Origin of the sequence: Pseudoalteromonas sp. SG41-2 (genome assembly GCF_014164535.1) — a bacterium.
Taxonomy (GTDB): domain Bacteria; phylum Pseudomonadota; class Gammaproteobacteria; order Enterobacterales; family Alteromonadaceae; genus Pseudoalteromonas; species Pseudoalteromonas rhizosphaerae.
On the sequence record NZ_JACJFK010000002.1, the window covers coordinates 97,569 to 155,239 of the forward strand.

Consider the following 57,671-nt stretch of genomic DNA (forward strand, 5'->3'; position numbering starts at 1 on the left):
CGTGCCTTAGCACACAGTTTAGTGTGCCGACTTAGCTCAGCTGGTAGAGCAACTGACTTGTAATCAGTAGGTCAACCGTTCGACTCGGTTAGTCGGCACCATTTATTTAAATTAAATGTTTTAAACATTTAATTAGCACTGTTTAAGTGCCTCGATAGCTCAGTCGGTAGAGCAGAGGATTGAAAATCCTCGTGTCCGTGGTTCGATTCCGCGTCGAGGCACCATTTATCCAAAGTTATCAATCTTTAAAATTGAAACGTGCCTTAGCACACAGTTTAGTGTGCCGACTTAGCTCAGCTGGTAGAGCAACTGACTTGTAATCAGTAGGTCAACCGTTCGACTCGGTTAGTCGGCACCATTTATTTAAATTAAATGTTTTAAACATTTAATTAGCACTGTTTAAGTGCCTCGATAGCTCAGTCGGTAGAGCAGAGGATTGAAAATCCTCGTGTCCGTGGTTCGATTCCGCGTCGAGGCACCATTTATCCAAAGTTATCAATCTTTAAAATTGAAACGTGCCTTAGCACACAGTTTAGTGTGCCGACTTAGCTCAGCTGGTAGAGCAACTGACTTGTAATCAGTAGGTCAACCGTTCGACTCGGTTAGTCGGCACCATTTATTTAAATTAAATGTTTTAAAACATTTAATTAGCACTGTTTAAGTGCCTCGATAGCTCAGTCGGTAGAGCAGAGGATTGAAAATCCTCGTGTCCGTGGTTCGATTCCGCGTCGAGGCACCATTTATACTAAAGCCCTGCATGAAAATGCGGGGCTTTTTTGTTTTTATTTAAGTTAAAACATAAGCGGCCTCGAACTACGTTCGATTACAAAATGCTTCCCTGTATTTTGCCCTACGGGCCATCCTTCGGACGTTAAAAATTGTTCCAGACAATTTTTTGCCGCCTCAGTGCACCATTTATATTAAAGCCCTGCATGAAAATGCGGGGCTTTTTTTTTAGAGAAAATTAGCACAAGTAAAGTTTGCCAAGTACTCGGTTGAGTTTTCTAATTCACCTTTCACCTTTCACCTTTCACCTTTCACCTTTCACCTTTAATCCCACAAAACCTGCGCTTCACCGCTGTTTCCTTTAAGCATGTGTAATGTTATGTAAAGTCAGTTGAGCTATTGCTGCACTGGTGCTTGAATTACACTCATAAATAGCAGTAATTCAGGTTTTTATATGATTTGGCAACTTAAGCCGAGTTTAGTGGCGGTGAGTGTGTTGCTGCTCAGTGCATGCAGCAATCAGCTCAATCCTACTGAACGTGCGCAAGATATCGCAAATACCCCAGAGCTTTGGCAACAAGCGACTACGTCTGCATTAAAGGTTGAAGATAATTGGCTGCAGCAGCTAGAAAACCCACAAGTTTTTTTTCTAGTTGAACAGGCATTAGCAAATAACCAGCAAATTTTGCAGTCCGGTTATGATGTTGCTATTAAACAGCAGCAGCTAATTGCCACAGGCGCCGCGTTGTGGCCGAGCTTGGATTTATCTTCGCGGACGAATCGCAGCAAAGATAATCGCCCTGTTAGCTACAATAATGCCAGTTCGGCAAATTTAACCCTCAGCTACGAAATTGATCTATGGGGCAAGCTATCTGATGCGCAGCGTCAAGCTAACCTTGAATTTTTAGCAGAGCAAGCCAATTTTGAGCAAAGTAAGCAGCGCTTAGTAGGCGATGTAGTCAGCGGCTGGTTTAATGTCATCAGTGCGCAAAAGCTATTGGCACTGTATCAACAGCGTGAAAAAAACGCTGAGCAAAATTTGGCAATTATTGAATCGGGTTATCGCCAAGGTTTAAATGATGCGTTAGATGTGTATTTAACGCGTAATGAACTAAATACTGAACGCTCGCGAATTGCCGGGCAAAAAGCGACATTAAATCAAGCTATTCGAACACTTGAACGGCTAACTGGAGATTATCCAAAAGGCGCCTTAACTGTCGAGGCCGAGCTACCATTATTAGATAAACCTATTCCATTAGGTTTACCGTCAGAATTGATCACCCGTAAACCAAGTTTAATGGCCAGTTGGTATCAACTGTTAAGTACCGATGCTAATTTGGCCTATGCCCATAAACAACGTTTTCCCAGCTTAGATTTATCAGCAACGTTAGGTGATAGCACAGACCGAGTAAGCGACTTGTTTTCTCCGTCGAGCCTGGCATGGTCGTTGGTTGGTAGCATTTCTATGCCGCTGTTTGATGCAGGTAGACTAAAAGCAAACGAGGAAGCTGCGCGGTTAGCAGTGCTAAGCCAAGAGCAAAATTATTTAGCGAGTTTGTATGATGCATTTAATGATGTTGAACAAGCTATTTCGCAAGAGCAGTCATTACAACAGCGCTACCAGGCTACGCTTAAAGCGCAAGAAAATGCTATTGCAGCAGAGCAATTATCATTTGAGCAATATCAAAGTGGTTTAGTCACTTACACCACCGTATTAGATGCACAAGACCGCTCTTTTGATGCACAAAGCTCAGTCATCGAAATTAAAAACCAACTTATTATTAACCGTATAAATCTTCATATTGCCCTTGGTGGCGATTTTTCACAGCCAACCAACGCATCAACAGAGCAATAACTATGAACTTAAAAACCAGAAAAATATTGATCCCAGCCGTAGTGATTGCAGCAACCGCAGCAATCGTTATGTTCATTCAAGGTAACCCGCCGCAAGCTAATCGTTTTGCAGCGCCACCTAAAGCACAAATTAGTGTGGCAGTGCAGTTACTAACACCGCAATCATACCAAGTGATGATTGATAGTTTTGGCACCGTAAAACCACGTACGCAAAGTGGCTTAGTTGCTCAAGCATCGGGGCAAATCATTGCGGTTAGTGAGCAGTTTCGCGAAGGGGGCTTTTTTGAAAAAGGGGATGTGTTACTGCAACTTGATGATAGGGATCACCGCGCTGAAGTAAAAGCCGCACAAGCAAACTTATTAACTGCGCAACAGGGCTTACAAGAAGAGCAAGCGCGTGGACGTCAAGCTTTGGTTGACTGGCAGCGTTTAGGTAATGGTGCACAAGCGAGTAACTTAGTGTTGCGCGAACCACAATTAGCCGCAGCGCAAGCACAAGTGTTGTCAGCTCAAGCGCAACTTGAAAAAGCTGAACTTGATTTAGAGCGTACTAAAATTACAGCTCCTTATGCCGGTCGTGTACTCAGTCGCAGTGTTGATCTAGGCCAAGTGGTGTCTAATAATACTCAGCTTGCAACGATTTATGCCATTGATAGTGTGGAAATTCGTCTGCCAATCAAAAATAAAGATTTGCCATTTATAAACTTACCAGAGCAATATCGTGATGGGCAAAAAAATGCACTTGGATCAGCGGTGCATTTCACTTCAGACTTAGTCGGCAAGCAAAGTTGGCTTGGGCAAATTTCGCGTACCGAAGGAGCTATTGATGAAAGCGCCCAACAACTGTACGTGGTGGCACAAATTAATGATCCATACAAAGCAACAGCGCAAAACCAATACCCAATTAAGATAGGGCAATATATTAAAGCGCAGATCAGCGGTAAACAGGTAAACGATGTATTGGTTATTCCTAACAGCACCATTTATCAAGGCAGCTATGTGTATGTTGTTGAGCAAGGCGTACTTAAGCGTAAAGAGATTAGCTTAGCATGGCAAAACGCCACGCAAGGAATTATTGCCAGTGGTTTAACGGCTGGTGAACAGTTGGTACTCACACCGCTTGGTCAGGTGAGCTCGGGTACGCGAGTTAAAGTAATGGGTGAACCCGCAACCTCGACAGAACCTGTGAAAAAACAGCGCCCAAGTCGTGAGCAGCTAGAAGAGATGGCTAAGAAACAGGGTATTACTGTTGAGCAGTTAGTTGAAAAACGCCGCGCAGCAAGATCGCAAGGAGATAAACCATGATAGCTTGGTTTACCAAAAATCATGTTGCAGCTAATTTATTGCTGATCAGCATTGTATTTGCGGGTCTATTTAGTTTAACTACGCAAATACCGCTTGAAGTATTTCCTTCATTTGAAACCGATCGCATTAGCGTTAGCGTATCATTACGTGGCTCAACGCCAGAAGATGTAGAGCAAGGGGTGACGATTCGAATTGAAGAGTCAGTGCAAGATTTAGAAGGGATCAAGCAGATCTCAAGTCGCTCCTCAGAAGGCTCTGCCTCGGTTAGCATCGAAGTTGAAAGCGGTTATGATCCGCGGGAGTTATTAGCCGATATAAAAAGCCGGGTTGATGCGATCAATACCTTTCCTGTTGATGCCGAAAAGCCCGTTGTAGCTCTTGCAGAGCGCAAGCGCGAAGTCATTGCAGTCACCGTTGCCAGCGATTACGGCGAAAAAGAAACCCGCGAATACGCCGAGCAAGTACGAGATCAATTACTACGTTTACCGAGCGTGACGCAGGTTGAACTAAGTGGCGTGCGCGATTACGAGTTAGCCATTGAAGTCAGTCAAGATACATTACGCCAATATAGTTTAAGTTTAAGTGATATTTCACGGGCCATTAGCAATTCGAGCTCAGACATTTCTGCGGGGAATTTAAAAACCGAAGGCGGCGACGTACTCATTCGCTCTAAAGGCCAAGCTTACCGTAAAGACGAATTTGCCCAAGTTGTAGTAAAACACCAAAGCGATGGCACCATAATTCGCCTTGGAGATATTGCTAAAATTAGCGATGACTTTGAAGAAACCCCAGTGCGCACCCGCTTTAATGGTAAACAAGCCGCGTTTATTGATGTGTACCGAATCGGCCCGCAAAGTGCTATTACCGTGGCGGATGAGGTTAAAGAATTCATTGAAAACCAGCAAACAAATCTGCCGATGGGGTTTGAGCTGAGTTACTGGGATGATGATTCAGAACTGGTTAAAAGTCGTATTGCCACGCTTACCACTAATGCCTTACAAGGCGGCATTTTAGTGTTGGCTTTACTGACGTTATTTTTACGACCGGCCATCGCATTCTGGGTGTTCATTGGTATTCCAGTATCGTTTATGGGGGCTTTTTTAGCGATGCCATTGTTTGGTGTAACACTGAACATTATGAGCTTATTTGGTTTTATTTTAGTACTGGGAATTGTTGTTGATGATGCCATTGTTACTGGTGAAAATGTTTATACTCATTTAAAAACGGCTGAATCAGGTGAACAAGCGGCTATTCGTGGTACCCAAGAAGTGGCAACGCCGGTAACGTTTGGGGTTTTAACCACAGTCGCGGCCTTTTTACCTTTGGCGTTTATTGAAGGTGGGCGTGGCGCGTTATTTGCGCAAATTCCAGTGGTGGTGATCCCCGTGCTATTATTCTCGTTAATTGAGTCTAAGTTCGTGTTACCAGCGCATTTAAAGTACATCAAATTACGTCATCAAAAAGGCGAGCCCTCAAAATTTGATAAGTTCCAACAACGTTTTGCTGATGGTTTTGAGCATGCAATCTTAAAATACTATCAGCCCATTTTAAACCTCGCTTTACGGCATAAACTAGCAACGGTGGGCTTGTTTGTTGGTATTTTCTTGATCATTTTAACCATGATCACCAGTGGTTGGACTAAGTTTATTTTCTTCCCACGTATTCCAAGTGAAACGGTTCGAGTTAACTTAACCTTGCCAACGGGCACACCGTTTGAAGTGACTAATAAATATGTCATTGATATGTCGGATAAAGCACGCCAATTACAAGATAAGTACCGCGATGAAGATACAGGTGAAAGTGTTATTTTAAATATACTCGCCACCACAGGCGGGCGCGGTGGTGCGTCTAATTCCGGCAGTGTTCGTTTTGAAATAACACCCGCTGAAAGCCGCGACTCTGATATTGGCTCGCGCGAGCTTGCCAGTGAATGGCGCGATTTAATTGGTATTATACCTGGCGCTGAAAGCTTAACTTTTAGAGCCGAAATTGGCCGTAGTTCCGATCCGATTGACGTACAGTTAACGGCAACCTCACTGACAACATTGCAAGAAGTGGCTGATCATGTCAAAGCGCGGTTAGCGACATACCCAACGGTATTTGATATTGCTGATAGTATGTCTGATGGCAAAGAAGAGCTACAAATAGAGCTAACAGAGCAAGGCCTAGCACTGGGGTTGAATCGTGTTGATGTATCGCAACAAGTGCGTAATTCATTTTTTGGAGCGCAAGCTCAGCGTATTCAACGTGGCCGCGATGATGTGCGAGTAATGGTGCGTTTACCAATCGAAGAGCGCCGCTCAGTGGCGGATCTAAAAGATATTTTAATCAATCTACCCGATGGCGGCACTGTGCCTTTATCGCATGTAGCTAAGCTGGTGCCAGGGCAAAGTCCTTCGTCGATAAATCGCATTGATCGCTACCGTACTTTGAATGTTACCGCTGATATTGAAAAAGAAAACACCAATATGACGGTGCTCCAAGCTGACTTAAAAATTTACCTAGATGAGCTTGTACAGCAATACCCTGGTGTAAGTCACTCACTCGAAGGCGAAGCCAAAGAGCAGCGAGAGTCATTTGGTTCACTTGCATGGGCATTGGTTTTTGTGTTTTTTATTATCTACGGCTTATTAGCAATCCCATTTAAATCCTACTTGCAGCCATTGATCGTTATGAGTGTGATCCCATTTGGCATGATAGGCGCGGTAATAGGGCATTGGATCATGGGCATGGAACTGACCATTATGAGCTTACTCGGCATGCTAGCCTTAATTGGTGTAGTGGTGAACGATTCACTCGTTTTGGTTGATTTTATTAATAAAAAACGCAGTGAAGGGGGGGATTTACTGGAGGCGGTAAAAATGGCGGGCGCATCACGTTTTCGTCCTGTGATGTTAACCAGCTTAACGACCTTTATAGGCTTAATGCCGCTACTGTTTGAGAAGGCAACACAAGCGCAATTTTTGATCCCGATGGCGGTGAGTCTTGGTTTTGGAATTATTTTTGCGACCTTTATTACCTTGTTGCTAGTGCCAGTTAACTACTTGTTGATGGAGCGCCTGCAAGGCTGGTTTAAATAAAAAGTTATTCCCCACAATCTATTAGGTTGTGGGGAATACACGCAAAATTTCTCAAACTATTTTTTCAAGCTGAGGTAAACTAATCACAAAGTAGTTAAATTCAAAGGCTTCAACATGATTGAATACCCGATTGATCAACTCCCACAGCTTATCGATGAGCTTCTGCAATGCGATACCACAGAACGTAAAAACAAGCTGTTAGCCGACGCTAAAGAAATTCTCTCAACTGAGCATTTGTCGTTATTGTTTGAAGCATTGCCAAAAGAGCAACGTTTAGATATTTGGCAGTTGTTAGATGAAGACACCCAGCACGAAATATTTATTAATTTAGGCGCGGATAGCTGTCGTTGGTTATTACAATCACTAGATGAAGATGACGGTTTTAAATTACTTGATGAAGTGAGTGTTGAAGAGTTACTAGAACTCGAAGAGATAATTCCGGAGCGCTTTGTTGAATACGCGCGCCATCAATTGGATGAAGTACAAACTAAGCAGTACGAGCTTGCACAGCAATACAACCCAGAGCAATTAGGTCACTGGTTGGATTTTGACGCTATTAAAGTATCTGAAAAGCTAACCGTTGCAGGTGCTCGCAAAATCTTGCAAAAAGGTTTACCTCAGTACAGTGAAGTGATTTATTTAGTTAGCCGTAAAGGCACTTTAATTGGTGAAGTGCCAGTTAATGCATTATTTAAAGCTAACGACTCTGATACTTTGCTGAGTTTTGCAGTGCATGATGTTGCCTCTTTACATGCCGATGATGACTTATACGAAGCGGCTGAAGTGGTGATCCATAGCGAAAGAATGGCTATGTCAGTGGTCAATGCAGATAACAAGCTGTTAGGGCGTTTAAAAGTCACTTCAGCCTACGAGTTGCGCCAAGAGGTAACCGATGAAGCCGCAGCTAAAGCGGGTGGTTTACGAGAAGACGAAGACCTATTTGCCAGCGTACGAAAAAGTGCGAAAAACCGTGGTATTTGGTTAGGCATTAATTTAGCAACCGCATTTTTAGCATCCTGGTTTATTGGCTTATTTGGCGCAACCATTGAGCAAGTAGTTGCATTGGCAGTATTAATGCCGGTAGTTGCATCAATGGGCGGTATTGCCGGTAGTCAAACACTTACCGTAATCGTCCGCGGTTTAGCGCTTGGTCAGGTAACCGACTCAAACCGTAAGGCGTTACTTAAAAAAGAGCTTAGGGTAGGGGCTGTAAATGGCTGTGTGTGGGCTATGGTAATTGGTGTGCTTACCTATTTCTGGTTTAGTGATGTGATGCTCAGTATCACTATTACAGTGGCTATTTTGCTTAATTTAATTGCAGCCTCTTTGTCTGGCGTGGTGATCCCTTCGATTTTAGATAAAATGAAAATCGACCCGGCACTGTCAGGTTCAGTAATCTTGACAACAGTGACCGATATCGTTGGCTTTGTCACTTTCTTAGGGTTAGGTAGTTTATTACTACTTTAGTATTTTAGTGTACGCAGTATGATAACTTTTACAGGTATTTGATTAATTTCAGTTTTATTTCTGTTGTGTGAACCTTTAGTGAAGAACTGGTTGGCGCGTATCATCTGGTTCTTTTTTATCATAAAGTACAACTCTCGCAGTTGCGAGCTACATAATTAAAAAGGAAATACTCAATGTCAAAGAAACCAGCTAAAGCAATCAGTAAAGAAGTAAAATCGATTAAAAAAGAAATCAGCGCTCGTAAAGATAAAGTCGCAAAACAAAAAGCCAAAATAGGTAAGCTTAAAAAAGCGCTGAAAAAAGCAGCTTAATTTAGCATACAAAAATACTGCTGTGCGACCAGTTATTCAGCGCCATCAGTAAAGGTATATATACCTTTCAAATGCTTAGGCAATTATAAAATATTTTTGTAATTGCCTAAGCCAGTTTATTATCCCCACTCTTAGTACGTAACGATCTGTTTTTGTATAATATTTGTTAATAATTTTATGCAAATATGTTTTAATCTATGTATATCCTTTACAGCATTAAGCGTTTACTTAAACTTTATGATAAAAAATCACTTCATAGTCGCTATTTTTATCTTTATTTTCTCTACGCTAGCTAATGCGTCTGAACACTTTAGTGATCACGAACAATTCTGCTTACAGCAGCCAGAGAAAGACTGCTTAGTTTATATTAATGAACGTATAGAGAAATCAGAGCTAGATTCTTCTCGGTGGTACAAAGCCAAGTCTTACTTATTTGATTATTATTACGATAAAAGTGATTATGAAACCTTAAAAATCATTGTTGAGCCATTCGCAGAACGAGATGATCTACCTGAAGTATTTAAAGTCCAAGTTTACTTTTATTATGCCAAAGCCTTACGTTACTCTGAGGATGATGAGCTTGCAGAAATCTATGCTAATAAGGCTCTTACAGATATACAGTTGATGTACGACGCGTTTGCAGATCCAATGCGAATGCTTGAGTTAGCCAATTTGCAGTATGTTTTTGGTAATAAAGAATCCGCTTTTCAAATGCTACTCAAAACCGAACGAAAGTTTGGCAAGAGTAAAGACCCAATTTTTAATTTTGAATTACATTCCAATAAAGCAAATATTTATCATGCTTTTGGCGATTTAGAAAATGCCAGAGATAGTAGAAAAAAAGCACTCGATTGGATACTTCCAACTCAGCATCAAGGCAAAATTATTGTTGCACAAGGGAATTTAGCGCGTACATATCAATTGCTCGGACAGTATGACCTTGCCATTAAGTATTATGTTGACTCGTTAAGTTATATGGTCGATGGCAGCGATGATATTACCAAAGCTTCGCATACATTAAGGCTGGCAGAAATATGCTGGCAAGCAAAAGATAATCAGCAGGCCATTAAGTGGTTTAAAGCGGTTAAAGTGAGTGACTTAAATCGTAACCATAAAATAGTCTATGAACAATTAGCTAAAGCCTTAACTTTGTAGCGATTGTAACTATGCACCCTCGATAAGACGGCCCATATTTATATGGGCCGTAGTTATTTGTTTAATTAAAAGCTAAACGCTACATTCGCATAAACAAAGCGGCCATCTAAACTATATGGCGTGAACCCGCTGTAAGTGAAAATTTGGTTAAAATCACTATAACCAATATTACTTACCGTATCTTGCGGGTACTGATCAAATAGATTATTAGCACCTAAAGCAAGTTTCCATTGCTCAGTTGGACGATATGCCACTTCAATATCGGTGAGCCACTTTGCTTTTAGAAGCTCATCACCCTCAGCACTACTTGAGGTATCAACTACTTCACCATAGCGTGTTGCACGAAGCGTGGTTTGAATATTTTCATAATCCCATGTTGCAGACAGGTTCCATTTATCTGCTGGTGTGCCTTTTTCGAATCGAGAAATTTCACGTCGTGCAAAGTATTGATATTCATCACCTAACGCTTCCAGTTCCGGTGGATTGTCTTTCACATGAGTAACTTCTGTATCGTTAAAGTTTACAGCGGCACTTAAGCGTAAGTCACCATAGTCAGCTAAACCAAGTAAATAGGTGGCAACAATATCTACCCCTTGAGTACGCGAATCGATAGCATTGGTAAAGTAGCGCACACTTTGGGTATTAAGCTCAGCGGCTTGTTGTAAAATAGCTTCAACAGCAGGGCCTTCTAAGTTTTCAGAAAGCACAATGCGATCATCAATATCGATACGATAAGCATCAAGCGTGAAGCTAAAATTACCTTCTGTGAAGATAAAACCAGCGGTCATATTGACAGACTCTTCAGCGTCTAAATCTTTTGCGCCAAGCGCTTTGGCAGCAGGCTCACTACTTGGAAATAATCCGACTTCTCTAGGTACGCCATTTTCAAATACAGTGCTGACTGATTTATAAGACGTTTGTGCAAGAGACGGTGCTCTAAAACCACTACTGATAGCACCACGTAACGATAATGAAGGAGTAATGCTATAGCGGCTGGCAAGTTTCGCTGTAAAAGTACTGCCAAAGTCACTATAGTCTTCAAATCGACCTGCTAGCACAGCATTCCAATTTTCAGTGAGGTAGGTATCAAATTCAGCAAATAGAGCAATGTTATGGCGGCTTTTATCAGTTGCACTATCCGGTGAAAAACCTGATAAAACTTGTGCACCACCGGCGGCAACAGGTACGCCTTGTGCATCAAGTACCGTTAAATACGAAGCTTGTTCACCGGCTTTGATTTGGTAGTTTTCATGGCGATATTCAGTACCAATGGTAACAAACACGTCATCAGGTAAGCCTAAGTCAAAGCTATTGCTGGCATCCATGTTAACAAGGAATTGTTCATACACTAATGCGCCATTATCAAACTCTGTCGGACTGTTAGCACCCATAGAGGTATTGATGCTATTGCTAACACCTAAGGCAAAATCATTGCGACCATAATTAGTGCTGATATCCCATGTCCAATCATTACTAACCCCATTTAAACCGATAGCAAACGAATAGTCGTCAACATCAGTGTCAATGTTTGGTAAAAACCCATCTGGATAAACGCTTGGCAAATTACGGTTGTCTTTGGCACGACGATAGAAACCGCCTGAGTTACCTTTACGATTTGAATAACTGGCAAAAGAGTAAAGTGATAAGTCATCACTAAAGTCGTAGCCAAGATTATAAAATAGCGCGATATCTTCAACATCGGCTTTACCAAAGCGGTGATTATAACGGTCAAACGTCAGCTCTTTTGGATCAAGCGCGCCGTTTTCATCACGATTATATTGTTCTCGCTCATCAATACCTGAGCGGTTAGTTGGCTCGTTGTTACGGGTTTCAATTGAGATATTGATAAAGCCATTCTCGCTAAGCGAAAAGCCCGCATTGGCACTTGCAGTTCGGGTAATACCATCGTTTACTTTACGGTCTTCGCCTTTGGCAAAGCTTAAATTACCTTGCGCATCAGCACTGGTGCTGAGTAACTGAGGAGAGCCCGCCATTTGTGTGTCGTACTCACCATAGGTGTAGCTTACACTACCGCCTTCATCGGCATCTTTGAGTACAATATTAATCACACCAGCAATGGCATCTGAGCCATATTGCGCAGCTGCACCATCACGCAGTACTTCAACACGTTTAATTGCAGAGGTTGGAATATTATTTAAATCAACGGCAGTAGAGCCGCGGCCAACGGTGCCGCCTAAGTTTAATAAAGCACCAGAATGACGGCGTTTACCATTGACAAGTACTAAGGTGTGATCGGGAGCTAGGCCTCTTAATACTGCAGGTTTTGCATGGTCAGTACCATCAGCGAGGGTTGCACTTGGGTAGTTAAAGCTAGGTAATTGGGCTGCAAGCACTTGGCTTATTTCTAGTTGGCCTGTGGTTGCTAGATCACGACTGGTTAGCAAGTCTACAGGAACTGTACTTTCCGACAGGCTGCGTAAACTACGACGTGTGCCGGTGACCGAAATAACTTCAATATCTTTTACTTCGTTTTCGCTAGTTGGTTGCTCTGCTGCAATGGCACTTACTTGAAAAGCAAATGTACTGCATATTGCTAAATGTAGGGGCAGTTTTTTTAAGTTAGCCATATAGTAATCCCTTGAGTATGTTGATTTTAACCAACAACATTTTACTAATAAAATGTTTACTCAACAAAGAATAGATCAGAATACCATAGTAGCAATGTACCTTAATTGTTAATATTTTGCGTCTTATGTAACTGTTAGTGTGTTTTATTTACAAGTTGCAGTTCTATCTGCAAAAAGTAATAGCGAGCTGTAACTGATAGACAAATTATTTACCGTTATAGCGTATTAAGCACTAATACTAATTTTATTTCTGCCGTCAGATTTTGCTCTATATAAAGCCGTATCAGCGGCACATATTAGCGCTTCGCAGGTGCGGTATTGGTTATCAAATTCGCAGGCAATACCTTGGCTCACACTTACTTTAACTTCTGGCGGTAGGCCAATATCAGTAAATGACATCGCATTAATTTGTTGTTGAATATGTCTGGCAACAACGGCGGCACTATCACGGTTGCAACGTGGCAGAATAACAGCAAATTCTTCACCGCCATAGCGAGCGGCTAAACAATCTCTTGATGGTATACATTGCAAAATAACCTTGGCTATTTTTTGTAAGCACTTATCGCCTTTAATATGGCCGTAGGTATCGTTGAACCTCTTAAAATGATCGACATCAATTAATATACTAGTTAATGGCTGGTGGCTTTGAATACTTTCTTGCCAGTATTGTTTTAATGATTCATCTAGCGTGAAGCGATTAGCAAGCCCAGTTAAATGATCTGTTGATGCTTGTACTTTTAATTTATTATATATTGCTTTGTGAATACTTAAATCATGTAATATGCATACATAAAGTTTTTGCGCTGACGCAATGCTTGAAGGCATATTAGAAATAGATAAGTCGGCCTCAATTATATTGCCATCCGCTTTATTTATTTTTACTTCATTAGGACCAAAGTTAAGGCGAGTATCTTTTATATCTAACCAGTTTAGTAACGTATACATGTATTTATCACGATCAGTTTCGTGTAAAAATTGTAGCAAGCTTTGCCCAATCAGCGACTGCTGAGAGTCACCTAAAAGCTGCGCCGCCATCGGGTTAACAAACTCAAACGTGCCTTGCTCATCGATAACAAAAATGCCTTCGGCGGTACCATTAAACAGTTCAATCAAGGCACCAAACTGTAAGTGAGAAAGACAGGCAGAAAGGGTTTTGCCAATAGCAGCTGATTGCTTATTTGCATTAAGTGTATGGTTGTTAGTATTTGTTTGCTTAGACACGTTTGATCCCTACGCTTTGCTATACGTTTTTGGTGTCTATAAATTTACTTAAAAAAGTGCAAATAAACCTTCTGGTAATCTTCTGGTTTTAACATGTTGATTTTTATTGTTTTGTTTTTAAATTTGCACAGGTTTTAACTAACCTGTGCAAAGTATTCAGGCATTATTAGCTTGTTTTAGTTAGGTTTTCTATCGTTTTCTACTTGCGGGTCTGGGCTTTTATAAGTTTTACCGTCACGTTCTACTACAAAACGCATGCAAGTACGGCCAGTATTTTCATTTGAATCATAAACACAAATGGCTCTCCCCCCTTTTATTAATGCGCCTGCAAAGTCTTCTTTAGCGCAAGACTCTTCAAAGCCTTCAACTTCAGAGAACTCTACATCAAAAAACGTGATGCCTTCATTGCTAGGATGATTTTTAATAATATAAAGGCCAATTGAGTTGGCATCTACAACGCTGCCACCACCGCTCACTACTTTGTCATTTTCATAGTAAGTTATTATGGCTTCGTCATTATCGTTTATAGTAATGTCTACGTTAAATATATATGGCGTTAAAGTTGGAAGCATGTTTTTTCCTTTTCGATTGTTATAGTTCAAAGTTACTGATGCCCAAATTAATTAGGCTGTTTTTTAATTCTGTAATCTCGGCTTCTTTATTTAAGCAAATATGCGCTTGAATAAGAGGGAAGGTATGATATATGCTTTTATTTTTTTTATCTCCCAAAGCAATGAGTGCATTTTGGCAATATATTTTTCTTTCTTCTTTATTTGAGGTTAGTTTAGCATTAATTAAATTTACTATTGCGAAAATTGACCCCGAATCATTTTCATTAAGTCGATTTACTTGCTCTTTATAATCGTCACTTTGTTCAAGTGCTATTAACAGTGTTTTAGCTTTTTCGTAAAAGCCTCGTTGTAAAAAATACTCAATCAAGCTTATTTGGGTATTAATTATTACTGTATTGTTAAACTTCTCTTGAGCTATAAAACTCAGTATTTCGTCTATTTTACTATTGATTTTTTTGTCATCAGATAACGCTAATTGCAAAGCTAAAAAGCGAAAATAGGAACGTTGAAATTGGTTGTTTTCTGGGTCTTGTAAACGAGCAAGGTTAATCGTGTTTGTTGCTTGCTCGGCTTTTTTATAAGCTGCGCTTTTGTCAGTAAAGTAACTTAACAAATAACTTTGTTGTATGTAATTTGACGCAAGCCCCTTATATAAACTAGCGTCATTAGGGTACTTACTCAGCATGGTACTTAGTTCGTTCGCTGCACTATTAAACATAGTAAGCGTATCATTAAAGTTTCCTAATTTTTCCTCTGTACTGGCAAGCCAACTAAGAGTATCGGCCCTATCGCGTAGCAAATTTTTATTGTTGGGTTTCAGTTCAAGGGCTTTATTTTTTAGAGCTAGCGACTGTGTAAAATTTTGCTTTGCGGCTTGGTAGTTAAATTGATTTAAATACAGGGAGCCTAATGAGTTATGTGAATACGATAGCTCCATAATGGAGTTAAAGTCATTGGGTGCTAATGAATACATTGTTTCACTATAAGCGTGGTATTTTTTAAACATTGGCTCTGTGGCAGCGTAATCACTTTTATCATAATGAAGCTGGCCTAACCAAAAAGCATTTGCGCCCGCAAGCGTTAATAGTTCTAAATTATCTGGTTGTATTTTTAAGAGTGCTTCAAGGCGAGTGCGGGCGTTTTCAAACGCGGTATAGGCCTCACTGGTTTTGCCGCGGGAATAGGCTACGTCGCCCATTGCCTCAAGGGTTTGTGCATATTGAAAGCGGTTGTTAAATTCTTTTTTTTGGTCGTTAAAACTAAAAAGAGAGCTGGGCTCTTCTGCTTGATTGGTAAAGTACTCCAGCGCTTTATTGCTAATACCATCGAGCAAATCCATACGTTTAACGCTACGCAGTTTATCGGCAAATTCACCCACCATAAAGCCAAGTAGGCTTTCGGCTTCTAAGCGTTTTTGCTGCGCGACTTGCTCGGCGTGGTAGCTGCGTACGCTCATAAAGGTGGCTATAAAACTGAGTAAAATAAGGGCAACCGCGGTGGCTTGTAACACTCTTTTTTTACGTTTTGCCCTGCGGTTTGATGCTTTAATTAAACTTAGTTCAGCAGCGCTGAGGCTAAACATAACGTTATTTATCAGGCTTTGTGCTTCTTGTAATGGCTTGCCCTGCGCTAATAAAAAGTCGGCATGTTTTTGCTCGTTTAACCAGCGCTCGGTGGCGATTTGCAAGCGACTTTTAATGGCTAAGCTTTGTTGGTGTTGGTTTATCCAGTCTATGGCACGTTGCCACTGACGTAGTAGCGCTTCGTGTGCCAAACTAAAACAGGCTTGCTCGTTTTTAAGGTGCGATACAAATAAGCGGCTATCGACCATCGCTTGTGCAAGTTGTGTTTGTGCCGGGGTGGTGAGTTCATCCCAACGGGCTGCGCGGCTGGTGAGGGTTTCGCCATCGGCGTGCAGGGTAATTAGTTTTGATAATACCAAGCTCAGCTGGGATTGTTGTTGCTTGGGCAGTTGTGTAAAAACGTGCTCAGCTTTTTGGCCAATCGCGCCTTCAATACCGCCCAATGCTTGATATTCAGAGACTAATAGCTCATCGTTTTCGCTGCGCTGTAAGTACAGTTGTTGCAAAGTGTATTGCAGCATTGGCAGGGCATCGGGGTTATTGGCGGTGTCGTTACAGAGCATTTCATCCAGTGGTGTTTGGTGCTCAGGGTCAAGCTGCCAACTAAGCCCTGCGGCTAAAGCTGGCAGGCGGATCATCTGTTTTAATTCAGCGCGAGTTGGCGGCAGTAAGTCAAAATGGGCGCCATTGGCTTTGCCTGCCATTAAGCTAGGTTGATTAACCACTTGCGGATAAAAGTCATTTCGACAGGCGCTAAATATAATCATGCAGTTACTGGTGGCCAGTAACTCTATAATTGTTAAAAACTGGCTGCGCTCTTGCTCGCTAAATACTGGCGACGACAGTAATACTTCAAGGCGGTCGATAAATAAAAATAAATACGGTTTTATATGGGCTGTTTGGCTTTGCTTTACAGCCATTTGGCAACCCTCAATAACTTGCTCGGGCGCGTTTTGTAATAACTCGCTCAAGGTGTCGGCACTCATATCACTAAGCACCGGGGCGTCGTTGATTTCTAAATCAAGTAGGGTAGAGGCTAAATCGAGAAATAACCGATCTTTAGTTATATCAGCAAAATCAAGTTGGCAGTATGACTCAACCCGAAAGCCATCAAAGCCTGATTCACTCATTAATGCCGGTAATATACCTGCATTGACTAAAGATGATTTACCTGAGCCACTAGAGCCGAGCAATAAGCTAAAAGCACGGCCAAAACTTATTTGTGCCGATACCCGTTGTAATAGTGTGTTTATTTGCTTGCTGCGGCCAAAAAAAACATCGGCTTCATTGGGAGTAAACGCGCTTAAGCCAACAAAGGGTGAGCTGCCTTGCCATTTTATATGGCTGGCTTTTTGTTCTTCATCGAGAGGCAGCTCTATTTTGGCGATAACGCGGTAGCCGCGCTTGCGGATTGTCTCTATGTATTGCGGATCACTGGCTTTGTCGTCAAATGCTTTACGTAATTGCGTGATAACTTTGTGCAATGGATTATCGCCCACCGCAACAGTGCGCCAACAATGGTTAATGATCTCGTCACTGCTAACTAATTCTCCTTGTTTTTCGCATAATAACAATAAAACATCCATCGCTTTGGGCTCAAGTTGTTTGACTTGCGCACCTCGTCGTAAGCTATTGGTGGCAGGTGTTACTTGCCATTCACCGACAAAGAAAACAGATTTACGCATGCAGGGCTCATCATTGTTATTGTTAAAATTGAGGTTGCTTTAAACAGCTTTGTTTTATCCTACTGCAAGCAATAAGTTAATACAATATTCTGAGTTAAACGTTAAAAAGCTTTATTAAACAGTTACAGTTCAAGTGATGTCTATCTTACATTACTTTATGTAAAGCCTGCTTGACTTTTCTGTGAGCCTCAACAATACTTAGTCAAGTTTACTTGACTAAAAAGGCGAGAGCATGAAACAACAAACAGGATTAACATTCAAACAACGCAACAAACTAAACACTGTTTATTTAGCAAAGTGGACTCTGGCATGGGTTTTAACTTTGGCGCTTGCGTCATTCGGGCCATTATTGCTGTGGGGCGAGCAGAACACGCTACTTAGTATAGTGGCAATTATGGTCAATGTTTGCGCAGGTATTATGATGATTATGGCAAATAAACGCCATTTAGCTGGCTTAGATGAATTGCAGCAACGGTTACATTTAAATGCAATGGCGATTACCTTAGGAGGGAGTTTAGTATTTGGTTTAGCATACTCGGTATTACAAACGAGCGGGGTAATTTCGTTTCGACAAGGGATTTCTCATTTAGTGATGTTTATGGGGATAACTTATTTAGTGTCTGTCGTAGTGATAAATAAACAACTTGGCGCTGAGGACGAAGAATGAAAAACCGCCTTAAAGTATTGCGCGCGGAGCATGACCTTACTCAGGCAAAATTAGCAGAGCTACTTGATGTATCAAGGCAAACGGTGAATGCTATCGAAAAAGGCAAGTTCGATCCTAGTTTACCGTTAGCGTTTAAAGCAGCTCGTTTATTTAAATTAAAAATTGAAGATATCTTTCAAGATGAAGAGATATAAATTCTACACTCTGCGTACTTTAAGTACGCAGAGTGTAGCGCTGTTTATGGGGCAACTAGTTGCGGTTTTTGTTTACCCATTTGCAATGCACTCAGTAACCACATGATAAATCCACCAGCAAATAACACTGCGGCGACATAGCCGGTTTGATTAGGTTGCGCGCCTTGTGCAATTGCTAAGCCGCCAACCCAAGGACCAATTGCATTTGCAGTATTGAATGCGCATTGTACAAGTGCGCCAATCATTGCGTGCCCATGGGGAGATACATCCATCAACATAGTTTGGATAACTGTGCCAAGTCCGACACTAAAGCCAATAAAAAATATAACCGCATAAAGTAACCAAATGTTATGGCTTGCCATTACATAAGTTGTAGCAAAAACGATTGCGCCAACAAGTGCTATACCAGTGGTTTTAAGGGGCGAATGATCAGCTGCCTTACCTAAAATATAGTTGCCCAGCGTGCAACCAATACCGAACATAACCATTGCAATTGATATAGTGTAGGCTGGTGTGTGAGTGACCACTAAAATTGTATCGGCAATATAAGTATAAATGCAAAACACCCCGCCAAAGCCAACAATAATGATCCCTAAAATTGACCAAACCAGCTTATTTTTCAGTACGCTCAACTCGCTTAATAACGACGAAGGGGCTGAATTTTTTGTGTTTGGTATGAACTTTACAATTAGAATTAACGCAACAAGTGCCAGCACTGCGGTGCCCGCTAAACAATAACGCCAACTAAAATTTTGACCGACTAAAGTAACCATAGGCACGCCAACAATCGTTGCTATGGTAAGGCCCATAAATACTTTAGACATAAAGCTGGCGCGTTTATTGGTAGGTGCTATATCTGCGGCTAATAAAATGGCAACAGCAAAATAAGCTCCGTGGGGTAAACCACTTAAAAAGCGAAATAATATAAGCTGCTCTAACGAATTAGCAAATGCGCTTAAGCCGTTAAATATAAACATCATCGACACAAATAATAGCAAAGCATTACGCTTGCGCATGTTTGCTGTGGTGATCATAAAAAACGGTGCGCCGATCACTACGCCAATCGCATAGGCGCTAATGGTATAACCGCTTTGTGCTGGTGTTGAGGCAAATGTTTCGCTAAACAATGGCAGCATCGGCATCATCGAAAATTCCGATAATCCTAAAATAAAAGTACCCAGTGCAAGTACTAACAAAATAGCGGTAGTGCTTAGCGTATTGTTCACGACGCTAGGTTCAGGTGACATAGATAACCCTTGTAAAAAGACTGACGACAAAATATGAATGATTTATTTAATAAAAAGCAGGAAACTGCAATTTTGAAGAACCAATTAAACCGCGATTGTATGATAAAAATAAGTCAGCGTCTTGCACTAAAAACAGTGTATTTAGAGCAGAAAATACGATTTTAGATTGCAGTGTTTTTGGCTGAATAGGAACGTTCTAATTTTCAATGACTTGATATATTCACCTTGGTTATTAAGCGGCATGCTGATGAAAAATAAATTTTCAGTGGTTGTGGCTATTTTATGTTTTTAGTGTTCTAACAGCCTTTTAAAAGTTATTAGCGTGTTTAAAATAAGAACAATAAACATCGAGTCAGAGCTTGGGGTGCGACAATTTGTCGCGTGTTCAGTGTTGTCGTCAAGTTATATACTTTGCTTATCTTAAACCTGCTGTAATTAAAGAATAAAATGAGCAACCACAATCCACCTATCAATTCACGTTATGCACTTTCTCCGTTAGCACTTTGCATTGCGAGTTTAGTCTCTCCTTATGTACTGGCTGATGATTCAATTGAAGTGATTGAAGTACAGGGCCAAAACGTTAACAGCCATGCAAATTTAGGTTCTGCTGAACAGCTTTTAACTGAGTTGGGGGTGGATTTCTCTGCGGCAGGTGGCATTTCTAGTTTACCTATATTAAATGGCATGATGGGCGATAGAGTTAAAGTACTGGTCGATGGCGCAGATATTACTGCGGCCTGTGGCAATCAGATGAACCCACCATTATCTTATATTTCGGCTAATCAGCTATCGTCTTATCAAGTGATTGCAGGTATTTCGCCAGTAAGCGCTGGTGGCGATAACATTGCCGGCGTTATTGTAGTAAACACCATTGCTCCGCAATATGGTGAGAGTGATATGTTAGTGTGGCATTCAGGTTATGTGTCGGCGCAGTATCGCAGTGTAAATAATGCGCAAGCGGTTGGTGTTGGCGCACGACTTGCCAGTGACAGCTTTAGTTTAAATTATCAAGGTGCCTTTGAAGACGCTGATAGTTATGACGATGGTAATGGTGATTTAGTATTAGATACTCTATATCGCGTGCAAAATCATGCATTAACCGCAGCGCTGCGAGATGAAAAACAACAGCTAGTGGTTAAATTAACGCATCAAAAAATACCCTTTCAGGGCTTTGCTAATCAATATATGGATATGACGGATAACACCAGTTATGGCATAGTCACTCAGTATAAACGCCAGCTTGAAAGTGGTGAGTTTCGAGCGCAAATAAACTTTAATGATGTAAAGCACGAAATGGGTTTTTTCAGCGCTGAAAAAACCGGCATGATGCCGATGAATACCGACGCGCAAGATATCAGTTATCAACTTAATTGGCGTTTAGACTTTGATGCTGACACTGTATTACTGCTCGGCCAAGAATACTATGGTTACCGCATTGATGATTGGTGGCCTGCGATTGAAGGCTCAATGATGATGGGGCCTAACGACTATGTAAATATTAATGACGGTGAACGTGACCGCTACACCGGTTTTGCTGAGCTGCAAAAGCAGCTAAATAACAAGTGGTGGGTCTCTGCTGGTACGCGTATTGAATATGTGCAAACGGATACCGGTGAAGTGCAGCCATATTCAGACATGGGTGATGGCATGAATGGAATGTCAGGTATGGGAAGTATGCCAGCAATGAATATGGCAGATCCAAATAAAGATGCTGCAAAAGAGTTTAATGCCATGGATCGCGCGCGCAGTGACACGCTTGTGGATGCCAGCCTATTATTACGCTACCAAATTACTAATGAAGATGAACTACAATTTGGCTTAGCACGTAAAAATCGTGCGCCTAATTTATATGAACGTTATAGCTGGGGTGTCAGCACAATGTCGACCAGTATGATTGGTTGGTTTGGTGATGGTAATGGTTATATTGGTAACCCAGACTTAGTAGCCGAAACCGCGCATACCATCAGCACCAGTTACACTAAATCGGCAGAAGATGGTCAGTGGCAAATAACAGCTAACGCTTGGTATACCCAAGTAAATGATTATATTGATGTTACTGTTGTTGGCAGTACTAACCGCACAGATAAGGCATTAACTGAGCGTAATACCCTGCAATTTACCAATTTAGACGCCACACTTTATGGCACTAAGCTTGAAGGTATTATCCGTGTTGTTGATAGTAAAAATGCAGGCACATGGGATTTAACCGCCGCGCTTAATAGCACCCATGGCGAGCGTGATGACAGTGATGAGCCGTTATATCAAATAATGCCACTGCATAGCAAAATAGCCCTTGAGCAACAACTCGGTAAATGGCAAAACTCATTGAGCTGGGAGTGGGTAGATAGCAAAACGCGTGTAGATCCACGTCGTATTGAAAATCTATCAGCCAACTATAGCTTAGTGAATTTAGCAACCAAGGCGACATGGGATAAGCTAACAGTTAAGTTGGCAATTACTAATTTACTTGACGAATACTACCAGCAGCCTTTAGGCGGAGTCAGTATTGCCCAGTTTAATGTGGATCAAGGCCAAGGCTTTAACCAATTAGCAGGACAAGGTCGCTCGGTTAATGCCGGTATCAGCTACGCATTTTAAGTAAACTACCTAAATGTAGCCATGATGTTTAGCATGGCTACATTATAGCTGATCACAAAAATCTATAAACTGCGTTAGCAACGGGTTTTTATATTTGTCTTTATGCATTACTAACCAAAATTGCCTTTGCATAGGGTGGTTTAAATTAAGTTTTGTAACGCGGCCATCTTGTAAAGCGTATTGTGCCGCGAGTGACGATAAACATCCCAGCCCTAACCCTTCAGCAACGCTGTTGATCAATGCCTCTGTGGTATTGAGCTCAAAACTTTGGCTCCAATTATCGATATGTGTAGCGAGGTTTTGTAAAAAGAATGAGCGTGAACCAGAGCCGGCTTCCCTTAATACCCATTCGCTGTTTGCTAAGTCATTAAAACTAAGCTGTGGTTTTTTAGCTAAAGGGTGGGACAGCGGCGCAATAATACACATAGTGTCTTTACTAAACACGGTTGAGACTAAGTCGCTTTGCTGGGCTTGGCCCTCTATTAGTGCAATGTCGAGTTCAAAATCGCGCAGTTTTTGACAAATAAGCTCAGAATTTGAAATAAAAACTTGCTGTGAATAATGCAGCTGTTGTTGGCGAAATCCACTAAGTATAGAGGGTAACACATGATTACCAATGGTATCGCTGGCACCTATTTTTAAGGTGCCGCTGGCTTTTGCGTGGGACGAAAAAAGCGTATTAATATCATTTGCTCTGTGCAGTAATTCATCGGCCAAGGGCAGTAATTTTTGCCCTTCTTGATTTAAAATTAAGCGATGATTTACTCGGTCAAACAGTGGGTGACCTAACTGCTTTTCAAGCTCGCTAAGCGCCATGCTCACCGCCGCTTTAGACAAGTAAAGCCGCTCAGAGGCTGCGGTAAGTGTTGCATGCTGAGTAATACCTACAAACACTTTAAGTTGTTTAAGAGAAATATTCATGAGCTTGGTGTTTAATTTTTATGAACATGTGTTCTATATAATTAGATTTAACTAAACAAAATGCAAGGTTAAACTTCTTTATAAGATAAACAGTGAGTGTGGAGTATAAACATGTTTAATTATATAAAAGCCAAAGTAATAACCGCACCTACCCCAATGGGTGGATTAGCATTAGGCATAGCCAGCCTTGGTTGGGCTTGGGAAAATATGTTTAATGTAAATGGCGCAGCGCAATACACTGGGGCGGCAATTGCGAGCGCATTATTATTAATACTTGGCTTAAAATTTTTACTGTACCCACACTTATTAAAGGCCGATTTAGCGCACCCTGTTGTAGGTAGCGTTGTGCCTACTTTTGCTATGGCAACGTTGGTGGTATCTAATTCGTTAGGGCACGTTAATCCATTAGCAGGGGATGTGCTTTGGGTAGGCGCATTTTTATTGCACTTGGGATTTTTATTGAGCTTTATTATTCATCGTGTTCGTGAGTTTAAAATTGAGCACATGGTGCCAAGTTGGTTTGTACCACCGGTGGGTATTATTGTTGCCGATGTCGCGTTCTCGGGTAACCCAGCACTGTTGTTTTTAGCACAAGCAGCACTTTATTTTGGCATGTTAATGTACGCAGTTATGTTGCCGTTAATGATTTACCGGATAATATTTGCTGAGCAAATTCCTGATGCTGCACAGCCCACATTAGCTATATTAGCGGCGCCGGCAAGCTTATCGTTGGCGGGGTATTTCACTGTAGTGACCCAGCCGTCGCCAGTGATAATTGGGGGGTTATTTGGTATTGCCATACTAATGACACTCATTATTTATACGGCATTTTTTAAATTACTACGCCGCAGGTTTTGCCCTGGGTTTGCTGCATTTACCTTTCCCATGGTCATTGGTGCTACGGCGTTATTTAAACTCGCGGATTGGATGCTAACTATGAATGTTGATGTACAGTTTATAAACCAAATACATCATTTAGCGGTAGTTGAATTGCTAGTAGCAAGCGCTGTGGTTGGCTATGTAGCGATCCGTTATACGCATTATTTTAGTTCCTTGGCTTTAAACGGCTTGAAGGTGTGAAATTGTAATAGTATGAATACAGAACGAAGAGGCAATAATGAGATTTTGCCTCTGCGGTTAATTATTATTTTAGCGGCAAGTAAATATCAGTTATTAAATCACACTCATCTACTTCATGAATGAGATTTAAGTAATGAAAGAAGCACGGAAAATCTCTAACTTCTTCAGTGCTGTTTGGTAACCATTGACGATATAGATAATAAACAGTGTCGCTGATAGTGTCATGACTGCCAAAGTGCTTGACTAAAGCGCAGCGACCTGCCGGGATCTCACCATTTCTTACGCCATATTGATTATCGCTAATTGGTTGCTTGACGCTGCCGGCGAAGTCAAAGCGAAAATCGTTGTCGTCAGTCACCGCAGGATCGCTATAAGGGATGCCATAAGTATCACTGGTTTTTACCGGTGATAAGCCTGACTCTTTTCGCCATTTAATAAACTGTGCGGCTGTTTCCATAAGCTTAGTGGCCGAACCGTTGTGGGTAAGCAACGCAACAGCTTGCGGTGCAAAGTGAACAATTTCTACTTTCATATTACTAACCTTTAATTCAGGTATTTTAAAGTCAAACTGCGCATGCCAATGTGGCCAGTTTGGTGTGCTTCTGAATTGAGTTGGGGATTGAGCAAAAACACGTTTGAAAGCACGACTAAAAGCTTCAGGACTTTCAAAACTTGCCTCTAATGCAATATCAATAATGCGTTTGTGATGCTCAAAAGCAAGCCGATAAGAGGCGCGCTTTAAGCGAGCAAATTGCGTGTACTTAGTAACGCTTACCCCCATTATTGAGATAAATAAACGATGAAAATGAAATTTAGAACAATAGGCAACGGCACTTAAACTATCTAATGTAAGTGGCTCATCAATATGGTGGTTTATATAATCACAGACATGATGGATGCGCTGTAGGTGCGTGTTTTTCATAGTTACTCGTTATACTTTTATTCAGAAGTGGCGTCAGTGTGACAAAGTAAGAGAATGCCTGCCTGATTGAAATTGCTCAAGTTGCTTTTTAAATAAAAAAGAGCCCAAAGGGCTCTTAACTGGGGGAATTAATAAGGATTGATAGGGGAGTAGAAGTTATTGTTATTACCATTAATGCTCACGTCTAGTTGCATACCATTATGAGCGTGGCTAACCACATTGTAATTATCACCAGGTAGTAGCTTTACTCTATTAATATTTTGATAGTTTACTGGGCTCCCACATTGCAATGTCACTCTTTGCGTATTAGCGGTTTCTTTAAAGATGTAAACTTCATTGCTGCCGTCAACAACACCTGTACCAGAGGCATCGATGAACAGTGAGGTTGCCTCACTGGCTGCAATAGAAAAATACTGATTGCTGTGATGGCCTAAAGACACGATGGCACGCCCCATTCTGTCACGTTCTTGGAAGTGCGTATCGGTTAAGCTGTTGTTTAATACAGGCACATCAATAAATCGACTGCTGAAGTTAAGTGTTTCGTGGCAAAAGTCAGTGACTACTTCATCTGATACTGCGCCAGCAACGCCATCTGGGTCGTACACGCTGTTTGCCATTAACGCCATGCCTGCAGACGTTCCGCCAACGACACCGCCTTTATCAAAAACGTGTTGCACAGCGGTTTGTACTTTTGTACCTTGCCATTGATTAAGATAATCTGATTGGTCACCGCCTGCAATCCATACAAATTCGGCGCTGCGGATAGCCCAGTCAACATAGTCATCATTCGCTTTGTTGCGAGTATCAATGATCAGTGTTTCTACTGAGTCGGCATTCATTAAGTTCAGTAAATAATCGTTGTAGGCGTCAGTACCTGAGGTTCTAAGCACAACAACATCGGCACCGCTGCCAACATGGTTAGCAACGCGATTACTAAATGCTTGATCAACATCGCTGCCACCACCCATCAGTAATACAGCACCTTGATCAGCTGTTAATGTGCTGCATGAATCAGCACTGCCACCTTGTAAATATGCTTGTAATGAACTTGGCTTTGCAGGGCGAGAGCTATAGCCACAATCACCGCTGCCACTTCCGCCACCGGTGTTACTACCTTCACCAAAATTGACCGTTAAATCGTACCAACCTGTACCGGAGTAACGCGTTACTTTTACATAATAAGTACCCGTTGATTGTGCGTTATAACTGCCTGTTTCTGGAACATTACTGGTCGCCCCTTCGGCAACAGCAGATCCTATTTCTTGGTATAATGCCCAGTCAAAATCATCGTTAGTGTTGTGCTCAAGGCTGACCTCAATAGGCCCGACTTGAGTTACTTCAAAGCTAAACCAATCAGTATCATTGCGGCTCAACGAGCCTGCAACGGTGGTATTACTACAAAGTGGGGAATTTGCATTGCTTTCAGTGTCGTTTGATTCAACTTCGTTTGTTAAACAAGCATTACTTGCAAACGAAAAAAACATGCACGCGGCTAGTGTTCCATTAAGAATTGAGAGTTTTCTTTTCATTATTGTTACCTGAATTTTAATTACATAGAAGCCTTCCTACTGCGAGGCATTATTGCTTTTAAATTATTCAGGTTTTTTTATTCGTCGAACCATTCACTTAAATGATAGTTGACAGAACATTCTTGAGGAGCACTAGGAGCGATAATAAATAATTTGTTCATTTATGCCTCCTAAGTGATTATTGGTGTGTTTCAGCATTGTTGCTGAATATTCAACATTACAGTTAGGTGTGTAATTTGCAACTATTTATTAACTTTTATTTTATTTAAATCTCAAGTTTATGTTTTTATTGGTTTATCAATTCGCTTCATCGTTTAAAGTGTCTATTTGCTGTTCTTGAGCGAGTAGTGCCAATCTTTCACGTTCAGCTTTAGACACATAAGCAGGCTTATTACTTTTATGTAATTTTGCATTTGCGCGCTTATCTTTGTTATTAAACTTTGTAACGATTTTCTTTCTGCGATTCATGATCGACCCCATAATTTTAAGATGCGCATTATACTTCGTTGTATGCAAATATGACTAATAAATTTATAAAATGTTTGTTATGTGGGCATTTTAAATGCTCTAACACATTAAAAATTTAGTTGCTCAAAAGTAACAAGATTTACTGATAGCTCATTTATTTTAGAAACTCAACTATCCCTATACTATTATCGTTTATATCTCCTGCGTTTTCTGTAATACCCCTTACTAATTTGATGACTAATCTTGCTCTTTTTAAAATTCTCAACTATTAGATATTATTGATTTTTGTTACTAAATGGTAGTGAATAGTAGTCACAATTAAAGTGTGGCTGTTAAAGAGTAGTGTTGTTAATTCTATGATTTAAATAGCTAATAAGAATGATACAGTCAAAGGATAAAATGATGTTTTTTAAGTCAAAGAATGCTGTTTTAGATAAACATAAACAAACTGACCCAATGACCTCTCAGGCTCAAAAAGAGCTAAATGCAATTAAATCTAATATAGCTTTTATTAGTTTTACAGTGGATGGCATCATTGTTGATGCTAATAAACATTTTTTAGATGTAATGGGGTTTAAGCTTAGTGAGATTGTTGGCCAACATCATAAAATATTTTGTGATTCAGACTATGTAAATTCTGAGGACTATCGCCATTTCTGGCAAGATTTAAGTGCGGGTAAATCATTTGGTGGTACTTTTTTACGTTTTACAAAAACTAAGGTTCCTATTTATTTAGAAGCAAATTATTTTCCAGTTGTAGAAGATGATGGCAGCGTAAGTAAAGTTATTAAAATTGCCAATGACATCACGACTATAAATAATGTGTTGAAAAACAAAGATGCAATTCTTAATGCGCTAGATCTATCGTTAGCAGTCATTGAGTTTGATACACAAGGAAATATTTTAGATGCTAATGAAAACTTTTTATCAACCGTTCATTATTCACTTGAAGAAGTAAAAGGAAAACATCATAAAATATTTTGTGATAAAGAGTTTTATCTTAAAAATCCAGAGTTTTGGCAGAGCCTTAGTAAGGGACGATTTAATTCAGGTCGTTTTAAGAGATTTAGCAAAGATGGTCGCATTTTGTGGCTTGAGGCAACTTACAATCCAATCTTTGATGAAAACGGTAAGGTATATAAAGTTATTAAGTTTGCATCAGACATAACAGAGCGCGTTAACTTAGCATTTAACACGATTGATCAAGCTGCGACTATTTCAGAGGAAACCAGTCAAGTAACTTCCAATGCAGTAAATATTTTAGGCTTAGCTGTTGAAACATCAAAAAACATTGCTGAACGAGTTAATAATGCAACGGCAACAGGGAAAGAGCTTAAAATACAGTCTAAAAGTATAGTTGATATTGTGGTTACTATTCGATCTATTGCAGATCAAACAAACTTACTTGCACTTAATGCTGCAATTGAAGCTGCTCGAGCTGGTGAAGCTGGACGTGGCTTTGCTGTCGTTGCTGATGAGGTGCGCACACTTGCAAGTAATACCGCAGAATCGACCGCAGAGATAGGCCGTGTCGTTGAGCAAACTCAAGCGTTGATAAGTCAAATGGATGAACTATTAGGATCTGTCGCTGGTATTGCAAACGAAGGGCAAGAAAGTATTTTAGAAGTATCTCAAGGGTTAAGTGAAATTACGCAAGGGGTTAAACGTTTTGTTGAAATGGTTGATCAGATGAAACCTTAAGTTTCTTACAGCCTATTATTTACCTAGCTGCTTTGCTCTATGTTTTATTAATAATAAGTTGTCGGTCTATCGCAAAGCATTGTTCGTTATTAAGCCAGAGCGTTATAATTGTGATTCTTAGTTGTTAATTGAATGGGACTTGTTTTGAAAAAATTAGCTTTAGCTAGTATCGCTTTATTGGCCTTTAACGCACATGCAAAATTAAATAAGATTAATGACAGCGTTGCTGATTATGCTGTAAATACCTACCAAAGTGCGCAAATTCATACCTTAGCTAATTTAGTATCATTCCCGACGGTTAATAAAGACGGCATCAATACTCCTGATAATCCCGACTTTATTGGCTTTAAAGCTTTGTTAAAAATGAAAGCTGCTGAACTTGGTTTTGATTACCAAGATTTAGGTTACACCGTACTTATTGGTATGGGGCAACAAACTGAAAAGGTAACCATAGTAACCCATGGCGATGTGCAACCTGCCAACGCAAGTAAGTGGAAAAAAAGCCCGTTTGAAATAGATAGTACCTCAGAGCCAGGTAAATTAATTGCGCGTGGAACAGAAGATGATAAAGGTGCTATCGCGACCGCTTTATATGCAATGAAAGCTATAAAAGATCAACAGATCACACTTAATAATCGTATTGAGTTGATGATTTACTTAGCTGAAGAATCTGATTGGGGTCCGCTTGAAGAGTTTATGAAAAGCTATCAGCAGCCTAAATATGCGGTTACTATTGATGCGTCATACCCGGTGGTTGTCGCGGAAAAAGGTTGGAGCTTAATTGCACCAACGTTTAATGCTACCTCAGCACAAACAGGAGTGTATGTAAGTGAACTTACTGGCGGCGCTTTTAAAAGCCAAATACCAGAAGATGCGAGTGTGGTGTTACATAACGCCGATACTGCGTTAGTCAGCAAACTTAAACATGCAGCGAGTGCGCTTAACGCTGTGGAATTTAACTTTAGCGAGCAAGCTGATGGTGTTGTTATCAGCGTAAAAGGGTTGTCTGCTCATTCATCAGAGCCAGAATCTGGGGTTAACGCCATTGCTTACTTAGCGGAAGCTTTTAAAGGTATTGAGCTTGAGAATAACAGTGATGGTCAAGCAATTGCGTTTATTAATCAGCTAATTGGTCTTGATATACATGGCAAACAGTTTGGTGATATTGCTTATAAACATGACTTTATGGGACCTATGACAGTAGCACCAACGCTTATTGAACGTGATGGTAATGAACTCACACTCGCTGTGAATTTACGTCGTCCAATGGGTAAAGATGAAGCGGTATTACGTACGCAAATTGATACCGCACTGAGTAATTGGCAAGTGAGAAATAACGTAAAGTTATCTGGTGTTGATGTGGTGATTGGCACGCCAATGTTGCTCGACAGCGCACCTCATGCACAAGCATTATTAGATATTTTTAAACACTTTACCGGTGATCAAGAGGCTGGATTTGTATCTATTGGTGGCGGTACCAATGCAAAGTTATTTGATAATGCAGTATCGTTTGGGCCATCAATGCCAGGCAAGCGCTACACCGGTCACTCAGAGCATGAGTTTATTACAGTTGAACAACTTAAGCTCAATCTTAAAATGTATACAGCAATGATGATAAAGCTGGGTAATATGTAACTTAGGTCGTCATACACACAAAGTAAAACGCCGCTAAATTGCGGCGTTTTTTTACTTCTAAGTCGTTAATTAAGCTAAGTTAACGTTTCAAAGTAGTCGTTCATTTACAATTTTTTATATTAACAACGTTGATTTTCCATAAAACACTTAACATTTACGCGACTAAATGATAAAAAGTTTTATCGCCTACTGCGTTTAAAATAAATGGATAGTTGTAATGATGGAATTTTTAAACTTAGCGCTTACTTTCCCCACCGTTATTTTTTCAGCCCTGTTGTTAGTTGTGATGTTGTTTTGGCTAATAACCCTTATTGGCTTTGCTGATATTGACATGTTTGAATCAGATCTAGAAATTGAAGCCGATGCGTCGCAAAGCTCAGGCTTGAGTTCATGGTTTAGCATGGGGTTTGGTGGCATACCAATTACTGTATCTATTAGTCTCGTAGTGATGAGTAGCTGGTTGATCAGCATCTATGCCCATAAGTTTTTTGCCTACCTGTTAGGCGATGGTATGTGGTTTTATATTTTTGGCGTGCTAATGCTGGGCGTTTGTTTGCTGATTGCTATGCCAATTGCGGCCATTATTTCTCGGCCATTACAGCGCTTTTTTAGCAGCGCACAAACCTCGCAAAGTTCAGATTTACTGGGTTTAGAATGTGTTGTTGTTACTGGCAAAGTAACAAATACATTTGGCCAAGCACGGGTTAAATTTCAAGGTACTGAGCAGTTACTTGAAGTTAGAGCTGAAAATGACGAGCAATTTACATCAGGTGACACAGCGGTGTTGCTTGAACACCTCAAAGAGCAACACTGTTACATTATTACCGCCAAACCTTGGTAATACCCTAGTTTATTTAGGGGTAAGTAACACATAATAAATCGATAATCACGTTAGGACATAACATGGAATTTTTAGATAATCTCATACCTATATTGACATTTGTAGGTATAGCAATCGCTGTTATTTTTGCTATTTTGCTAATTATCGGCAAGTTTTATCGCAAGGTAGAGCAAGGCCAAGCACTGATCATTAATAAAATGAAGAACGAGCCCGATGTCACCACTACGGGCGGAATTGTTTATCCTGTGATCCATAAAATGGAAGTGATGGACATTTCAACCAAGCGCATGGTGCTTGAGCGTAAAGATAAAGGCGGTTTGATCTGTAAAGATAATATTCGCGCCGATATCGCCATTACTTTTTATATTCGTGTTAACGAAAACAAAGAAGATATTTTACGCGTTGCTAAGCAAGTCGGTTGCGCCCGTGCATCAGAGCACGCCACATTGCAAGAATTGTTTGAAGCGAAATTCTCAGAAGCACTTAAAACTGTTGGTAAGCGAATGGATTTTGTTGAGTTATTTACTCACCGAAATGAATTTCGCGATAATATTAAAGAAGTGATTGGCCAAGATTTATCGGGTTATTCACTTGAAGATGTTGCTATTGATTACCTTGAACAAACGTCAATTGATAAGCTCGATCCGCAAAATATTCTCGATGCCGAAGGTATTCGCCGCATCACTGAAATGACCGCAGTACAAAATGTATCTACCAATCAATTGAAGTGTGATGAACGCGCTAAAATTGAGATCCAAAATCAAGAAGCCACCGAAAAGTCACTGGAAATTGAGCGCCAAAAGCAAGATGCCATGTCACGTCAAGTGCGCGAAATTGAAACCGTGAAAGCCCGCGAATATGCCGAAGCTGAAAAAGTACGCCAAGAAGAGCGCTTAAAATCAGAGCAAGCCCGCATTCAAACAGAAGAAGCGATTGGCATTAGCGAGCAAAATAAGCAACGTGAGCTTGATATTGCCGAACAAAACCGATTACGCGTTTTGGGTATTGAAGAAGAGAAAGTTGCTCGTTCACGTGAAATTGAAGTGATCGAACGTGAAAGAGAAACCGAAATCCTGCGCATCAATAAAGAAAAAGCACTGGAAGTAGAACGTAAAGAAATTGCCGATGTAGTGCGTGATCGCGTGATTGTTGAAAAATCAGTGGCTGAAGAAGAAGAGCGCATTAAAGATGTGAAAGTACTCGCAGGTGCAGAGCGCGAGAAGAGTGCGATGATCATTCGTGCCAAAGCCGAAGCCGAACAGTCATTAGTAAAAGATATCGAAGCTGCAAAAGCGCAAGAGCAAGCCGCAGAATATAAAGCTCGTGAGCTTGAAACAATGGCCAATGCAGAGCTTAGAATTGCTAATCAACAAGCTGAGTCGAAAAAGATTTTGGCGCATGCGCAACAAGTTGAAACAGCTGCTAAAGGGCTTGCTGAAGCGGATGTTATTAAAGCGAAGGCCGAAGCAAATGCAATTCAAGGTGAAACTGATGCTAAAGTAATGCGTCAAAAACTTGAAGCTGAAGCACAAGGTAATCGTGAAATTGGTTTATCTCAGGCGCAAGTACAAACAGCCATGGCTGATGCGAATGAGAAACAAGGTGAAGTGGAAGCGATTAACCTAGAGCGTAAGATGCGCGCCGAAGCAAAAGGCCTTGAAGAGAAGCTACAAGCCTTGAACGCAATGGATCAAGATGCTCGCGATTACGAAAGCTTTACGCTGCAGCTTAACCAGCAAAAAGAGCTCGTATTGGCAAAAATTTCGGCCAGCAAAGACATTGCTGAGCACCAAGCACATATTATGGCGAAAGCCTTAGGTAATGCTGATATTAATATTATGGGCGGCGATGGTCAGTTCTTTAATCAATTTATGAGTGCAATTAGTTTAGGTAAATCAATTGATGGCTTAGTTGATGAAAGTAAAACCGTACAAACCGTATTTAAAGATCACTTAAATGGTGATCGTAATTTAATTGAAGACCTAAAAGGGGTGTTAGCTGGGGCGAATGGCTCAGCCGAAACACTTAAAAACTTCAACATGAGTAAGTTATTAAAGCAGTTAAGTAATACCTCTGCGGCTGAAAAAAGCCAATTACTAAGCATGTTAGGCGGTAACTTAGGTGGTGGGTTAGATGAGAAAATTAAACTAGATCCAAAAGACTAGCTTAATTTCTAAGTTCTCTCGTTGTAGCCGCAATAGTTTAACTATTGCGGCTAACTTCTATTAAATTTCAGGATAGGTTTCATGACGGACGCAACTCAACAAGCGCTAGAACAAGGCTCGTACGATTTAATTAAACGCCGCTTAAATAATTTTGGTGCTAGTTTAAAAACGCAAATAGATGATGTAAATACACAGCGTATTAACGAGTTTGGTAGCACTGATCTACAAGTAAAAGGGCGTGTTCGCGTTCGTACGGAGCAAAATTGTACCCCGCGCGATATCGTGATTATTGGCGATAAAGTTATCTTTGCTTACAACGTATTTTTGGGATTAAAAAAAGAAACCGCAATCAGTGATGTATTTAGTGTACAAAAGCTGGTGGAGCAAGACGACCATTACGAAATTGAGCCTTACCCAGAGACAACGCGTTTTTTAACCGATAGTCGTTTTATTCGTGATTTTGAAGAACTGTATACCTACTACAAACAAACCAGCCTACAGCATTTATATCAACAAAATGGCAAGCTATTTGCGCTATTCCAAATCGGTGACAAGTTATCGGATGTGCGGGTTTTTCGCTGGGAAATTCACCCAGACAACACCATTAATTATATCGATAACCGCGGTGAGCGTGATATTCAACACGCACATGACTATGATTTTGAATGGCTCAAAACTGACCGAAGTAACCACATAGAAGGGCGCCACGCTCATATCAACATCGCGGACCAAGTGTTTGTTGAAACCATTGGCGGTTCACTGACCATTAAAATAGAAAACAGCACTGACACCGGTGAAGGGATTTATCAAGAAGCTGTTGATGATAAAAACCAATCCCTTGCTGACAGCGAAGTTGAGTACGCGCTGGTAGGCGACTTAGTGCTGCTAAAAATTCTCCCATACCGTGAAAAAACATGGCGTTACTTTATTTATAACACCCGCACTCAGCAGGTCATGCGCCAAGATGCAATCGGCAGTGCATGTGTTACTTTACCTGAAGATCACGGCATTATTTTCCCTGGCGGTTACTACTTACAATCAGGGCAAGCACGCTCGTTTGAAGAGCAAATAGAAGATTTAGAATTTCACCGACATATAAAGTCACCAAACGGCGAAGATGTTTTATACGTGTTTTACGAGCCAAGTGAAGGCCGTTACGCGCTATTTGCCTATAATATTATTGATAAAAACCTGCAAAATCCAATTTATTGTCACGGTTATGCTATTTACAACGATGGTATAACGCTGACTTTTAAAGCCGATAAAGACCAAGCGGAGCGAGTACATCCGATTCAAATTTGGCAAAGCCCGTTTGTATCGGCTGAATTTGCAGCCAATGCGCCGCCACTTACTAGCTTTTTTGGTAAAATAGGTAACCCCGATTTAGTTCGCGGTATTTCTGATTTATACAGTGTCTATAAAGCCATTAGCGAGCAAAGCCCGACTTTATTTCATTACGAAGATTTAATTGCCCTTAGCCGGAATATCTTTGACCGTTACCATTGGCTTAACGAAAGCGAGTTTGCGAAAATCGCACAAAACCTACACAGCATCAATGAAACCGCTGAGCAAGTGCTTGATGAGTTTGAAAAAGTCACCGAGATTCAAAACAAAGCCAAGCAAGCCTTGGTGGATATTAATAAGCAATACACTGATGTAACCCGAGAAGTACGTCCTGATAGCTTTAAAGTCGCACCGCAATTTGTGCAAGGTATTGATGCATTAAAAATGCTCAAAGGGCAAGTAATAAGCCTTGAAGATATTAAATATATAGATATTGCTGCACTGAATAACTTACAAAGTGAAATTGATACACGGCTGGTGGAAGTAAGCCAAGCAACTGCTGCGTTTTTACAACAAGACAGCGCGCTGGCGCCGTACCACGAAAAACTTAAAGAGCTTGAAGAGCTAAGCAGTAAAAGCGAAAGCGTTAGCGAGCTGAAGACCTATATTGCACAGTTAGATGCGCAAAGTGTAGAGCTGGATTTACTTAACCACACTATGCTTGATTTAGACATCGACGACAGCCGTGTGCGCACGCAAATCCTCGAAGATATCAGTGCTGTTTATGCGTTGGTTAATCGTGCTAAAGCGAGTATTGAAATCCGCCAAAAGAGCCTTGGCAGTGTTGAAGCTAAAGCTGAATTTGCCGCACGCTTTAAGCTTTTTTCGCAAAGTATTACCAACGCACTAAATAATGCTAAAACCCCAGAGGCGTGTGACGAGCAACTTTCACGTTTGCTTATTCAGCTTGAAGAGTTGGAATCGCAATTTAGTGACTTTGACGAATACCTGACAGAGATCATTGCCAAACGTGATGACGTATACGAAAGCTTTGAAGCGCATAAACAAAGCTTAATTGATACCCGTCAGCGCCGCGCATTGAATCTAGCCAATTCCGCCGAGCGTATATTGCAAGGCGTTAACCGCCGTGCGCAAAGCTTTACTGAGCTTGATGCATTAAATACTTATTTTGCCGCCGATCCTATGATCAGCAAGCTTCGTGCATTGACTAGTGAGCTTAAAGAGTTAGGCGATGAAATTCGTGCCGATGATATCCAATCAAAGCTAAAAGCCAGTAAAGATCAGGGCATACGTTCGTTACGTGATAAACAAGATATTTTCACTGATGGCGGCAATACAGTCAGTATTGGTAAGCACGCTTTTAGTGTTAATAAGCAATTACTCGATTTAACCTTATTGCCGCGTGACGAGCAGCTGATGCTGCACTTAACGGGTACTGATTATTTTGAGCCAATAACAGATGAGAAAAGCTTACAAACGTTACAGCAAAGTCGTCATTTGTGGCAACAAACATTAGTTTCGGAAAGTGAGGTGGTTTATCGTGGTGAGTATTTAGCTGCGCAAATATTACTCGCTTGTGAAAACAGTGAGCATTCGCTGACTTTTGCACAATTAGAGCAGGCACAACGAGATAAACAGTTATTGCAGCTGGTGCAAAAATTTGCTGAACCGCGCTATCAAGAAGGCTATGAAAAAGGCATTCATGACCACGATGCATGGGCAATTATTGACACCTTACTGACGCAAAAAAATAGTCTGGACTTACTTATTTATCCGGCTAGTTGTCGTATTATTGCGCAGTTATTTAGTGCGCAATTGTCATCTGCACAACTGAACGAATATTTCCATCAAGCGAGCAATGCTATTTTGATGGATAAACACTTTGCTGCGACCAGCTTTATCAGCACGTTAACCGCGCAGTTAAGTGAACAGATCAATGTCTTTTTAACTCAAGTTAGCAAATTATCTGCACGTTTTGCTGATTTATCCACTGACTTGGCCGCAGCTTATTTAGTGCAACAATTAGCGCAACAAAAAACGGCAGAGCAACAGCTATTTATCGTTTCTCAGCAAGCTAAAAATTTAGCTGAACAGTTTAGCAGTGACGCTAAAGCCAAAGGTTATAGCAACGAGCTTGCTCAGGCCTGTGAAAACGTAAAGCAAACTGATGAGCGGGCATTATTATTTTTAAGTTGGCTTAATGCGTACTGCATGCAAAATCCTAAAGTATCGGCAATGGTGCAAGCGGAAGCGGCTAACTACTTACACCTCAGTGCCACTACAGCATTGCAGTATACCGTACTGGATGCCACGCCGAGCACGCAAGTTGAACACTTAATGGGGCAGCATAAGCGAGTGCAAGAGCAAGTTTTAAATTTAGATTACGCTGAGTTTTATGCCCGCACGCGTAAGTATATTACTGAGCAAGTGCCGGCTTTTGAGCAATATCATGCATTGCGCAGTGATATTTTAGCTGAGCAAAAAGAGCGCCTGCAGCTTGATGAATTTAAAGCCAGGCCGCTTAGTTCGTTTGTACGTAATCAGCTGATCAATAAAGTGTACTTCCCAATTATTGGCGATAACTTAGCAAAGCAAATTGGCTCAGCAGGTAAAAACAAACGCACTGATTTAATGGGCATGCTATTACTGATCTCGCCGCCAGGTTACGGTAAAACCACCTTAGTGGAATACGTTGCTAACCGTTTAGGGCTGACTTTTGTAAAAGTAAATTGCCCGTCGATAGGGCACGATCAGGTGTCACTCGATCCTGCTCAAGCCATTAATGCTACTGCTGAAAAAGAGATTGCAAAAATCAATCAGAGCTTTGAAATGGGCAATAACGTGATGCTGTATTTAGATGATATTCAGCATACTAACCCTGAGTTTTTACAAAAGTTTATTTCTTTGTGTGATGGCTCAAGACGTATTGACGGGGTGTGGAACGGTAAAAGTAAAACCTATGATTTACGCGGTAAAAAGTTTGCCGTAGTGATGGCAGGTAACCCGTATACAGAATCTGGTGAGAGCTTTAAAATTCCTGATATGTTGGCAAACCGCGCCGATATTTATAATCTTGGCGATACCTTAGCCGGGTGTGAGCAAGAGTTTGCCATGAGCTTTATAGAAAATGCGCTAACATCTAATACAGTATTAGCGCCATTGGCTAACCGTAACATGGAAGATTTATATAAGTTAGTGCGGATGTGTCAAGGCGAAGATATTTCATTAAATGAGCTTGAACACGGCTATTCACAAGCGGAAGTTAACGAAATTAAAGCGGTACTCAGCCGATTAATCACTATTCGTAATACCGTACTAAAAGTGAACGCCCAGTATATTGCCTCAGCCGCGCAAGATAATAATTATCGCACAGAGCCGCCATTTAAATTGCAAGGCAGCTACCGTAATATGAATAAAATGGCAGAAAAAGTCGTTGCTGCCATGAATGACGAAGAGCTAGAAAACTTAATTTGTGACCATTATCGTGGTGAAGCGCAAACACTCAGTAAAGGCTCTGAAGAGAACTTACTTAAACTCGGTGAACTGCGTGGCACCTTAAGCGCAGAGCAGCAGCAGCGCTTTAGTCAAATTAAAGGTGACTTTGTACGTTTAAATAAACTTGATGGCGCAGGCAGCCCGGTGATGATGGCGGTGGAGCAAATGGGCTATTTGCATCAATCACTGGAAGAGATTGCCGGTAAACTCAGTAAAAACAACCTAAGCCACGATTACAGCCAGTTATTACAAAGTGTTGGTGTGAATATTCAAGGTTTAGATAATAAACAAGCAATTAGTAGCATAGCGCAATCGCTTGATAATGGTTTTGTGCAAACGCCTTATATGGCAAGTTTAGAGCAATTAAGCCGTGCTATAGCTGGTAATAACTGTCAGCCACACTTGCAGGCGTTAATTGAGCAACTTGCAGCCCTTGATAATAAAGAGGCTGTGAATGCGCTAACTGCAGCGGTTACCAGTAACAATAACCAAACGTCATTTACTGAGCTTGTTAATGCAATTAACCAACAAACTCAAGGTATCAATAATAACAATGTGCAGGCTCAGTTTGAAAAATTGATTGCTGCATGGGGCGCGAAATAGCATTTAAATTAACCACAAAGGAAGCAATATGGATATCAAAGTACCTGAACTACAAGGAATGATGGGTAAGGCTACGATTTCGGCAATTTACGTTAATGAGGGGGATGCCGTAGTACGAGACCAAACTTTATTTGATGTTGATTTTGATAAAGTGGTGTTGGAAGTGGTTGCTACCACTGCCGGGGTTGTTCATAGCTTTAGTGCCAAGCAAGGAGATTTAGCTATATCAGATCAAGTGGTGATGCAACTGAGAGAAAAAGTTGCTGGTGAGCAAACAACATCAGAACAATGACTCTTACAGATGAACTCGTCGAGCAGGATTAGCTGCTCGGCGTGTTTATTGATGTTTAATAACTAAAGTGCATTATAAGGCGGGTTTAATTGGCGCTTTTGAAACGCTAGAATCGCAGTATTTTTGATTATACCGTCTTCAATATTAATCGCACGACGGATGGTTTCATCTTTTTGCCATTGTGCCTTGCCTGCTAATACTGTAGGTAAGTATACAATCATGGCGGCTGAGATTGAACGTGTTGCGCTTTCCCATAAATAACTAGGTGTATGATCAACCGCGTAATAATCAACGGTTTCATAGCGAAACATCGGATTTGCAAATGTGGTGGGTTTAGCAAAAAAGAACCCCATACCTTCGTCACAGCTTACATCTATAATTAAACTATTTGCTTTTAGGCAGTCCGCTTCAGATTCAATAACAAAATTAACCGGGTTTGCAGTTTCTTGAAAAGTGCCATTGACGATAATATCGGCTTCGCTAATGAGCTCCGTTAGTGGCCGTTGCGTACCATCGTGTTCAACCACCATCATCCGTGCTTCATCGTGTTGGCCTTGGCGAACTTTAACGTAATGGCAGTCGAGGATCTCTTCGCGTACTTCGTGATCGGGGCGCTGGATGCAAATCGTAATATCTCTAAAACCATGGGCTTTGAGTGCATAAATTGCACCGCGACTAACAGCACCAAAACTAAAGATGATGGTTTTACGCTGATCACCATAATGTCCATCAATACCTTTGAGCTGCAGTGCGTGTAACACCGCACAGTAGCCGGCCATTTCGTTATTTTTATAAAAAGTATGACGACCAACATTGCCTTGCGGCGACCATACAAACATATCTTCAAACGCAATGAGAGTGAGCTTTCTATCAAGTGCAGCTTGGGTTATTTCGCGTTGTTGTACGCAATGTACGTAGCCCCAAAGGGTTCCACCTTCACGTAGCTCCTGTAAATCAGCAAGCACCGGTTTGGCGATGATCACGGTGCCTATTTTGGTTAAAATATCACTGCGACTTGCAACACCACCGGTTAATGCGGCTATTTGCGCATCGCTCACATTAAAAGCTTCGCCGTAGCCTTGTTCAAAGATCAGTTGTTTTCTAAGTTGTTCTGGAATGCGCTTAAGGTGGTCTGGGTGGATAGGGTAACGTCGTTCATCTGTCTTGCGTGACGTACCAATTACGCCAATAGTTAATTCACTCATGCTATCGCCTTGTTTAAAGTATGCTGAGTTCATAAACGAATGATGCTACTTCGCCAACAAACTGTGGGCTGTTTTACAGGCAAGCGAAACACTTGACTGTAAACAATGGTCTCAGTAAAGGGTTTTGTTATTTACTAAATTAGTATTTTTAATATAAAGCGGTTTTAAATCAGGTGGTTAACTTGCATAGAATGACAAGTTGAAAGTAAATATGACATAGCCGCGATTGGCTTCTGCGTATTAGCATTTGAGTATAACAGTAAAACAGTGGCGCATGCGGTTAACACAGCAATAAGAAAATTAAACAAGTACAATGACTGTGGTATTTTTTGTGATAAAAGGACTCGATACAGCGAGTCCCACTTTTTTAGCAGCTTACTTTTCCGCAGAATATGGGTCTTCAGCCATTAGGTAGGCTCTCAAATCTGCTTTTTGCGGTTGTGCATTAAGCCATGTTCTGAGTTCTTTCACTTTTGTATAAGTGTCTGCGCCGAATTTATCAGCATATATGTCACTAAAGTTTTGCTTGGTACTTTGCTCTCTAATTTGGTTTTGCCATTGCTGTGTTACTACTGCATTCAATGTACCAGCTAAGCCTTCTTCTTTTAGTAATTCCCATTCACCTGCATCTAACCAGATCCCACCTACTGGTGCGCTGTAATCAATACGGTGGTCAGTTGCTGATGAAATACGAAACTTACGCATAATGACCCCCGATACTGGGCAAATTAACGCTTTTTTAGTGTCTTTAGCGTCGGCTTCGAATGAGATATTGTCAGCAAATGCAAAGTTTGGGTTACGCTCTTTCCAAGCTGCAAAGTCTTCGATTAGTATCCAGTGGCCATTACAGTGCGTGCATGTGTGTGAACGAAATTGACCTTCAATAAAGCTTGGTTTAAGTAACCCTTTACCACAACTTGTACAATTCATAGTATCCCTTAATTCATGCTATTTATTATTAATAATAACGGTGATATTACCGTATTTTTAGAGTTGATAACAAAGGTTATTGTATTTAACTAAGGGGTTAGCTTTAGCTCTTTACTGCGTTTACAACGCTCTGAGCAGTAAATAACGTTATCCCAGTCGCGCTGCCATTTTTTACGCCAAGCAAAATCACGTTTGCAAGTGGGGCAGGTTTTTTGCGGTAAAGTTAGTTTTTTATGAGCCATTGTGATGGTTTGTCTTGGTACTTTTTGTTCTAGGGGCGATGCTTACATGCTTTTTTAAAATCGCAGGAATAGCGCGCTTAACCTCAATACGTTCGCGATATTGCCAAAGCCGTTCTCTCGCTTCTTTAGACGCTTTGGTTAAATCAATCATCGGTGCAGGGTAATCGTCACCTAGTTTAAAGTCGTTAAATAATGCTTCCATGGGTGTTTGCTCCCAAGGTTCATGCAAGTATTCTACAGGCAGCTTTTCAAGCTCTGGGCACCATTTTTTTATAAATTCACCGCTCGGGTCTTGATCCTCAGATTGTTTAATCGGGTTGTAATGTCTAATAGTATTAATGCCCGTAACCGATGCTTGCATTTGTATTTGCGGGTAGTGGATCCCCGGTTCAAAGTCTAAAAAATAGTTAGCCAACGGCAGGCTTGCATGTTGCCAGCTGATGTTTAAATGATGCGTAACAAAACTAACTAACATAGCGCGCATTCTAAAATTAATATAACCGGTGGCTTTTAAACAGCGCATACAGGCATCAATAATAGGAATACCGGTTTGCCCCTGTGCCCAGCGTTCAATATCGCTAGTAACTTGTGCGTCATCACGATATGGAAATGCATGGTACCCCGGATTTAATGCTTTAAATTCCATGCTGCATTCGCTTTCAAACTTTTGCATAAAATGGCAATGCCAGTGCAGGCGAGATACAAATGCAGCAAGCGGGCGCTGCCAACCTTTTTTATCAGCACAAGTGCTATGGTATGCGTCAATCGCCATTTGATACACTTGCCTCAGGCTGATATTTCCCCACGCTAAATAGGGCGATAGCCTAGAGCAATGAGTACGGCTTAAACTAGGGCTAGATATTCCTTTTTGATAACCCTTACCGCGTTCAGCAAAAAAACTTTGCATTACTTCACGGGCAAGTCGTGGGCCCCCATGCTGAAAATATTCATTATCTTGCGTATAGGCACTAGGCAGCTTGGGTGTTTTATAGTCAGTAAGGGGGAGTGGCTTTATTTGCTTCCAGTTAGGTATAGCAATAGGTGCTTGCATGGTTTGTTGCCAGCGTTCGTTCCAATTGTGGCGATTTTTTTTGCCACGTATCACAGCCCCGGTTGGCGACTCTAACCAGTTAATATGATGGTGTTGGCACCATGCTTTAATGGTTTTATCACGTTCAAAAGTGTTGTTTAGCCCTATTTCTTGATGGCTAAACATGTTTGTGATTGCAAACTGCGAGTGAAGCGATTCAAGTAGGGTTTGCATGTCTTCATTAAATATATACACGCGGCTATTATAGCGAGCTAGTTGGGTATTTAAATCAACAATAGATTGATAGACAAAGCGCCAATGCCGCTCGTTGTAATGCCCATCGGCAAGCAGTAAAGGTTCAAAGTTATAAATTAATAGTGTGGGCAGGCCATTACTAAACGCATTTTTTAAAGGCTGATGATCGCTTAGGCGTAAGTCACGTTTAAACCAGACTATGTTTATTTTTTCTTTCATACTGGTGATATCAAAACCGTATCGTTTATAAATAATTAGGCATAAATAGTTTTATACGTATTAAATGTAAAAGTAGTTTAAAAGCGATTTTGTTAGACGACTAAAACTAAAAATATGAGTTTTAGTCGTTAGAATAGAGGTTACAAATAGGCTGGTTGATTGTAAGTGCTCAGGCAGACAGGTCTTGCTGCGTTGGTAAAGCGTCGAATGCACCAAACTTTGCGACAGTTGAGGCGCCACACTTAGTTGCAAAGTCGATTGCTTTTAATACTTTTTCAAAATTATTGGCCCAATCAGTAAATTCGTTTTTATCACTTACTAGCGAAGCTACTTGGTATAAAAAACCGCCTACAAAAGCATCACCGGCAGCTGTGGTATCTACGACATTCGCTGGTGGACAAGGATATGTACCACTAAATGAGCATGAGGAAAATGTAATTGGCTCGCCACCATCAGTCATTAAAACCAATGACACGCCATTGTCTACCCAGCTTTTTATTGTGGTTTCAATATGCTCAATACCATACAGGGCTATCAGCTCATCTTTACTTGCTTTAATAACATCAACCGTTTTAGCTATATCATTAATAATGGATGGGGCTGTAAGTGGTTCATCCCAAAAGGCAGGTCGAAAATTAATATCAAAGCATGTAACCGAGTCTGCTTCTTTAAAGTGTTTTAGTGCATTTAACGTAGTATTTAATATGTGAGCCTTAGCTAAAGAGCCTGAGCAAAAGCTCACTATTTTAGGGGCTGCAAATAAAGAGGAGGTTAAATCGGAAATCTGCAAATCATAATGCGCGGCGTCTTTATCGTAAAAATCAAATGTACGTTCACCGCTTTCATCTAATGAGACAAAGGCTAGTGCAGTTTTACCCTTTTTAGAAAAGCTAACATGTGATGTTTTAACATTATGTGTATCGAGTGCCTTTATTAAAAAACGACCAAACGGATCATCGCCTACCTTACCAAGCAATGAGCTCAAACCGCCTAACTTTGCTACGGCGACAGCTACATTTGCGGGCGCACCTCCTGCAAATTGAGTGAATCCTAGCTCGCTGCTTAATACTGTTTTATCTATACAATCATTTGAGAGTAAATCAATTAAGGCTTCACCAATTGCAACTACTTCCATTACGTTATTCCTATAAAAATTGTCAGGGTATCGTCTCGTTTTAAACGATACCTTTGGTTAAATCTAAGCCTTGACCACCAAGACAGTTATTGATTTTGGTGTCAAAAAATACGTCGCTTTATGTATCTTCTCGAATCAAGCCAGCTAACTTAGCTGGGTTAATGGCATTGATAGATTCACTCTTTTTTGACCAGATGTACCCGTTACGATTATGTGGCCAAATCCTAAACCATTTTTTGCTTTTGTTGCGTGTGATTAAAAACTTGCTGTTTTATCAACCCGCCTCACCAGTTTGGGCAAATTTGTAAATAGAATGTAGAGAACTAAAAGCAATAAATCAACTATTATTACTTATTTTTTTGTACAAGTTTATGGAGTTATTTAATTGAATTTATTTGCGGGTAATCCAGGATATTAAAGCGCCGGCGAATAGCGCCGGCTGCTTGATAAATTTATTGGAAGCTAGTTGTGGGAAAGGCTGACGTTATCTTGAGAAAAGTTTATAATTAACGGTAGGTTAGCGCAACCTATTGATTGAGCTTTAGCACCAATAGAGCCGCTTTGTACGGCACAGCGATAAATGCCACGATGATCGGCTTGGCTTAATTTTAACTTTGTTGCTAATACTATTTTCTCTCTTACATTGATAGGGATTGCACCATCAATCACAATGGCTTCAAAATCAAAAATAGCTAGTGAGCACAGTGCTGCATAGGCAAGGCCATCTGCAACTTGATCTATCCATTTATCTAAAACAGGGCCTAAATCTCCCCAATATTCTTTTGAACTCCACACTATGTCGGTATTGTAGCCATCATCTTTAAGCATTTTTTCAAGGATATACAGCGAAGACTGCATGATCAGCTGTTGCGATGTTAGTTGGCCTTCACTATTGAGTACAGGCCTTGGTAATGAGCCAATAGCTCCCGCATTGCCTTTTTTACCGGTAAATAAGGTTTCATTTATAACGACTCCACCACCAATAAAAGTGCCAATAAAAATGTATAAAAAATCGGTAAAGCGAGCTGGGTTGCCAAAGCTCAGCTCTGCTGAGCATGCTGCGGTATCATCATTACATACATAGACAGGAAGAGAGATGATCTGATTGATTCTTTGTTTAAAATCGAAAGACTTCCACTCATTCATTACTTTCTTTGGTGCGCCAGCTTCTTCAGTCCAATTCCAAATTTCAAAAGGAGTTGCAACACCAATACCTAGAATACGCTCGGCTAACTCGTCACTTAAGCTCATTTTAAGTACGCTGATACCTTTTTCTAGAAAAGTGAGCAGACTATTTACAGTAGGGTAGGCACAGTATTCATTTAAGGTTGCGCGAATATTTCCGACCAAGTCAATTAAGGTTAAATCATAACTTCGGCGACCAACTTTTAAGCCGATGCCAAAAGCACCATCAGGATTTAAGGCAAACGGAATCGTGGGTTGGCCAACACGGCCACGCTGTGGCTCTTTTCTTATTAATAACGACTCGGCTTCTAAGCTATTGATAATAACTGTAACGGCTTGTGCAGAAAGACCCGTTTTTTGTGCTATCTCGGCTTTTGGCGCACTCCCTTGTTGACGAATTAAAGACATAATTCGACGTTCATTGTGAGCACGCAAGCCAGATTGGCTTCGGCCTTCTTGTGAGACGAGTCGAGGGTTTTTAGCTTTGATAATGATTCCTGTCTAATCTGTTATTGTCTTGAATAACTTAACTAATTGTACACTGAGCGGACATACTTGGCGACAGCATTGGTTTTATTACTGTGCTGATCATTTAATATTAAATTAACGACAGAGTACAATTAAGTATTGTTAAATGTAATAAATAACTATAGTTGATTTATTGACGAGGTGATATTTACCTGTTTAAATGCTTTACTCAAAGTTAACAACTGAGACATGGCAATGACCACACACACACATACAAAAACACCTCTTGTCTCTAAGGAGATGGTGGTTCCCTTTATTTTGCTTGTACTTTGCTTTGCAGCATGGGGTGCTGCAGCAAATATGACTGATCCGTTAGTTAAAGTATTTAGTAAAATATTTACTATGTCTTCAGTGCAATCGGCACTTGTACAGTTTAGCTACTATGGCGCCTACTTTTGCTTAGCCATTCCTGCCGCTTATATAAATAAACGCTTTTCTTACAAAACGGGAGTATTGACAGGCTTAGGCATGGCTGCGATGGGGGCATTTATGTTTTATCCCGCAAGCCAAGCAATGACTTACGGCTTTTTTTTAGCCGCTTTATTTGTGTTAGCTGGTGGTCTATCTATTTTAGAAACTTCAGCAAACCCCTATGTGATGGGAATGGGAAATCAGCAAAGTGCAACCCGTAGATTAAATTTAGCGCAATCTTTCAATCCTGTTGGTACTAATATCGGTGTGTTTTTAGCCGCAACCCTTATTTTACCTAGCCTAAATATAGCTTCCTCAGATGAGCGTGCAGCTATGAGCGCTGAGCAACTAACTCAGGTAATAAAAGCAGAACTAGATGCGGTTATGGTGCCTTATGTGGGTATGGCTTGCGTACTTGTGCTTATTTGGCTGGCAATTGCATTTACTAAAACACCTAACTTTTGCAAGCAAAAAAAGGTATCTAAGCATGTCGATTTTCGTGCAACCTTTAAACGATTATTTAAAAATACACATTATCGCTTTGGCGTTATTGCGCAGTTTTTTAATGTTGCAGCGCAAACCTGTGTATGGACCTTTACCATTCAATACGTTATGGAAGCACTTGATACAAACGAAGTGACCGGTGGAACGTTTTTGCAATACAGTATGATCACTTTTCTGTTCTCTCGGTTTGTGATGACATGGCTTATGGGATTTATTAGACCAGCAAAACTATTAATGGCAACCTCTGTAATTGCGACGCTATTATGTTTATATATGGTGCAAATGCCAACTATAAGTGGGGTTTGGGCTTTAGTTTGTATATCGGCTTGTTTATCGTTAATGTTTCCCACTATTTACGCAATTTCATTACATGGTTTAGGCGATGATGCAAAGTTAGGTGCTGCCGGATTAGTAATGGCTATTTTAGGTGGAGCGATAGTACCCGTGGTACAGGCTGTATTTATTGATACCTTCAGTGTCGCTTTTTCTTATATTGTGCCAGCAGGCTGTTTTATTATTGTGGCTGGTTATGCAGCATTTGATTTAAAAACAAAAATTAGAACATTTAATAATGTGGCACCTTGCTAAAATGCACAAAACCGAGTCTTAAAGGCTCGGTTTTGTGTGCTACAACTTTTATTCTCACCACCGCTATTCTTTAAGCATTATTAACTGCTTAACGGCCAATCTGCGGCATCTAACGAGTCTATGGCGTGTACCTCATCACCTTGCCAGTGATTAATAAATTGATTATTAGCATCGTAGGTTTGGGTTTGCTTTACTAAATTGAAATGCCTACCCGAGCGAGGATCCGCGCCAACACCTGCAAGGTATTGCCAATTTCCCCAATTAGATGCCACGTCGTAATCAATCAGTTGTTGTTCAAAATAAGCAGCGCCAAAGCGCCAATCTAGCTTGAGCTCGTTTACTAAGCAGCTTGCAACTAATTGCCGGCCACGATTTGACATATAGCCGGTTTTATTCAGCTGTTTCATACATGCATTGACAATGGGATACGGTGTTGTGCCTGTGCACCATTGCTTAAATCGCTGTGGGTAAAAACTGGTTAGTGGCTTACGCTTTGTAATTCCGGCAAAAGAAAATAACTTATTGCCATAACGCAGGCTGTATAGTTGAAAGTATTCACGCCACAGTAATTCAAAATAAATCCAGTAAGTTGAGTCGTTTGCGCCATGAATGTGCTCATAATTACGCAAAGCGTTGACTATTTGCCGAGCACTAATGCAGCCATTAGCAAGCCAAGGAGAAAACTTGGTTGAGTTTTCAATACCAGCTAAAGCGTTGCGAGTTTCTTTGTAGGTAGATGGATTAGCACTTGAAAAGTAATCAGCTAGGTGATCAGTCGCACTTTGTTCACCACCTGCGAATAACGCTCGTTCTTTACTGACATTAGGCAATGTAGTTGGCCAAGGCATTGGAGCAATTAAAGGTCTGGCTATGTACTCTGGAGGATCTAAAAGTGTATTGATAGTGGGCGTTGTTTGCTCAATTAGCTTTCTGAATTGACTAAATGTTGCTGGCAGTTCATTAATAGTAAAAGGAAGTTGCTGGTTGTCATATAAGGTAAATGTATTAGCTTGTTTAATAACAAGATCACCATGATTTTTCGCTACATTGAGTAGCGTTTGCTGCTCATCGTAACCAATTTGTTCACTGCAATATAGAGTACGCACGTTGTGATGGTGATAATAATGTTCAATCATCTCATGAGCAGCTTGATGGTAGATCACTAAATGTTGCCCATAGTCTTTCAGAGTATTGTTTAACTGTTGTAAAGATTGCGCTAAAAACTGCCAGCGATGTTGTCCCATTGATTGGCAATCATGGTGATTGCTTTTAAACCATTGAGGGTCAATACAATATACAAAGCTAAGTGCTGTATCTTGCTTTGCAGCAAGAGAGATTAATGCGTTATCGCTTAGTCGTAAATCGTTAGTAAACCAGTACAAAGAGTGTGTCATAGTAATAAAGCGTTTTTTCATTTACTTTGTCTTTAATACGTAACAAAGTGAAAAGGCGTTTAGTTTAATGAGTTTAAATTTAATGAGGTGATGATGTATTTTGATTTAACTGATCCTGACGAGCAAAAAGGGGCATACAGTAAATTGGTTGGTGGGATCACGCCAAGGCCTATCGCGTGGATAAGTACGTTAAGTAGTGATGGCGTGGCGAATATTGCGCCGTATTCATTTTTTACCGTGGCAAGTGTTAATCCACCGGTATTGAGTGTGACTCAGGTAAATCCAGCTGAGAATCAAAACAAGGATACCTTAAACAATTTACTGGCCACAAAAGAGTGCGTTATCAATGTGGTCAGTCATAATCTGGTGGAGCAAATGAATCAAAGCTGCGGTAATTTTTCTTCGCAAACTAGTGAATTTACGGCTGTGGGGATCGCATCATGTGCAAGTCAATCAGTAACTCCATTGGGGGTGGCAGCAGCTAAGGTTCGTTATGAATGTAGCTTACGTGACGTGGTCACTATTTCTGAACAAGCAGGTGGCGGGCAAATGATGTTATTAAATGTAGTTGGTATTTATATTGATGAAAGTGTGCTTGTTAACGGCTATATTGACCCAAGAGCTTTAAATACCGTTGGTAAAATGGGCGGAGATTACTTTACGACAACGCATGATTTATTTAGCTTGGCTAGGCCAGAGATTTAGCTGAAATTTTACGTTATTTTATGTTTATACCTTTTACGTATAGTAAAAACCGTGCAGTAAAAAGCCAAGTAATAATTACTTGGCTTATATACGGCTAATTTTTTAGTTTAGTTGAGTGCCATTGTGAGTGATATCTCAGCATTCATTAATTTTGAGATAGGGCAGCCTTGTTTGGTTTGCTCGCACAGTTTTTTAAATTCTGATTCAGCAATACCGGCAATTTTTGCCTCTACACTTAAGGCTATATGACTAACCTCAAAGCCATCATCCACTTCATCTAAACTAACCACTGCACTGGTGGTGATATCATCAGCAACGTAATTTGCTTCAGTTAACGCAAGTGATAGCGCCATACTAAAGCAAGCACTGTGCGCCGCAGCTATTAGTTCTTCTGGGTTAGTGCCCGCTTTATCTTCAAAGCGCGTATTAAAACCATAGGGCTGATTATCTAAAGCGCCGCTTTCGGTGCTAATTTGACCTTTACCAGATTTAATATCGCCAGACCAATGTGATTGTGCAGATTTCTTAATCGTCATACTCATCTCCTTTGTAATAATTTCGCTAACTGTGAAAAGATTTCACCTTTGCATAGCGAAATGGGCGGTTTATAGAGAGTGTTGCAACATAAGCACCAAGTTTACAAAAGTATTGAATGTTGAGTTACACGGATCCACTGACGATAAGAATGTGTAATAAATGAAATCAGCATGGCTAACTAAAAAGCGGTCCTTACTGACCGCTTGTTTATCAAAAAATTAAAGTGCCGATACGTAATCTGAAATTTCTTTACTAGCGGCGTTTTTGCTGTCATCACCACCTGGCATATTTAGGCCTTCAGCATAAATAAAGTCCACATCTTTGATACCTAAAAATGCAAAAAAGTCTTTTAGATACTTAGTTTGCGTGTCCATATCAGTACCTAAGTACATACCGCCACGAGCAGCAAGAATAACTACTTTAGTATTTTCAACTAACCCAACAGGGCCTGTTTCAGTGTATTTAAACGTAATGCCTGCGCGAGCAACACGATCGATCCACGCTTTTAATGTAGATGGAATACCAAAGTTATACATAGGGACGCCCATCACGATGAGCTTATTATTTTGCAGCTCAGTGACCAACTCATCAGAAATAGCAGCCAGTTTGTTTTGCTCATCGCTGCGTTGTGAAGGCTCTGTCATCCATGCGCCCATTTCAGCTTGAGTTAGGTGTGGTAATGGGTTTTCGGCAACATCCCGACGAGTCACTGTAATGTCAGTTTTTTGTGTAAGCTCAGCAATGAACTGTTCACTAAGCTGATGTGAATTACCGTTTTCACCGTTGAGTGATGAGTTGATTAATAATACGTTCTTCATAGCCGTTCCTTTAATTGTAAATTACTAATAAGAGCATATCCTTTTATATTACAAATTAACAATGCAATTTAATGGCTTAACCATTCGATTTAAGAGAATGTTTTAGTTTGCTGCTGAGTGGTTTTTGGTTATCAAATTGCGCTGTTGTTTTGCTACTACTGAAATGATGGCGATTACACTCTGCGATATTTGTTTGTCGTCGCCTTTTACTATTCTCTAAGTTAGCATCGAGATGGCACATTAAGCTTGCTACGTATATAAAGGTTAAAAAAATGTAATTGTAACTTTATTAATTATTTAAATAAGATTAAGCTCAAGGCACTAATACAATAAGCAATAACAACAATAAAAAGGAAGTTTAGTGATTGATATAATTAAACATACACCGCTGTGGGTGTTCGCGTTATTTGCCGGCCTGATTGTGCTTGGTGTCAAACAAACCCGAGCAAGAGAGGTCACGTTACGCAGTGTTTGTGTGTTACCTGTCGCAATGGCTGGCCTGTCAGTTTTTGGGGTGTACTCCGCATTTTCTGGTGTAATTGCATTAGCAGTTTGGTTTGTGTGTTTAGTACTTGGTTGGGGAGTCGCTCGTCAATTCGGTTTGCCAAAGGGAGTGCGCTACATAAGTGAGCAGCATGTGTTTCATATACCTGGTAGCAAAGTACCATTTATACTAATAATGGCCATTTTCTTTACTAAATATTGTGTTGGAGTGATGTTGGCAATACAACTAGCAGTTACGCAAAGTACAGAATTTATGGTTATTGTCAGCGCGATTTACGGTATTTTAAGTGGCATATTCTTAGCTCGCGGCTTACAGATCCTGCAGGCGCGAGATAACCAAATAGATTTACAGCCAGCATAAGTAACAGCGCGGTTAGTCATACTAATCGCGCTGTTAGGTTTTCGTTAAAAGTCGCTTTTACTGTGGCGCTCGGCTAGTTGCTCATCTTCTGGGCCCCAAGTCCGGTTAACTCTACGACCACGCTTTACTGCAGGGCGGCGTTCAATCTGTTTTGCCCAGCGCATCACGTGGGTATATGATTCAACATCTAAAAACTCGGCGGCGTCGTATAAATATCCCAATACCAGCGAGCCATACCATGGCCAAATAGCAATATCTGCGATTGAATAGTCACTACCAGCCATGTAATCATGATCACTTAAATGGCGGTTTAATACATCTAGCTGGCGTTTAACTTCCATCGTAAATCGGTCAATAGGATATTGCATTTTGTGTGGTGCATAGGCATAGAAATGACCAAAACCACCGCCTAAATAAGGTGCTGATCCCATTTGCCAAAATAACCAGTTACGGCATTCGGTTTTACTGGTGTGGTCGCTTGGCACTAGCGCATCAAACTTCTCTGCTAAGTATTGTAAAATAGCACCTGACTCAAACACTCGCGTTATAGGGGTCGTACTGTGATCCATCAGCGCTGGAATTTTTGAATTAGGGTTAACACCCACAAAGCCTGAGCCAAATTGATCGCCATCGCCGATTTTAATTAAAAACGCATCATATTCGGCTTCAGTGATACCAAGCTCTAACAGTTCTTCAAGCATGATGGTGACTTTTTGGCCATTAGGGGTTGCCAGTGAGTAAAGCTGAAGAGGGTGCTCACCAACGGGTAAATCTTGCTGGTGCGTAGCGCCTGCAATTGGTCGATTTATTTTTGCCCAGTCACCGCCACTTTCCGCGTCCCACTGCCATACTTTAGGCGGGGTATAGTTTTCGCTGTTACTCATCAAAACTCCTTAAACGTTGGTTACTTTAATTAAGGTTACGAACAACCCATCCTAGTTGATCATTTAGAGCAAGGGAAGCAAAGATAACTTTCATGAGTAATATGAAGATCATTTAGATGATGCAATGTTTATGTTGTCTCCGTTACTCAGCTTTAAATTACGACATTTAATCTTTGAGCCACTGAATACTTTCTATGAATTTGAACGACAATTGCGTTACCACATATCAATGAGTAATGTTATTAAATATGAGCTAAGCAGAGCTGCAGAGCTCATTCGTACAACTACGACCATCCCTTGATTGAGCATGACCACCAAAGCACTGATCACGCCGTTGTATTAGTGACAATGACGCTGAGATCATAAGGTATAATATAAACTGCCACGCCACGTAATAAGCATATCGTGTGTTTATTGGTTTACATCGCGGCTATTTTTTAAGTGTTTTTTGTATAATTAGAAGATAAACCTGCAACTACTTAACTCTATTTAATGGAGTAAACAAAAGTGTATTAATGCCACTTTATTTTATCCGGTTTAAGAATTGAAGACTCTACTTTTATTTGCTCGAGGTTGATCAATTGCTGCGTTTTTTCAGTGATGGCTACAAATAAATTATCATCGTAACAATCAATGTCGCTTAGTCCTACCCAAGCATTTCTTGTTGATTCTTTCGCTGCATACAAACAGTGATCGGCAATATCTACAACTCGTTCCCAATTTAAACTTTCGGGATTATTTATTGAAAAAGGAAAACTAGCATAGCCAATTGAGCATGTTTTTTTGATAATAGTTCCGTCATCTATGACAAAATTATGCATTTCAAACGATGCTCTTAATCTTTCCGCAAGTAGCGGTGCATTTTTTCGGTCGGTAAAGCGGGCAACTACTAAAAACTCTTCACCTCCCCACCTCACAAGATAGTCGGTATTTCTAAAAACGTGTTTTAAAATAGGTTTAATTTGCATTAATACGCTATCACCTGCGGCATGACCATAAAGATCATTTATTTGTTTAAAGTGATCTAGGTCGATTATAAAAAAGATTAAGTCTGATTCACTATGATTTTCAATATCATTATTTTGATCATGAGTGCGATATTTTCGTAGCACTAAGTCAATGTCTGTTTGCAAATTATTAGCGACAAATCGTCTGTTATTTAACCCTGTGAGTTCGTCGGTTACAGTAATTTTAGCTAGTTCTTCATTCGCTTTTTGTAAACCTAGTGTCCGTTCAGCCACTTTAATTTCTAATTGCTCATTTAGCTTCTTTATAAATATGACTTTTTTGCGTTGTGCGCGCACAAATAGCCAAATAATGAACAGGAGTAACGTGCAATAAAATGAGTATGCCCACCATGATAGCCATGGCGGTGGTAATACAGTGACTTTAAGGGCTACTCCTTTTTCGTTCCAAATGCCATATGGATTGCTGGCTTTAACGCGTAAAATATAATTGCCGGTTGGTAAATTGGTATATGTTGCGCGGCGGTTTTTATAAGTAGTTGTGATCCACTTTTCATTAAAACCTTCCATTTTATAGGCATATTGATTCTTTTTGGGATTGGAAAAATGCAGTGTACTAAATTCAAATGTTACAAGGTTTTGTTGATGAGTTAAGGTGATTGCAGAAGTGGAGTGAATTGGTTTTTCTAAAGAATAGCTACTATTAGGCGTGTTTTTAATTATGTCTGATTTTTTATCTAATGGTACTACATTGCTGATAGGTACGGATTGGTTAGATAGTAACATATCGGTAATAACAACCTTTGGTTGTTGGGTATCACTGATTATTTTATCGGGGAAAAAACGATTAAAACCATTGATCCCGCCAAAAAATAATTCACCGCGTTTATTTTTAAATGATGCATCAGCATTAAACTCGTTACTTTGTAATCCATCATCCATATTGTAATTTTTAAATGTTTTTGTATTAAAATCAAAGTTAGATAAACCAAGATTTGTGCTCAGCCAAAGACTGCCTTTATTGTCTTCTTCAATCCTATAAATAACGTTATTAGGTAGGCCATCTTTTTTCAGAAAACGAGTGAATTTACCGGTAGTTTTGTTGAATAAGTTAAGGCCACTGGCGGTACCTATCCAAATATTTCCCTTTCGATCTTCGGTAATCGCGTAGACAGTGTCATTACTTAAGCTGCTAGGATCTGTTGGCTGATGTTTGTAATTAATAAATTTTTCGGTGTTTGGATTAAAAACATTAAGGCCCTTCCAAGTCCCTAGCAAAAGATCACCTTGTTGATCTTCAGTGATCACCCGAATACTGTCATTACTTATACTATTAGGGTTATCTGCTTGATAGCGATAATGAGTAAATTGCTCCGTAATTGGATTAAAGCGATTAAGACCTTTCCACGTGGCAAACCAAAGATCGCCATGCTGGTCTTCAGTAATGGCACTAACCGCATTATCACTTAGGCTGTTAGCATTGCTAGGATCATGACGATAGTTAGTAAATTCCCCTGTCATTGGATTAAAACGATTAAGGGCATTACCATCAGTGCCTATCCAAAGATTATTTTGGCGATCTTCAGTGATGGCATAGACTTTATCGTCGCTCAAACTGTTGGGATCATCGTCATTATAACGGTAATGAGAGAACTGCTCGGTGACGGAATCAAAGCGATTCAAACCGCCTCCCCAAGTTCCTACCCACAGTATGCCTCGACTGTCTTCGGTAATAGCGCGTATTATATTATTACTTAAACTGTTGGGTTTATTAGCTTGATGATGGTAGTGAGCAAATTGTTTAGTAAGTGAGTTTAAGCGATTAAGTCCGCCGCCATCGGTTCCTATCCAAAGATTACCCTGTTGGTCATAAGTGATGGCTCGAATATTGTCATTACTTAAACTATTTAGGTTTGTTGTCTGATTGCGATAGTGGGTAAATTTTTGGGTTTTTAAGTTGAGATAATTGAGTCCACCACCTAAAGTTCCTAACCAAAGGTTACCTTCTTGATCTGCGGTAATGGCTGCTATTTCATTATGGCTCAGACTCTTGGGCACAGTTGCATTATGGATATAGCGAGTAAATTTATCGTAAGTGATATTAAAATAATTAAGGCCGCCACCCTTTGTTCCTACCCATAGGTTACCTTGTTTATCTTCAAGAATGGCACTGACAGCATTATTACTTATACTATTAGGGTTTGTTGCTTGGTGTTTGTAATGAGTAAATTGTTCAGTGATAGGATTAAAACGATTTAAGCCGCCACTCCACGTGCCTACCCATAGGTTTCCTTGTTGATCTTCAGTAATAACACTAACAGCATCATCACTTAAGCTTGCAGAGTTTGCTTGCTGATGACGATAATGAGTAAATTGTTCGGTGACAGGATTAAAACGGTTAAGGCCTCCACCGTCTGTCCCCACCCAAATATTTCCCTGTTTATCTTGCGTAACAGCATGCACGGTATCATTACTTAAACTGTTTAGATTTGTTGCTTGATGGCGATAATGCGTAAATTGTTCAGTTGTAGAGCTAAAGCGATTTAGGCCACCACCTCTGGTGCCGATCCAAAGATCGCTCTGTTGATCTTCAAAAAGAACAGTTACATAATTATTTGAGAGTGAGTGGAGATTATCTAAACTATTTTTGAAAACTTTAAACTCATAACCATCATAACGGGCCAAACCCTCTTCAGTACCAACCCATAAAAACCCTTTACGATCTTGTAACACCGCTTTCGCGCTGCTTTGAGGTAAGCCATCTTTGATAGATAGACGTTCAAAATGAACTGATGGCGAGTTAGCAAAAGCAAATGACATTGCAAATATGAGTGCTAACAAAACTATGCTCAGGTGTTTAATTATCTTTGTCAAAAATAGGACTCCGATCTACTATGTTTTATGGCTAAATAATTCTTAAAAAGAGTAATAATCAGCTAATAGCTACTATTGATTGTAGTTATTTACCTGTTGAGCCATCGTTTACACTAGGAAAATAGCAGCTTCGATTCATAATCATACTTTGAGAGTTATACACGAAGAAATAGTTTCTTGTTAAGGTATTGCTTTAATTATAGGTTCTATAACCGAGTGTAGTTAGTTATTAAGTAAATTTAAGTAGCTTAATCATTAAAAAGGCTCAACATTATTGACAAAGTATAATAATTTAGCAGTATCGATATCTGATTAATAGCTAGCAAAATGCTGAAATCACTAATACAAGATTGCGGTTTCATTCAGACTCGGGATAAAACAAACCTGCAGCTAAAGTTGGTTCCATATCGATTGAGCGCCCCTAATTTACTCGAAGTTTGTTACCTGTTCAGCAATAATTATGGTTATTTTGCTGTACCGCCCACGATTATAGTTATTGCCAAGATGGTACATATGAGCAAAGGCATATTGTTGATAATGGACTTCGTGAATGTGTAGCTGAAGTAAGCGAGGTGTAAATAGCACAACTCATGCTCGCGGTGTGCGTGTTGGCGGTAGTCCATATTCTCCAACAACATTTAGATGGGGTTATGGTTGGCCTTATCCTCTAGGATATAAAGCGCTAACCGAAATTGAGAAAGCGCAAATTTATTTAATCCGAGATAATGACGGTTAATATTTTATCTTTAACCTTGCTAACTTTAAAGCTTGTAACTTGCGCTTTTCTTATCTTGTTTTGCTAAATAATAGCCAATAAGAATACCAGCGAGTGCGCCAAACAGGTGGCTTTCAAATGACACATGGGGACGCTGTGGCAAAACACCCCAAATTAAACCACTATATAAAAATACCACCGCGACACTAATAGCAATGGCCTTAAATGACCGATGCATAATGCCGTAGCAAATTAAAAAGCCCCACAAGCCATAAAGTACACCGCTCAGGCCAACGTGAATATTAGCGCGACCAAATAGCCAAACCAGTAATCCTCCAACCACAGCAGTAAAGATAAATACAGCCCAAAACCGTTTGACGCTATATTGGCAGACTAGCCAGCCAAGCACTGCAAATGGGATTAAGTTACTAAGCAAATGTGCCCAGCCGCCATGTAAAAAAGGCGCGAAAAA

39 protein-coding genes, 6 tRNA genes and 1 pseudogene (1 of these 46 only partly in view) are annotated in these 57,671 nt (G+C 40.5%); 25 read left to right on the forward strand and 21 right to left on the reverse strand.

The features are described from left to right. The first annotated feature begins 25 nt into the window (after positions 1–25). From H5186_RS02030 to H5186_RS02085, 12 genes are all read left to right on the forward strand, one after another. Positions 26–101 (forward strand) — tRNA-Thr (locus tag H5186_RS02030). A gap of 47 nt (positions 102–148) precedes the next feature. Further along, positions 149–224, forward strand: a tRNA-Phe gene (locus H5186_RS02035). A 58-nt stretch (positions 225–282) separates the two neighbouring features. Next, positions 283–358 (forward strand) — tRNA-Thr (locus tag H5186_RS02040). Positions 359–405: 47 nt separating this feature from the next. Continuing rightward, positions 406–481, forward strand: a tRNA-Phe gene (locus H5186_RS02045). A 58-nt stretch (positions 482–539) separates the two neighbouring features. Beyond that, positions 540–615: transfer RNA gene (locus H5186_RS02050), tRNA-Thr, on the forward strand. Positions 616–663: 48 nt separating this feature from the next. Further along, positions 664–739: transfer RNA gene (locus tag H5186_RS02055), tRNA-Phe, on the forward strand. A gap of 441 nt (positions 740–1,180) precedes the next feature. After that, positions 1,181–2,581 (forward strand): TolC family protein, encoded by a 1,401-nt coding sequence (locus tag H5186_RS02060; protein ID WP_182717019.1) that lies wholly within the window; start codon positions 1,181–1,183, stop codon positions 2,579–2,581. 2 nt (positions 2,582–2,583) lie between these two features. Continuing rightward, positions 2,584–3,885 (forward strand): efflux RND transporter periplasmic adaptor subunit, encoded by a 1,302-nt coding sequence (locus tag H5186_RS02065; RefSeq protein WP_182717020.1) that lies wholly within the window; start codon positions 2,584–2,586, stop codon positions 3,883–3,885. Beyond that, a complete protein-coding gene (locus tag H5186_RS02070) occupies positions 3,882–6,965 on the forward strand; it encodes an efflux RND transporter permease subunit (protein ID WP_182794065.1) in 3,084 nt (1,027 codons plus the stop codon). The genes H5186_RS02065 and H5186_RS02070 overlap by 4 nt, the downstream gene beginning before the upstream one ends. 114 nt (positions 6,966–7,079) lie before the next feature. After that, on the forward strand, positions 7,080–8,432 hold the full coding sequence (locus tag H5186_RS02075; protein WP_182794066.1) for a magnesium transporter: 1,353 nt from the start codon (positions 7,080–7,082) through the stop codon (positions 8,430–8,432). Positions 8,433–8,605: 173 nt separating this feature from the next. Continuing rightward, positions 8,606–8,743, forward strand: coding sequence for a hypothetical protein (locus H5186_RS02080; RefSeq protein ID WP_169020715.1), 138 nt, complete (start codon positions 8,606–8,608; stop codon positions 8,741–8,743). A gap of 237 nt (positions 8,744–8,980) precedes the next feature. Continuing rightward, the gene (locus H5186_RS02085) at positions 8,981–9,898 is read left to right on the forward strand and encodes a tetratricopeptide repeat protein (protein WP_182767523.1); all 918 of its coding nucleotides are present in this window, start codon (positions 8,981–8,983) and stop codon (positions 9,896–9,898) included. A 65-nt stretch (positions 9,899–9,963) separates the two neighbouring features. Here H5186_RS02085 and H5186_RS02090 read toward each other — a convergent pair whose 3' ends face one another. The 4 genes from H5186_RS02090 to H5186_RS02105 form a co-directional block, all read right to left on the reverse strand. Next, positions 9,964–12,486 (reverse strand): TonB-dependent siderophore receptor, encoded by a 2,523-nt coding sequence (locus tag H5186_RS02090; RefSeq protein WP_182717024.1) that lies wholly within the window; start codon positions 12,484–12,486, stop codon positions 9,964–9,966. A 225-nt stretch (positions 12,487–12,711) separates the two neighbouring features. Then, positions 12,712–13,647 (reverse strand): sensor domain-containing diguanylate cyclase, encoded by a 936-nt coding sequence (locus H5186_RS02095; protein WP_310737046.1) that lies wholly within the window; start codon positions 13,645–13,647, stop codon positions 12,712–12,714. 236 nt (positions 13,648–13,883) lie between these two features. After that, a complete protein-coding gene (locus H5186_RS02100) occupies positions 13,884–14,279 on the reverse strand; it encodes a DP-EP family protein (protein ID WP_182761466.1) in 396 nt (131 codons plus the stop codon). A 19-nt stretch (positions 14,280–14,298) separates the two neighbouring features. Beyond that, positions 14,299–17,547 (reverse strand): winged helix-turn-helix domain-containing protein, encoded by a 3,249-nt coding sequence (locus H5186_RS02105; protein ID WP_182794067.1) that lies wholly within the window; start codon positions 17,545–17,547, stop codon positions 14,299–14,301. A 232-nt stretch (positions 17,548–17,779) separates the two neighbouring features. Here H5186_RS02105 and H5186_RS02110 point away from each other — a divergent pair, with 232 nt between their 5' ends. After that, positions 17,780–18,214, forward strand: a complete 435-nt coding sequence (locus H5186_RS02110; RefSeq protein WP_182761468.1) for a hypothetical protein — start codon at positions 17,780–17,782, stop codon at positions 18,212–18,214. Further along, positions 18,211–18,408, forward strand: a complete 198-nt coding sequence (locus tag H5186_RS02115) for a helix-turn-helix transcriptional regulator (RefSeq protein ID WP_182761469.1) — start codon at positions 18,211–18,213, stop codon at positions 18,406–18,408. The genes H5186_RS02110 and H5186_RS02115 overlap by 4 nt, the downstream gene beginning before the upstream one ends. A 44-nt stretch (positions 18,409–18,452) precedes the next feature. Here H5186_RS02115 and H5186_RS02120 read toward each other — a convergent pair whose 3' ends face one another. Continuing rightward, entirely contained in the window at positions 18,453–19,655 is a 1,203-nt protein-coding gene (locus H5186_RS02120) for an MFS transporter (RefSeq protein ID WP_182761470.1), read from the reverse strand. Positions 19,656–20,102: 447 nt separating this feature from the next. Between H5186_RS02120 and H5186_RS02125 the strand changes: the two genes are divergently transcribed. Continuing rightward, positions 20,103–22,253 carry a TonB-dependent receptor gene (locus tag H5186_RS02125; RefSeq protein WP_182783819.1) on the forward strand — a complete coding sequence of 717 codons (2,151 nt, stop codon included), beginning with the start codon at positions 20,103–20,105 and terminating at the stop codon, positions 22,251–22,253. A gap of 42 nt (positions 22,254–22,295) precedes the next feature. Here H5186_RS02125 and H5186_RS02130 read toward each other — a convergent pair whose 3' ends face one another. Beyond that, positions 22,296–23,174: a LysR family transcriptional regulator gene (locus H5186_RS02130; protein WP_182717031.1), complete on the reverse strand. Its 879-nt coding sequence runs from the start codon at positions 23,172–23,174 to the stop codon at positions 22,296–22,298. Positions 23,175–23,285: 111 nt separating this feature from the next. Here H5186_RS02130 and H5186_RS02135 point away from each other — a divergent pair, with 111 nt between their 5' ends. Continuing rightward, positions 23,286–24,254 (forward strand): TDT family transporter, encoded by a 969-nt coding sequence (locus H5186_RS02135; protein ID WP_182717032.1) that lies wholly within the window; start codon positions 23,286–23,288, stop codon positions 24,252–24,254. A gap of 64 nt (positions 24,255–24,318) precedes the next feature. On the opposite strand, the gene H5186_RS02140 is transcribed toward H5186_RS02135, so the two are convergent. The 3 genes from H5186_RS02140 to H5186_RS02150 form a co-directional block, all read right to left on the reverse strand. Then, on the reverse strand, positions 24,319–25,176 hold the full coding sequence (locus H5186_RS02140; RefSeq protein WP_149980865.1) for a GyrI-like domain-containing protein: 858 nt from the start codon (positions 25,174–25,176) through the stop codon (positions 24,319–24,321). Positions 25,177–25,304: 128 nt separating this feature from the next. Then, positions 25,305–26,705: a pre-peptidase C-terminal domain-containing protein gene (locus H5186_RS02145; RefSeq protein ID WP_182783821.1), complete on the reverse strand. Its 1,401-nt coding sequence runs from the start codon at positions 26,703–26,705 to the stop codon at positions 25,305–25,307. A gap of 297 nt (positions 26,706–27,002) precedes the next feature. Further along, complete coding sequence (locus H5186_RS02150) at positions 27,003–27,173, reverse strand: DUF2986 domain-containing protein (RefSeq protein WP_182783823.1); 171 nt, start codon at positions 27,171–27,173, stop codon at positions 27,003–27,005. A gap of 471 nt (positions 27,174–27,644) precedes the next feature. Here H5186_RS02150 and H5186_RS23295 point away from each other — a divergent pair. From H5186_RS23295 to H5186_RS02180, 6 genes and pseudogenes are all read left to right on the forward strand, one after another. After that, positions 27,645–28,874: pseudogene (locus H5186_RS23295) on the forward strand (methyl-accepting chemotaxis protein); the annotation flags it as partial. A 144-nt stretch (positions 28,875–29,018) separates the two neighbouring features. Then, the gene (locus tag H5186_RS02160; RefSeq protein ID WP_182783825.1) at positions 29,019–30,509 is read left to right on the forward strand and encodes a dipeptidase; all 1,491 of its coding nucleotides are present in this window, start codon (positions 29,019–29,021) and stop codon (positions 30,507–30,509) included. Positions 30,510–30,726: 217 nt separating this feature from the next. After that, on the forward strand, positions 30,727–31,350 hold the full coding sequence (locus H5186_RS02165) for a YqiJ family protein (RefSeq protein WP_257325469.1): 624 nt from the start codon (positions 30,727–30,729) through the stop codon (positions 31,348–31,350). 62 nt (positions 31,351–31,412) lie between these two features. Further along, positions 31,413–33,515: a flotillin family protein gene (locus tag H5186_RS02170; RefSeq protein ID WP_145237480.1), complete on the forward strand. Its 2,103-nt coding sequence runs from the start codon at positions 31,413–31,415 to the stop codon at positions 33,513–33,515. An 81-nt stretch (positions 33,516–33,596) separates the two neighbouring features. Then, entirely contained in the window at positions 33,597–38,918 is a 5,322-nt protein-coding gene (locus tag H5186_RS02175; RefSeq protein ID WP_182794068.1) for a DNA repair ATPase, read from the forward strand. Between the two features lie 28 nt (positions 38,919–38,946). Then, complete coding sequence (locus tag H5186_RS02180) at positions 38,947–39,210, forward strand: biotin/lipoyl-containing protein (RefSeq protein ID WP_149980857.1); 264 nt, start codon at positions 38,947–38,949, stop codon at positions 39,208–39,210. 62 nt (positions 39,211–39,272) lie between these two features. Here the strand turns inward: H5186_RS02180 and H5186_RS02185 are convergent, their stop codons facing one another. The 6 genes from H5186_RS02185 to H5186_RS02210 all read right to left on the reverse strand — a co-directional run bounded on the left by H5186_RS02185 (position 39,273) and on the right by H5186_RS02210 (position 45,846). Next, positions 39,273–40,415: a N(5)-(carboxyethyl)ornithine synthase gene (locus H5186_RS02185; RefSeq protein WP_145237471.1), complete on the reverse strand. Its 1,143-nt coding sequence runs from the start codon at positions 40,413–40,415 to the stop codon at positions 39,273–39,275. A 375-nt stretch (positions 40,416–40,790) separates the two neighbouring features. Then, positions 40,791–41,345 carry a zf-TFIIB domain-containing protein gene (locus tag H5186_RS02190; RefSeq protein WP_182717039.1) on the reverse strand — a complete coding sequence of 185 codons (555 nt, stop codon included), beginning with the start codon at positions 41,343–41,345 and terminating at the stop codon, positions 40,791–40,793. Positions 41,346–41,434: 89 nt separating this feature from the next. After that, positions 41,435–41,587, reverse strand: a complete 153-nt coding sequence (locus H5186_RS02195; protein ID WP_182794069.1) for a DUF2256 domain-containing protein — start codon at positions 41,585–41,587, stop codon at positions 41,435–41,437. Next, complete coding sequence (locus tag H5186_RS02200; protein WP_182794070.1) at positions 41,577–43,091, reverse strand: cryptochrome/deoxyribodipyrimidine photo-lyase family protein; 1,515 nt, start codon at positions 43,089–43,091, stop codon at positions 41,577–41,579. Before H5186_RS02200 ends, H5186_RS02195 begins: the two co-directional genes overlap by 11 nt. A 169-nt stretch (positions 43,092–43,260) precedes the next feature. After that, positions 43,261–44,226, reverse strand: coding sequence for a carbohydrate kinase (locus H5186_RS02205; protein WP_182767474.1), 966 nt, complete (start codon positions 44,224–44,226; stop codon positions 43,261–43,263). A gap of 462 nt (positions 44,227–44,688) precedes the next feature. Continuing rightward, positions 44,689–45,846, reverse strand: coding sequence for an ROK family transcriptional regulator (locus tag H5186_RS02210; RefSeq protein ID WP_220493207.1), 1,158 nt, complete (start codon positions 45,844–45,846; stop codon positions 44,689–44,691). 288 nt (positions 45,847–46,134) lie between these two features. Here H5186_RS02210 and fucP point away from each other — a divergent pair, with 288 nt between their 5' ends. Next, positions 46,135–47,442: an L-fucose:H+ symporter permease gene (gene fucP / locus H5186_RS02215; protein WP_145237450.1), complete on the forward strand. Its 1,308-nt coding sequence runs from the start codon at positions 46,135–46,137 to the stop codon at positions 47,440–47,442. A gap of 80 nt (positions 47,443–47,522) precedes the next feature. On the opposite strand, the gene H5186_RS02220 is transcribed toward fucP, so the two are convergent. After that, positions 47,523–48,857, reverse strand: coding sequence for a DASH family cryptochrome (locus H5186_RS02220; RefSeq protein ID WP_220493208.1), 1,335 nt, complete (start codon positions 48,855–48,857; stop codon positions 47,523–47,525). Positions 48,858–48,929: 72 nt separating this feature from the next. On the opposite strand from H5186_RS02220, the gene H5186_RS02225 reads away from it, so the two are divergent. Continuing rightward, positions 48,930–49,541 carry a flavin reductase family protein gene (locus H5186_RS02225; RefSeq protein ID WP_145237753.1) on the forward strand — a complete coding sequence of 204 codons (612 nt, stop codon included), beginning with the start codon at positions 48,930–48,932 and terminating at the stop codon, positions 49,539–49,541. Between the two features lie 107 nt (positions 49,542–49,648). Here the strand turns inward: H5186_RS02225 and H5186_RS02230 are convergent, their stop codons facing one another. Together H5186_RS02230 and H5186_RS02235 are read right to left on the reverse strand one after the other, a co-directional pair. Then, positions 49,649–50,077: an OsmC family protein gene (locus tag H5186_RS02230; RefSeq protein ID WP_145237444.1), complete on the reverse strand. Its 429-nt coding sequence runs from the start codon at positions 50,075–50,077 to the stop codon at positions 49,649–49,651. Positions 50,078–50,296: 219 nt separating this feature from the next. Further along, positions 50,297–50,896, reverse strand: coding sequence for an FMN-dependent NADH-azoreductase (locus tag H5186_RS02235; RefSeq protein WP_182739389.1), 600 nt, complete (start codon positions 50,894–50,896; stop codon positions 50,297–50,299). 361 nt (positions 50,897–51,257) lie between these two features. Here H5186_RS02235 and H5186_RS02240 point away from each other — a divergent pair, with 361 nt between their 5' ends. Beyond that, positions 51,258–51,761, forward strand: a complete 504-nt coding sequence (locus H5186_RS02240) for a DUF6622 family protein (RefSeq protein ID WP_182767472.1) — start codon at positions 51,258–51,260, stop codon at positions 51,759–51,761. Between the two features lie 44 nt (positions 51,762–51,805). Here the strand turns inward: H5186_RS02240 and yghU are convergent, their stop codons facing one another. The 3 genes from yghU to H5186_RS02255 form a co-directional block, all read right to left on the reverse strand. Further along, entirely contained in the window at positions 51,806–52,645 is an 840-nt protein-coding gene (gene yghU / locus H5186_RS02245) for a glutathione-dependent disulfide-bond oxidoreductase (protein ID WP_149980847.1), read from the reverse strand. Between the two features lie 512 nt (positions 52,646–53,157). After that, a complete protein-coding gene (locus H5186_RS02250) occupies positions 53,158–56,451 on the reverse strand; it encodes a two-component regulator propeller domain-containing protein (protein WP_259400274.1) in 3,294 nt (1,097 codons plus the stop codon). 794 nt (positions 56,452–57,245) lie between these two features. After that, a protein-coding gene (locus H5186_RS02255) for a rhomboid family intramembrane serine protease (protein WP_145237407.1) crosses the window boundary here: on the reverse strand, positions 57,246–57,671 show its 3' portion. 171 nt of this gene lie beyond the right edge of the window; 426 of the gene's 597 nt are visible here — the last part of the coding sequence; its start codon lies off the right edge, out of view; its stop codon occupies positions 57,246–57,248.

Coding starts and splice junctions, on each gene's coding strand:
- H5186_RS02185 (WP_145237471.1), bottom strand. CDS start 40,415: ATGAGTGAATTAACTATTGGCGTAATTGGTACGTCACGCAAGACAGAT.
- H5186_RS02125 (WP_182783819.1), top strand. CDS start 20,103: ATGAGCAACCACAATCCACCTATCAATTCACGTTATGCACTTTCTCCG.
- H5186_RS02235 (WP_182739389.1), bottom strand. CDS start 50,896: ATGAAGAACGTATTATTAATCAACTCATCACTCAACGGTGAAAACGGT.
- H5186_RS02090 (WP_182717024.1), bottom strand. CDS start 12,486: ATGGCTAACTTAAAAAAACTGCCCCTACATTTAGCAATATGCAGTACA.
- H5186_RS02150 (WP_182783823.1), bottom strand. CDS start 27,173: ATGAATCGCAGAAAGAAAATCGTTACAAAGTTTAATAACAAAGATAAG.
- H5186_RS02170 (WP_145237480.1), top strand. CDS start 31,413: ATGGAATTTTTAGATAATCTCATACCTATATTGACATTTGTAGGTATA.
- H5186_RS02105 (WP_182794067.1), bottom strand. CDS start 17,547: ATGCGTAAATCTGTTTTCTTTGTCGGTGAATGGCAAGTAACACCTGCC.
- H5186_RS02200 (WP_182794070.1), bottom strand. CDS start 43,091: ATGAAAGAAAAAATAAACATAGTCTGGTTTAAACGTGACTTACGCCTA.
- H5186_RS02165 (WP_257325469.1), top strand. CDS start 30,727: ATGATGGAATTTTTAAACTTAGCGCTTACTTTCCCCACCGTTATTTTT.
- H5186_RS02100 (WP_182761466.1), bottom strand. CDS start 14,279: ATGCTTCCAACTTTAACGCCATATATATTTAACGTAGACATTACTATA.
- H5186_RS02220 (WP_220493208.1), bottom strand. CDS start 48,857: ATGAAAAAACGCTTTATTACTATGACACACTCTTTGTACTGGTTTACT.
- H5186_RS02175 (WP_182794068.1), top strand. CDS start 33,597: ATGACGGACGCAACTCAACAAGCGCTAGAACAAGGCTCGTACGATTTA.
- H5186_RS02085 (WP_182767523.1), top strand. CDS start 8,981: ATGATAAAAAATCACTTCATAGTCGCTATTTTTATCTTTATTTTCTCT.
- H5186_RS02140 (WP_149980865.1), bottom strand. CDS start 25,176: ATGAAAAACACGCACCTACAGCGCATCCATCATGTCTGTGATTATATA.
- H5186_RS02110 (WP_182761468.1), top strand. CDS start 17,780: ATGAAACAACAAACAGGATTAACATTCAAACAACGCAACAAACTAAAC.
- H5186_RS02180 (WP_149980857.1), top strand. CDS start 38,947: ATGGATATCAAAGTACCTGAACTACAAGGAATGATGGGTAAGGCTACG.
- yghU (WP_149980847.1), bottom strand. CDS start 52,645: ATGAGTAACAGCGAAAACTATACCCCGCCTAAAGTATGGCAGTGGGAC.
- H5186_RS02225 (WP_145237753.1), top strand. CDS start 48,930: ATGTATTTTGATTTAACTGATCCTGACGAGCAAAAAGGGGCATACAGT.
- H5186_RS02060 (WP_182717019.1), top strand. CDS start 1,181: ATGATTTGGCAACTTAAGCCGAGTTTAGTGGCGGTGAGTGTGTTGCTG.
- H5186_RS02190 (WP_182717039.1), bottom strand. CDS start 41,345: ATGAATTGTACAAGTTGTGGTAAAGGGTTACTTAAACCAAGCTTTATT.
- H5186_RS02205 (WP_182767474.1), bottom strand. CDS start 44,226: ATGGAAGTAGTTGCAATTGGTGAAGCCTTAATTGATTTACTCTCAAAT.
- H5186_RS02130 (WP_182717031.1), bottom strand. CDS start 23,174: ATGAATATTTCTCTTAAACAACTTAAAGTGTTTGTAGGTATTACTCAG.
- H5186_RS02115 (WP_182761469.1), top strand. CDS start 18,211: ATGAAAAACCGCCTTAAAGTATTGCGCGCGGAGCATGACCTTACTCAG.
- H5186_RS02065 (WP_182717020.1), top strand. CDS start 2,584: ATGAACTTAAAAACCAGAAAAATATTGATCCCAGCCGTAGTGATTGCA.
- H5186_RS02145 (WP_182783821.1), bottom strand. CDS start 26,705: ATGAAAAGAAAACTCTCAATTCTTAATGGAACACTAGCCGCGTGCATG.
- H5186_RS02135 (WP_182717032.1), top strand. CDS start 23,286: ATGTTTAATTATATAAAAGCCAAAGTAATAACCGCACCTACCCCAATG.
- H5186_RS02230 (WP_145237444.1), bottom strand. CDS start 50,077: ATGACGATTAAGAAATCTGCACAATCACATTGGTCTGGCGATATTAAA.
- H5186_RS02120 (WP_182761470.1), bottom strand. CDS start 19,655: ATGTCACCTGAACCTAGCGTCGTGAACAATACGCTAAGCACTACCGCT.
- H5186_RS02075 (WP_182794066.1), top strand. CDS start 7,080: ATGATTGAATACCCGATTGATCAACTCCCACAGCTTATCGATGAGCTT.
- H5186_RS02080 (WP_169020715.1), top strand. CDS start 8,606: ATGTCAAAGAAACCAGCTAAAGCAATCAGTAAAGAAGTAAAATCGATT.
- H5186_RS02070 (WP_182794065.1), top strand. CDS start 3,882: ATGATAGCTTGGTTTACCAAAAATCATGTTGCAGCTAATTTATTGCTG.
- fucP (WP_145237450.1), top strand. CDS start 46,135: ATGACCACACACACACATACAAAAACACCTCTTGTCTCTAAGGAGATG.
- H5186_RS02195 (WP_182794069.1), bottom strand. CDS start 41,587: ATGGCTCATAAAAAACTAACTTTACCGCAAAAAACCTGCCCCACTTGC.